The following is a 55201-nucleotide window of genomic DNA, read 5'->3' on the forward strand; positions in this document are numbered from 1 at the left end:
GCCCTTCTTCGGCCTGACCATGAAGCTCGGCCCGATCGCCGACTGGGGCCTGAACCTCCATGAGAACCTGATCCCGGTCGACACCGAGAAGTTCGAGACCAGCGTGCCCGGCATCTTCGCCGTCGGCGACATCAACACCTATCCGGGCAAGCTCAAGCTCATCCTCTCGGGCTTCCACGAAGCCGCGCTCTGCGCCCAGAAGGTCCACCGCTATGTCTATCCGGAGAAGCGGCTGACCTTCCAGTACACGACCTCCTCCAGCAGCCTGCAGAAGAAGCTCGGCGTCGCCTGAGCGGCGCTTTCCGGAGGCTGCGGATGATCTGCGGAGCCACGCCGTCATCCCCGGCGTGACCCGGGATCCCACCGAAAGGCGCGGCGCTCTCTGATGGCTCTCCGCTTCGCTTCGGCCGGGAACCCGCATTGCCGTGAAAGCACGGCTCGCTGGATAAATTGAATGCAAAAAGCCGCGGCCAGGGCCGCGGCTTTTTCAATGAGCGATCGTTTCGCGCTGAATCTGGGCAGCGGCTGTGCCGCTGCGCGCCGCGCTCTGCGCCGAGACGAGGCCGAGCGAACTACGCACGCTCTCGGAAGGCCCGGCCAGCACCGGCCCGTTGCCTTGCGGGGCGGCGACGATCTGCGGCGCGTCGCGCTCATCCATCGGCGGCAGCGGCAAATGATCCTCCGGCTCGTCCGGTCCGATCCGCGCCTTGAGCTCAGCGAGCGCGCCCCAGAGCGGCTGGAAGGTGAACCGGATCTTGTGCGTGCCGGCTGCCACCTGCACCGCGCGGAACAGCACATTGGCCTTCAGGATCTCAGTCTCGACCCCATCGACCTCCACCTTCCACCAGGGGTGCCAGATGTCGTTGAGCACGACGAATCCGGCCGCTGGCGTCGTCACCTCGATCTCGACGAGCACGTTGCGATATTGCGTGAGCTTGACATCGGCCTGCACCGCGACCGGCCCCTCCGGTGTCGCGACGGGCGGCTCGACATCGAGCAACACGGCCTGCTGCGGATCGGTATCCGGCCAGCGGCCCGAGAGCTTCATGCTCTCGAAATCGGCGAACTGCCAACCGCCTACGAACTGCACCCGCGGCAACGCGTGCGGGTTTTCGTAGACATAGCCCTCCTTGGTTCGCGCAACCAGATTGAGATCGCCGCTCCGCAGCGAATGGTCGACCTGATCGATCGGCACCGGCGAGGCGATGTAGCGCAGCCCGAGCAGGTTCGCGAGCCGACAGCGATAGGATGGGAAGAGCGGCGTGAACTTGCGGTCCGCCGGCTTCGCGATGCCGTCGCCCGTGCCCACGGCCTCGGAGAAATCCTCCAGCCGCAGAGGGTTGTAGCCGAGCGTGTGGTCGAAGCCGTGGACCATGCCGGCATTCGGCCACTCGAAGCCCATGCCGAGCAGCTCGACCCGGTCGCGACGCGGCGAGCCGGCCGGCTGGGACGTCAGATGCTTCAGCACTGCAATCGTCTCGTTCTTCGTGCCGGGCTCCAGCACGTCGTACATCTGCGGCGGCAGCGCCGTGGATTCGTTCGGGCCGTTGTTGAAGCCGAGATCCGCCGCGACCACGCCGGTGACCAGCACGGCGGCGGCAACCGGACCGAGCGCGCTGCGCCAGCGCTGCAGGATGAGGAAGGCGCCGCCCGCGACTACGAACCAGCCCAGCGCCAGCGCAACCGGCTTCCAGGCATCGGCGAGATGGCCCGCGCCGCGCGAGACGACGAGCGCAAGGACGACCGTGGCCAGAACCACCCCCGCCCCGATCAGGAGATCGCGGCGGAACGAGGTCCCCTCCTCCGCCGTCAGGATGCGATGCAGCACATAGCCGGAGAGCACCGCCGCCAGCCCGCCGATGAGGAAGGTCGCGTCCGCCGGCCGGCGGAACTGCTTCACGCCCGGCAGGTACTCGTAGGCGAAATGGAACAGCGGCGTGTAGCGCCCGAGCGCATAGAGCACCATGAACAGGAAGAGCAGCGTCAGCGGCCGCACCGCCTTGTCCCAGAGCCAGCCGCGCGTCAGCCCCGGCGCGAGCAGCAGCAGCATCGGCAGCGCGCCCATATAGACCTGCGCCATATTCTGCGACAGGTAGAGGACCTGCGGGTCGTTGTACGGCCCCCAGAACTCGACGTTCGGATCCTTGGCGCCGAACAGGTCTCCGATGAAAGCGGTGAGCAGCGACACAGGGTGCAGAGAGCCGCGCCCCKCCACGCCGAAGTCGATCTCGGGCCGAGTCGTCGCCTCGGCGAAGAGCCAGGTCCAGAGCAGCGGCATGATGATGACGGCGAGGCCGACGACGCTGGCGGCAGCGATGGGCAGCAGGCTGGTGCGGAAGGCGGGCCAGCCACCGGATATCCAATGCGCCACGACCATGCCGAACAGCACATAGCCGCCGAGCAACGCGACCTGATCCGGCTCCAGCACCATCAGCCCGGCGGCAAGGCCAGCGAAGACACCGGAGAGAATCGAGGAACGCTGCAGCATCCGCGCCGTCAGCCAGAAGGCAATGGCGAAGAAGGCGAGGCTCGCGATCTGGCCGACATGCTGCACCCTCCACGCGGCCGAGGCGCCGAAGGCGAAGACCAGCGCCGCCATCAACCCGCCGGCCGGGTGCCAGCCGCGGTCGCGGAAGAACATGATGAGCGCGAGGCCGCCGGCGAGCAGATGCGCCAGCACATAGGCGTCAACATCACGGAAGCTTGGTGTCGGCGTTAGCAGGGCGAGCAGGATCGCGGGCGAGAAGATCAGCGATTGAGGATCGGCGATCTGCGGCGAGCCGGCGAAAACGTTGTGGTTCCAGAAGGGCGACTGGCCGGAATGGAGCGCGTTCGCAAGGAACTGAACCTGCGCCTGGAAATGCGCCTTCGCGTCGAATGGAATCGTCACCGACCCCGAAAGCCAAGGCCAGCACAGGATGCCCCATGCCACGACGAAACCGATGGCCGCCAGCAGGTAGCCGGCGCCCCTTGCATCCACGCGTCTCAAATGGACCCCCACGGTCCTCGGCACGAACGGTCCCGTTCTGGGATCCTGTCTCCAGCCTGTCAGTGGGACGGACCTTGCTGTCGCGCACCTGAACCAAATCTGAACGCAATCCCGCATCCGTGAGCGGAGCTGAGGACAAGCTGAAGAAAGCGGAAATCCGGGTGACTATGTCGCCGTCACGGCTCTCCAAAGCGCAATCCCCGTCATGGTCGGGCTTGTCCCGACCATCCACGTCTTCGCCGGTCGAAGACCGTGTTCAAGACGTGGATGCTCGCCGCAAGGGCGAGCATGACGGCGGTGGCGGATCAGCGCGCGGCAGCAGCGAGCCAGCCGGCCAGCGCCTGACGCTCCGCCGGCGTCATGCCGGAAAGATTGTTCGGCGGCATCGCATGGGTCATCACCGCCTGCGTGCGGATGGCGCGGGCATGGATGGCGATCTGCTCGGGCTCGTGCAGCAGCACGCCCTTCGGCGCGATCTGGATGCCCGGCCAGGAAGGCTCCGGCGCATGGCACATCGCGCAGCGCCCCGTCACGATGTTGGAGACCTCGGCCGGCGGCAGCGTCATGCCAGCCATCAGGACGGGTTTCGGCACCTCCCGCGGCATCAGGCCGAGCTGCTCGCGCCCACCCGGCGAGGACGACATCGCCACCCAGAAGGCGAACCAGAGAGCCAGGATCGCCACCGCCCAGCACCACCAGGGCGATTTCGCATGGTCGCTATGCCGGACATTGAAGAAGTGCCGGATCAGCGCACCGGCCACGATCACCAGCGCCACCAGCAGCGGAATCGCGGCCGAATTGGCATAGGTTACCGGGTAGTGGTTCGACAGCATCAGGAACAGCACCGGCAGGGTGATGTAGTTGTTGTGCGTCGAGCGCTGCTTGGCCGCCTTGCCGTATTTCGGATCGGGCTTCTCGCCGGCGACCAGCGCCGCGATCACCTTCCGCTGCCCGGGCATGATATTGAAGAAGACATTGGCGGTCATGATGGTCGCCATCAGCGCGCCGGTATGGATCAGGGCGCCGCGCCCGGAGAAGACGTTGGCGAAGGCCCAGCTCGCCGCCACGACATAGCCGAAGCCGACCAGCCCGAGCAGCACGTCGTATTTGCCGAGCGGCGACCGGCACATCAGGTCGTAGACCAGCCAGCCGACGACAAGCGCCGCGATGCCGATCGCGCCCGCTGCAAAAGGCGAGAGCTGCATCACTGCCGGGTCGATCAGGTAGAGCTCCGACTGGGCGTAATAGACCCAGACCAGCAGGAAGAAACCTGAGATCCAGGTCCAGTAGCTCTGCCATTTGTGCCAGGTCAGTTCGGCCGGCATCACGGGGGGCGCGACCATGTATTTGCGCATCTCGTAGAAGCCGCCGCCATGAACCTGCCAGGCCCGGCCGCCCGTGCCGGGCGGGATGTCCTGCGCCGGCTTCAACGAGGCATCGAGATGGATGAAGAAGAAGGAGGCACCGATCCAGGCGATCGCCGTGATGACATGGAGCCAGCGCAGCATCATGCCGCCCCATTCCATCAGATAGGCTTCGAGCATGGCGCTGCGCTCCGCGAGGGCTGGTGGTGATCCCGAATCCGGAGGATGCCGCTCCGGCACCGCGAAGCTAACCTGCTTTCGCTCCGCCCGAAATCGCCCGGATGCCTCGGAGATTTGACATCCGGGAACATGATCTTATCGCAAAAGCCGATATCCATTGTCGCGGATGCCGCTTTACAGTCACGTAGAGCGAAGTGGCCCCGGAATCGGCGCTCGCCGTGCACGGGTGCTTTCAGGAGAACGGCAGGGAATGGGACGTCTCTCGACGCATGTGCTCGACACGGTCAACGGTCATCCCGCCGCCGGCGTCGCGATCACGCTGGAACGCCTGAACCCAGACGGCTCGCGCGAGCGGCTGGCACAGGCCGTCACCAATGCCGACGGCCGCACCGACGCCCCACTGCTCACCGGCACGCTCGTGCCCGGTACCTACGAGCTCAATTTCGCGATCGGCGCCTATTTCCGCAGTCTCGGCACCGCCCTGCCGAAACCCACCTTTCTCGATCTTGTCCCGATCCGCTTCGGCATCGCCGAGCCGGAGGGGCACTATCACGTCCCGCTCCTGGCCTCGCCCTGGAGCTACTCCACCTATCGCGGCAGCTAGACGACCATGACCCAGACGACCTACCCCCGCGACATGAAGGGCTATGGCCGCAACGCCCCTCACCCGCACTGGCCGGGCGAGGCCCGCATCGCCGTCCAGTTCGTGATCAACTACGAGGAAGGCGGCGAGAACTGCATTCTCCACGGTGACGCGGCCTCGGAAGCCTTCCTTTCCGAGATCGTCGGCGCCGCGCCCTGGCCGGGCCAGCGCCACATGAACATGGAGTCGATCTACGAATACGGCTCGCGCGCCGGTTATTGGCGGCTGTGGCGCATGTTCACCGAACGCAACCTGCCCGTCACGGTCTTCGCGGTGGCCAGCGCGCTGGCGCGCTACCCCGAGATCGTCGGCTCGATGCAGGAGGCCGGCTGGGAGATCGCGACGCACGGGCTGAAATGGATCGACTATCGCGACGCGCCGAAGGAGCGCGAGCGCGCCGACATCCTCGAAGCCATCCGGATCCAGACCGAGCTTACCGGTGAACGTCCGCTCGGTTGCTACCAAGGCCGCACCTCGGAAAACACGATCCCGCTGACGATGGAGGAAGGCGGCTTCCTCTACACCGCCGACGTCTATGCCGACGAATTGCCATACTGGCTTGCGGGCCCGAAGGGGCCGCAACTCGCCGTGCCCTATACGCTCGACGCCAACGACATGCGCTTCGCCACGCCGCAGGGCTTCAACAGCGGCGACCAGTTCTTCGCCTATCTGAAGGATTCGTTCGACACGCTCTATGCCGAGGGCGAGACCGCGCCGAAGATGATGTCGATCGGCCTGCATTGCCGCCTCGTCGGCAGGCCGGGCCGCGCCGCGGCGCTCGCCCGCTTCCTCGACTATGTAAAGAGCCACGACAGAGTCTGGGTCGCGACGCGGCTCGACATCGCCCGTCACTGGGTCAGGACGCATCCGCCTACCGACGGCTACGTGCCCTCGAAGCTACCGAAGGCGCTCTTCGTCGAGGTCTTCGGCCGCATCTGGGAGAACTCTCCGTGGGTGGCCGAAGCGACCTACGACGCTGGGATCGGTGCTGCGCTGAATACCGCCGAAGGCCTGCACGCGGCGATGGTCGCCGCGATGCGCAAGGCCTCGCGCGAGCAGCAGAAGATCCTGCTCAACGCCCATCCCGACCTCGCCGGCAAGCTCGCCGCCGCCGGTGAGATGACGCAGGAATCGACGCTGGAACAGTCCTTGGCCGGGCTGGACCGGCTGACCAGCGACGAACGCGTGCGGTTCACGGCGCTGAACGAGGCCTACAAGGCCCGCTTCGGCATCCCCTTCATCATGGCGGTGAAGGGCGCGACCAAGGCTCAGATTCTGGCGGCTTTCGAAGAGAGGCTGAAGAATACGCCCGAGCAGGAATTCGCGACGGCGTTGGCTCAGGTCGAGAAGATCACGCTGCTGCGGCTGAAGGAATTGCTGCCAGCGGGCTGAGCCCGGCCGACCGTAGCACCGTCATGCTCGGGCTCGACCCGAGCATGACGGAAACCAGCTCCCTCCGGCCTCGCGATGCTCGGGTCTGCGCTGCGCTTCGCCGGAGAATGACGCGTTCCCGGAACCTCCCCTCCTGCCGCCACGTTGATGAGCCGGGAAAGGAGGCGCGTCCGTGTTCCGCCTGTTGCTGATCATACTCGTGCTGGTCATCGGCTATGATGCCGTGGCACATCAGGGCGCCTATACGCGCGAAGCCTGGAACGCCGTGACTCGGCTGACCGGCTCGGCCATCGAAGGCGCCAAGGGGCTGGGCGAGCGCGCGCGGGACGACACCAACGCTCCCCGCAACTGAGCCGCTTCTTCAGGCCGCCGCCCGCCCCTCGACGATCCCCGCGATCGCCTCGAGCATGCGCGTGTCGTCGCCCGCCAGCCCTTCCATCGCCGCCATGCGCTGGATCACCGTGCCAGCGATCGCTTCCTCAACCGTATCCTCGGCATAGGTGTAGAAGATCGTCGCGTGCTGGCCGTCGCGATGGCAGCGACCTTCGATCTGCTGCAGCTGGATTGCGCTGTGGCGCATGTCGTGGACCACCAGCGACCGCTCCCGCTCGCCGCCCGGCATTTCGCCGCGATGCAGAGAGATCGACTCTGTGACGGTGAAGATCACGGCGTCGAGCGCGCCGGTCTGGAAGGCGATGCGCGTCTCCTCGTTCTGCGCGCCCGAGCGCTCACCGTTGATCTCGCCGACACGCCAGCCACGGCCTCTCAGTGTCTCGGCCAACATCGCGCTGGTTTCGAGAAAGGCGACGGAGATCGCCACCTGCTCGTCGTTCCCGAGCAGATCCTCGCAGAAATCCGCCGTGCCGGGGATGCGCAGCAAACTGGCCTTCTGGCGGAAGCGCAGATCGGCGGCCCAACCCTGCGGCTTGCGCGTCGAGCCGCCCGCCAGCCCGAGCTCCCGGCGGAACTCCCGCCAGGTTGCCTCGTAGAGCTTGCGCGCGGCGGCATCGAGCGCGACGGGCGCAAGCTCGCGCTGCACCTCCGGCCAGCCGGCAATTTCCTCCGGCCGGCGGCGCAGGCCGATGGCGTTCGCGCCGCGATAGAGCAGATCCGCCATGATCTTCCGGTCGGCCTCGTTCGGCTCCCAGCTCCAGTTCTTCCAGCGGCCCTTGGCTCTGCCGATCTTCAGCCGCTTCATCAGCGTGCGGAAGCCATCGAGATCGGCGGTAGGCATGCCCGCCGCCTTCGCCAGCAGCGGCGCGAGATAGGAGAGCTCGTGCGGCGACTGGCCGGCCGTCGCGCTCATATAGATGGTGAAATCGGCCGCTTCCGCGATCTGCCGGCAGACCAGCCCCTGCTGCGAGTTCGGATTGCGGATGCGGTGCGCTTCGTCGATCACCACGAGCGGCCAGGCGCGCTTCGGCCGGCCATGCTTGGCGAGTTCGTTGTTCTTCGCCCGCGTCGAGCGCTTCCGGCTGTCCGCGACTGGGGCCAGCAGCGATTTCGTCTTCTCGAAATTCATCAGCGTCACGGGCTTCGCCGGCAGGCCCGACAACGCCATCGTGCGCCGCCATTGCGGGATCGCCCCTTTCGGGCAGATCACCAGCACCTCCTCCTCCGGCATGGCCGAGAGCGCGAGCCAGGCCGAGAGCGTCTTGCCGAGCCCGGTGAGGTCGCCGAGCAGGAAGCCGGATGCCCCCTTCGCCCGCGCGGCCAGGATCGCATCGCGGGCAACGAGCTGGTGCGGATGCGGGGTGAACGTCATGCCGAAGGGAAGATCCTGATCGATGTCTGGCCGCCCGCCCTGCCCGGCGGGCATGGCGCGCCCGGCTCTCTTGGCACTGGCGCAACCGCGCGTCCACCGGCACTGTGCCGGCCGTAAATCCGGGAGACCTTACGACCATGACCCGCGCGCAGGCGATCGCGAAAGCTCAAGACTATTTCGATTCGGGCCGAATGAAGAGCGACCTCGGCCGCCTCGTCGCGATCCCCACCGAGAGCCAGAACCCGGATCGCGCCCCCGTCCTCGGCGAATATCTGGAGCAGGAGATGCAGCCCCTGCTCGAATCGCTCGGCTTCACCTGCCGCACGCTCACCCATCCGAAGGCGCGCGGCCCCTTCCTTTATGCCGAGCGCATCGAGGACGAAGGCCTTCCGACCATCCTCGGCTACGGCCATGGCGACGTGATCCGCGGCCTTGATGCGCAGTGGAGCGAGGGCCTCTCGCCCTGGAAGCTGATCGAGCGCGACGGTCGCTGGTATGGCCGCGGCGTTGTCGACAACAAGGGACAGCACCTGATCAATCTGAGCGCACTGCGCGCCGTGCTGGAGACCCGCGGCAAGCTCGGCTTCAACGCCAAGTACCTGATCGAGATGGGCGAGGAATCGGGTTCGCCGGGCCTGCGCGAGCTCTGCAGCGAGCAGAAGGAACTGTTCAAGGCCGACATCCTGATCGCCTCGGACGGGCCGCGCCTCAACGCCGAGCGCCCGACCGTGTTTCTCGGCGCGCGCGGCGGCGTCACCTTTGACCTCTCGATCAACGCCCGTGAGGGCGGCCATCACTCCGGCAACTGGGGCGGCATCCTCTCCGACCCGGCGATCCAGCTCGCCCATGCCATCGCCTCGATCACCTCGCCGACCGGCCAGATCCGCATCCATGAATGGGTGCCCAAGGAGCTTCCGCCGGCGGTGCGCAAGGCGCTGATCGGCTGCGAGATCGACGGTGGGCCGGACGGCCCGGCGATCGATCCGAACTGGGGCGAGCCTGCCCTGACGCCGGCCGAGCAGGTCTTCGGCTGGTGCTCCTTCGACGTGCTGGCGATGAAGTCGGGCGTGCCCGAGACGCCGGTCAACGCCGTGCCGCCCAGCGCTTGGGCGCGCTGCCAATTGCGCTTCGTCGTCGGCATCGACCAGAATGATGTCGTGCCGGCGCTGAAGCGGCATCTGCAGCGCCACAACTTCCCCATGGTCGAGGTTTCGCTCAGCCGCTCCGAGATCTTCGGCGCGACGCGCCTCGACCCGGAAGATCCCTGGGTCGACTTCGCCCTGGCCTCGATCGCCGAAAGCACCGGCAAGAAGCCGGCGCTTCTGCCCAATCTCGGCGGATCGCTGCCGAACGACATCTTCGCGGACATACTGGAGCTGCGCACGATCTGGGTGCCGCATTCCTATCCGGGCTGCTCGCAGCATGCGCCGGACGAGCACCTGCCAGTCAGCATCGCCCGCGAGGGCCTGACCGCCATGGCCGGTCTCTACTGGGACATCGGCTCGGGCGAGGCGCCGCCGGTCTGAAACAGCGGACCGAAAAGTGGGATCCACTTTTCGACAAAGTCCGACGCTCGAACAATGAGCCAGATCGCCACCTCGTCTCCGAGAGGACGCGCGGCGGTCTGGCGACCGCTTGAAGGCTATTCCTGCGGCTGACGCGGATCGCGCCCCGGCGGCAGGTCGATCGGCGTCGCCGGAGGCGCTTCCGGCGGAGCGTTGGGCGGCAGTTCCGGCGGAGGCTCGGTCGGGATGCCCTGCGGCTCCTCGTCCGGCGGCGACTCGACCGGAGGAGCCGGCGGAACATTGCCTGGGGTCAGCGGCGGGGCCTCGGGCGGCGGATCGGGAATAGCCGGTGTGTTGCCGGGCGCGGCCTCAAGGCCGTATTTGAGCTGCATCATGCGAAATCTGTCCTTTCGGACAGAAACGCCTCAACCGACGAAAGGCTCCAACCTGGCTGGCGCTGGTAAGAGGCAGCCGCATCTTCAGTCCGGCGAGGAACCTGCCTCATCGTCACGCGTGGGCAGCGGGAGGCGCTCCTGGAGCCGGCGTTCCAGCGAATGATCGAGGGCCAGCAGGGCGAGCGCCAGAGCGGTTGCCGTCAGCGTCACCAGCCACTTTCCCAGCCCCGCGGAACAGCCCAGCGCAGCCGTCACCCAGATCGCTGCCGCCGTGGTCAGCCCATGCGGCGCCATCTCGCGATCGCGATGGATGATCAGGCCCGCGCCGAGAAAGCCGATCCCGGTCAGCACGCCCTGCACCACGCGGCTCGCCGCATCAGGATGGAGCGTCTCGCTGAACAGGCCCGCAGCAGCCGCCGTGCCGATTCCCACCAGACCAAAGGTGCGCAGGCCCGCACTCTTGCGGTGGAGGGTTCTTTGCCAGCCGACCGCCACGCCTGCGACGAGGCCGGCCAGCAGCCGAAGCATCAATTCGAGTTCGTCCACGATGCCGTTCGCTCCGCCGTCGCCAGGAAGCGACGATTGCACGCCGCGAAGCCGCCGAAGCGACCGGCGCGGCCGCTCGATCAGCGAAGTGTTTATCCAGCGATGTTCAGGAAAACCGTGGTGGGTGATGTAGGGCTCGAACCTACGACCCGCTGATTAAGAGTCAGCTGCTCTACCAACTGAGCTAATCACCCATACGCCACGAAGCGTCGCCGGTCAGCGGCGTCAGCCGCGTCAGGCAGGGGGCGTGTAGCAAAGCCCCCGCCCCCTGTCCACCCATCCATGACAGATTTTTCAAACTCGGCGGGAAAGGCCCTGCCGAGCTGTGGATAGTCACGCCGCGCGGCGGTTCAGCAGATGATAGAGCACGATCGCGCCGAAGGTCGCAGTGCCGATTCCGCCGAGCTCGTAACCGAAGATCGGCAGCTTCAGATCGCCCGCTCCGAGAATCAGCGCCGTCGCGACGGTGATCAGATTCTTCGGCTCGGAGAAGTCGACCCTGTTCTCCACCCAGATCCGGCCAGCCGTGGCAGCGATAAGGCCGAAGACCACGACGGCGAGCCCGCCGAGCACCGCGACGGGGATCGTGCCGATCACCGCGCCGAACTTCGGCGAGAAGCCGAGCGCGAGCGCAATGATGCCGGCGGCGACGAAGACCAGTGTCGAATAGACCCGCGTCACCGCCATCACGCCCATGTTCTCGGCATAGGTGGTCACGCCGGTGCCGCCGCCAGAGCCGGCGATCATGGTGCCGAGACCGTCGGCGAGGAAGCCGCGGCCGATCAGGTGGTCGAAGTTGCGCCCGGTCATCACCGAGATGCCCTTGATGTGGCCGAGATTCTCCGCGACCAGGATGATCGCGACGGGCACGATCAGCGTGATCGCCTTCATGTCGAAGACCGGCGACACGAAATGCGGCAGGCCGAACCAGGAGGCTGCGCCGATCTTGCCGAAATCGATCGGCGGCGCGCCGAAGGTCGGGGCCGAGATCGCATAGAGGATGTAGGCCGCGAGCCCACCGATGAGGATGGGCAGGCGCTGCGGCAATCCCCGCCCGTAGACCGCGACCAGCGCCACCGCGACAACCGTGAACAGTGCGATCCACTTGGTGTAGGGGCTCGCCGAGATCATGCTGATCGCGACCGAGGTCAGGTTGAGGCCGATCGCCGCCACGACCGCGCCGGTGACCACCGGCGGCAGCAGCTTCTCGATCCAGGCCGTACCGACGCCCTGCACGATCAGGCCGATCAGCGCATAGACCGCGCCGCAGGCGATGATGCCGCCGAGCGCGACGCCGATGTTCGGATTGGGACCGGAGCCGGCATAGCCCGTCGCCGCGATGACCACGCCGATGAAGGCAAAGGAGGAGCCGAGATAGCTCGGCAGCTGCCCGCGCGTGATGACGAAGAACAGCAGCGTCGCGATGCCCGAGAAGAAGATCGCGACATTCGGGTCGAAGCCCATCAGCACCGGCGCCAGCACCGTCGAGCCGAACATGGCGACGACATGCTGCAAGCCGGCGATGATCGTCTGCCCCGTCGGCAGCCGCTCGTCCGGCATCACCGCGCCGGAGGTTTTCAGGGTCCAGTTCGGAAAATAGCCCATCGCGATCGCTCCCCAGGGTCGCCGGGGGGCGACCGCACCGGAAGAGCAGATGAAGGCAAGAGACAGGCCAGCGCCAGATCGCGCCGGCGTCATCCACCGGAATCACGGACCTGAACGCGTCATGCTCGGGCTTGGCCCGAGCATCTCGAGCGGAGCGAGGCTCCGGTATTCTTCGCGTCCGGAGATTCTCGGGTCGGCACTTCGTACCGCCCGAGAACGACGCTCTTGAACTTACTCCGCCGCTTGCGCGTGCAGGCGCCCGCCGCGAGCGATCAGCTTGTTGAGCGCCACCAGATAGGCCTTGGCCGAGGCGACCAGCGTGTCCGGATCGGCGCCGCGGCCGGTGACGGAGGAGCCGTCGCGCGAGAGACGCACCGTCACCTCCGCCTGGGCGTCCGTGCCCTCGGTCACGGCATGGACGTCATAGAGTTCCAGCGTCACCTCATGCGGCACGATCGTCTTGATCGCATTGAAGATGGCGTCGATCGGCCCGTTGCCCTCGACCTCCTCGGTGACGTGCCGGCCTTCGACATCGAGCTTCATGGTGGCGCGCTGCGGGCCGCGCGTGCCGGCGATCACCGTCAGCGATTCCAGCTTGATCCGATCATGAGCGGTGGCGATGTTCTCGTCGACCAGTGCCTCGATATCCTCGTCGTAGACGTGCTTCTTGCGGTCGGCCAGCGCCTTGAACCGGGTGAAGGCGTCCTCGAGCTGGTTGTCGCCCAGATCGTAGCCCATCTCCTTCAGCTTGGAGCGGAAGGCGGCGCGGCCGGAATGCTTGCCCATCACCAGCGAGGTCTTGGTCACGCCGACCGAGGCCGGAGTCATGATCTCGTAGGTGGTGTTGTTCTTCAGCATGCCGTCCTGGTGGATGCCGCTCTCATGGGCGAAGGCGTTCCGGCCGACGATCGCCTTGTTGTACTGCACCGGGAAGGAGCAGGCGCTCGAGACCGCCTTCGAAACGCGCATCAATTGTGTCGCGTCGATGCCGGTGTCGTAGGGCAGCACGTCCCCGCGCACGCGCAGCGCCATCACCACCTCTTCCAGCGCGGCATTGCCCGCGCGCTCGCCGATGCCGTTGAGGGTGCATTCGACCTGCCGCGCGCCACCTTCGATGCCGGCCAGCGAATTGGCGACGGCCAGGCCCAGGTCGTTGTGGCAATGCACCGAGAAGATCGCCTTGTCGGCATTCGGTACGCGCTCGCGCACCGCCTTGAACATGGCGCGATACTCGTCAGGCGTGGCGTAGCCGACGGTATCCGGCAGGTTGATCGTCGTGGCGCCGGCCCTGATAGCGGCCTCGACCGTGCGGCAGAGATAGTCGATCGGCGTGCGAGTGGCGTCCATCGCCGACCACTCGACATCCTCGACCAGGTTGCGCGCCTGCGTCACGGTCGCGGTGATGATCTCCAGCACCTGCTCCTGGCTCTTGCGCATCTGGTGCTCCAGATGGATCGGCGAGGTCGAGACGAAGGTGTGGATGCGCGGCTTTACCGCATGGCGCACCGCCTCGCCGGCACGGGCGATGTCGGCGCTGATGGCGCGGGCGAGGCCGGCAACCGTGGCGCGCTTCAGCCGACGCGCGATCTCCGAGACGGCCTCGAAATCGCCGTCGGAGGCGATCGGGAAGCCGGCCTCGATGATGTCGACGCCCATCACGTCGAGCGCCTCGGCGATTTCCAGCTTCTCCTCGAAGGTCATGGTGGCGCCGGGGCACTGCTCGCCGTCGCGCAAGGTGGTGTCGAAAATCAGCACGCGCTCTTTGGAGGAGCTGTTCTGGGTCGGATTGGTCATGGTCTGCTTCCGGTTTCGGTGCGCCGCGAGATCGGAAAAGGCGGGCGCTGGGTTTGCTGTCGGCGGTTCTCGTCACTCCCCTGAGCGCCCAGGCAGCATGCCCGGCCGGCCCTCAGGGGCAGCTAAGGAGAAGAAGGCCAAGAAGCGAGAACGAAGCGCGTGCGAGGGAAGCGCGAGCGCACATGCTGACGGCCTGCGCAGCGGCGCAGTCCTTCGTCAGGTCATGGCGGGCGGTCGAAACCACGGGCGTTCCTCAAATCGACGGGACAGGATGTAACCGAAAGCAGGTGCCGAGCGCAAGCATGTGTCTCATGCGCGCGCATCAAATGACAGAGACGATCTGTGGATTATGCTGGTGCGGTGCGATTCGGCCGGCGGTCGCGCCATGCTGGAAGCCGGCCGCGTGCTGCCGGAGACCCGCGCCGATGATGCGCTATGACCGCCCCGCCATTGGACTCGCCTTCTGCCTCACCGGCCTCGCCGGCTTCGTCGATGCGCTCGGCTTCATCAGCCTCAGCGGCTTCTTCGTCTCCTTCATGACCGGCAACACCACCCGCCTTGGCATCGAACTGGCCGGGCGCCATGCCGGCGGCATCGTTCTGGCCGCGACGATCCTCGGCCTTTTCGTCCTCGGCGTGGTCTGCGGGTCGCTCATCGGCCATTTCGGCAGGCAACAGCGGAAGGCGGCGGTACTTGCCTTCGTCACCGCGGTGCTGATCTTCGCAGCCGGCCTCGACACCATCGGGCTCAGCACGGCCGCGGCCGGCATGCTCGCCTTGGCGATGGGCGCGGAGAACTCGGTCTTCCAGCGCGACGGCGAGGTCACGATCGGCCTGACCTACATGACCGGCACGCTGGTGAAGATGGGGCAGCGCCTCGCCGGCGCCCTGCTCGGCGGGCCGAAGCTCGCTTTCCTGCGCCATCTCGTGCTGTGGCTCGGCCTGCTCAGCGGCGCCGTCGTTGGAGCCTTCTCGCACAGCCGTATCGGCCTCGACGCGATCTGGCTGGCCGCCGCTGCGGCTGCCGTGTTCACGGTGCTGGCGTTCTTCATGCCGGAGCGCGGATAGGCCCGACCTCGTCGGGTCTTTGGTTCTTTCCCCGACATGAGAGCAATGCTAGAACATTCCGTAACGTCATCCCATCAAACGATGTCCAACTGCTCGAACAGATCGGTGCAGCGGAAACGACTGCACGAGACGCCAGGGGGCAATCATGCAGCAGACGATCTTCGGCGCGCTCATCGTCATCGGCCTCTCGGTGCCCACGGCGCTCACGGCGCAAACGGCACCGTCGCAGGAGAAGCTGCGTCGCGGCGAGTACCTCGCGAGCATCATGGATTGCGCCGGCTGCCATACGCCGGGCATCTTTCTCGGGAAGCCCGATATGCAACGGCGGCTCGCGGGATCCGAGGTGGGCTTTCACATTCCGGGCCTCGGCACCTTCTTTCCGCCCAATCTCACGCCGGACAAGGAGACGGGGCTCGGCTCCTGGTCGGAGGCTGACATCGTCAAGGCAATCCGTCTGGGGACCCGGCCCGACGGCCGCGTCCTGGCACCTGCCATGCCCTACAATGGCTATGGCAAGCTGACCGATGCCGATGCTTTCGCGCTGGCCGCCTATCTCAAGAGTCTCAAGCCGGTCACGAACCGGGTCCCGGCGATCGTCGGCCCCAACGAAAAGGCGACCGCGCCATATCTCGCCGTCAACATGCCGCAATAGGCGGCCGGTCGGACAGCGCGATTTCACCGATCCCGAGAATCAGACATCGTCGGGCGGTCTTGTCTCCGCGGAGCTTTCCGATGCGCCATCTGCCCGTCCTTGCACTCTGCGCCGTCCTGCTATCGGCCTGCCAGACTTCGACCGTCAGCACGCCCCCTGCCCCGCCGCCGGAACAGGCTGCGCCGGGCGTGACGCCGAGCACCTTCCGCATGCCGACGGGCACGGGCTGCTCCGGCGAGGTCGAGCGCTTCCAGGCGGTGATCGACAACGATCTTGCCACCGGCCACACCACCCAGGGCGTGCATGACCGGGTCAGCGGCGAGATTTCGCGCGCCCGCTCGACCTGCGCCGCCGGCAACGACGCGGGCGCGATCAGCCAGCTCCACGCGACCAAGGCGAGGTTCGGTTATCCGGGCTGAGACAGCCGCTCGGGACCGGTTGAGGGAACACGCCGATGAAACGCCTGATAGCCACTGCCACCGTCGCAGCAGCCGTACTAGGGCTCGGCATCCCGGCATCCGCATTCGCCTTCTCCGCCTCATTTTCCTGGAAGGGAATAGGCGCTTGCGGCGGAATCTCGCCCGCCTTCGTGGTCCGAAACGCTCCGAAAGGCACGGAGAGACTGCGCTTTGCCATGCGCGACTACGACGCGCCCAATTTCCGGCATGGCGGCTCGACAGTCGCCTATGACGGCAAGGGGCGAGTGGCGCAGGGGGCAATCAGCTATGTCGGCCCCTGCCCTCCGACGGGGCAGAGACATCGCTATATCTGGACGATCGAGGCGCTCGACAAAAGCGGTGCCGTCCTTGTCCAGACCGAGGCTCAGGGCTCGTTTCCGCCCTGAGCGCGGCGGTTCGCCATGCTCCCGCTCAGGCGGCCAGCCCCCGCTTCTCGAGCAGCGCATCCGGGGTCGGCAACCGGCCGCGGAAGAGCGTATAGGCCTCGGCAGCGTCGCGCGTGTCGCCGGCCGAGTAGATGTAGCGCTTCAGCTTTTCGGCGAGCTGAGCTGAGAACACGTCGCCCGTCTCGATGAAGGCGTTGAAAGCGTCGGCGTCCATCACCTCCGACCAGAGATAGCTGTAGTAGCCGGCCGAATAGCCGTCGCCCGAGAAGACATGGGTGAAGTGCGGCGTGCGGTGGCGCATGATGATCTCACTGGGCATGCCGATGCGCGCGAGTTCCGCCGCCTCGAAGGCGAGCGGATCGACCTCCGCCGGCTCCTCCAGCGAATGGAAGGCGAGATCGACCAACGCCGAGGAGGTGTACTCCACGGTGGCGAAGCCCTGGTTGAAGGTCTGCGCCTTCTCGATCTTGTCGATCAGCGCCTCCGGGATCGGCTCGCCCGTCTCGGCATGCAGGCAATAGTCCCGCATCACCTCGCGCGTCAGGAACCAGTGCTCGTAAAGCTGCGAGGGCAGCTCCACGAAATCGCGCGCCACTGCCGTGCCGGCGAGCGAGCCATAGGTCACGTCCGAAAGCAGCCCATGCAGCGCATGGCCGAACTCGTGGAAGAGCGTGCGCGCATCGTCGAGCGAGAGCAGCGCGGGCTTGCCCTCCGCCGGCTTCGCGAAATTGCAGACATTGACGATGATCGGCCGGGTCTCGCCGTCGAGCTTGCGCTGGCCGCGGAAGGCACTCATCCAGGCGCCCGAGCGCTTCGAGGAGCGGGCGAAGTAGTCGCCGATGAACAGGCCGATATGGCGCCCGGAGCCGGTCTCCGTCACCTCGAAAATGCGGACATCCGGGTGATAGCCCGCGAGCTCCGGCCGCTCGGCGAAGGAAAGCCCAAAGAGCTTGCCGGCGACGTCGAAGGCGGCCTGCCTGACGCGGTCGAGCTGCAGATAGGGCTTCAGCACGGCTTCATCGAGCGCAAAGGTCTTCTGCCTGACCTTCTCGGCATAATGGCGCCAGTCCCAGGGGCGGATCGGCCCGTTCTCGCCCTCGTCCTGGGCGAGCGCCGCGAGATCGGCCGCCTCGCGCGCCGCCCGCGCCTTGGCCGGCTTCCAGACCAGCTCCAGCAGCCCGCGCACATGCTCCGGCGTCTTCGCCATGGCGTCGTCGAGCTTGAAATGCGCGAAGGTCGGATATCCCAGCAGCTTCGCCTTTTCGGCCCGCAGCTTCACCATCTCCGCGACGATCGCACGGTTGTCGCTCTCGCCGCCATTCTCGCCGCGCTTGCTCCAGGCGATGAAGGCTTCCTCGCGCAGATCGCGGCGGGTCGAGAAAGTCAGGAAAGGCTCGATGATCGAGCGCGACAGCGTCACCGCATGCTGGCCCGGCTTGCCGCGATCGGCCGCAGCGCGCGCCATCGCCGCCTTCAGGAACTCTGGAAGACCGGCGAGCCCGGCCTCGGCTTCGATGAACAGGGCATAGGAGGATTCATCCTTCAGCACGTTCTGGCTGAACTGGGTACCGAGCGCGGCCAGCCGCTCGTTGATCGCAGCAAGTCGCTTCTTGCCCTCGGGGTTCAGCTTCGCACCCGAGCGGATGAAGCCCTTATAGGTCCGCTCCAGCAGGCGCGCCTGCTCGGCATCGAGGCCGAGCATATCGCGCGCGGCATTGACCGCGTCGACGCGGGCGAAGAGCCCCTCATCCATCATGATCGCCGACCAGTGCCGCGAGGAGATCGGCGACATCTCGCGCTCGATCGCCTGCAGCGCCTCGTTCGTGTCGGCACCGGTCAGGTTGTAGAACACGCCGCCGACGCGGCTGAGCGCACGCCCTGCCCGTTCCAGCGCTTCGATCGTATTGGCGAAATCGGGCGCAGCCTTGTCGCCGACGATCGCGGCGATCTCGGCCCTGTGCTTGGCGAGCGCCGCGTCGAAGGCCGGTCGGATGTGCTCCGGCTTGATCGCAGCGAAGGGCGGCAGGCGGAACGGCGTTTCCCAGCGCGTGGCGAAGGGGTTCTCGGCCGGCAGCGTGAGAGCCTCGGGATAAGCGAATTCAGTAGAGGTCATCGGATCACTTTCGTGAGGCATGCGGACAAGGCAGCTCTGAACCGTTTGGATTGTCAGCCCTCATCCTGAGGAGCCGCGAAGCGGCGTCTCGAAGGATGCTCCAGATGATTCCGGAGCCTCCTGAAGCATCCTTCGAGACGGCCCTATGGGCCTCCTCAGGATGAGGGCTTTACGAATGACCGAACAAGTTCAGGCACCGCCGAACATATGTGCGAGATAGCGGCGCATGAAGGGCGGCATGTCATGCTTTTCCGTCTCGGCGAGGTCGCGCACGATCACGATGTCGGAGAGTTCCTCCTCTTCGAGATGCTTCATCCGCTCCAGCATCAGTACGCGCGCCGCCTCCGCCGGCAGGTCGATGTGGACCTCGCGCATGAAGGCGATGCGGCCCTGCTCGATCACCGCCGTCCAGCCCTCGCCCACATCGAGTTCCTCGACGCGCAGGCCCGTCTCCTCCGCGAGCTCGCGCGTGACGCTTCCGGCCAGGTCGAGCCTGCCGTCGGGGCGGGCATCCTCGCGGTCGGGCGTGCCGGCGGCGAAATAGACCTTGCCTGCATTGGCCGTGTGCTCACCCATCTTGCCGCAGAGGAAGGCGCCGTCCCTGGCCCGAAGCGCCGCCATGGCGAAACCGTTGCGGATCACCGGGCCGGGATGGCCGACGTCGCGCCAGGTCATGAAAGCGGCATAGTCGGTCTCGAAATAACCGGCCTCGAACACGCCGTCGCGGATCGCGGCGCGGTGCTGCAGCATGACGCGACCGTTGAACATGGCCGGCTTGCCAGCACTGATCCTGGCCCAATGCGCTTCGATGTCTGCGGCGCTCTCGCGCGCAAAACGCCAGTCATAGGACTCGATCTTGGCATCGACCTGCGACAGCCGGACGATCGTGCCGTTCTCGACGCCGTCGCTCACAGCAACACGCCCTCGCTGACCACGATGGCCGAACCGCCGATGCGCGCCGAGACGAGTGCGCCGTTCCGCACGCTCAGTTCCAGCGCGATCTGCGAAGGCCGGCCCATCTCGTAGCCTTGTTCGACGACGAAGCGATGGTCGCCGTCATCCGGCTTGTCATAGGCCATGACGGCACCAGCGAAGGCCGCGACCGCGCCGCCCGTCGCCGGATCCTCACCGATTCCGGTCCCAGGCCAGAACATTCGGGCATGAAAGGCGTTCCCGGCCTCTGCAGTCTCGGCGCTGTAGAGGAAGGCACCGCCCGCGCCGATCGCCGCTTGCCAATGCGCGGCCTCCGGCCTTGCGCGGCCCACGGCCTCCCGCGTCGCCACGGGCACGCAGAGGAACGGCACGCCGGCAGAAAAGACCGTCGGCCTGTGCGCTGCAAAGCCGAGATCGCTGGACTGAAGCCCGAGCGCTGCCGCGATCGCGCCGGCAGTCGCCGCCTCCCCCACCTGCTCCGGCAGACGCGGCAAGGTGAAGATCGCATGCCCGGCATGGCTGCCGGTGATCTCGACGGCGCAGGAAACCGGCCCGATCGTCTCCTCCAGCACCAGCATATCGGCGGGCGCGCCCGCGGCATGGTCGGTGAGCGCGAGCCAGACGGCGGTGCCAACAGTCGGATGGCCGGCGAAGGGGAGTTCGGCGCCCGGCGTGAAGATGCGGACAGAAGCGCGATGCCCCGGCTTCTCGGGCGGCGAGACGAAGACCGTCTCCGACAGATTGAACTCGCGCGCGATGGCCTGCATCGCCTCGGTATCGAGCCCTTCCGACTGGAGCACCACCGCCAGCGGATTGCCGGCATGGCGGCGCGTGGTGAAGACGTCGAGCGTGACGAAGCGGCGTTTCATCGGGGTCACCCTGCGGGAATTTCGAGGTCGATCGTGAGCGGACAGTGGTCGGAAGCCTTCGGACGGTCCCAGCCGACACGCGGGTAGCGGTCGGCGCAGGTGGCCAGCCGCGCCATCGAGCGGTCAGGCGCACGCGGATCGAGCGGCACGCGGTACGGCAGACCGCTCCGGATCATCTGCATGGCGGGCAGCGGATTGGCCACCGCCAGTGCCGGCGAAAGCAGGATGTGGTCGAGCGGCATATGGCTGTCGATCAGCTTCTCCTGGTCCTCAGACCAGTAGCGCCGGAAATGCGTCCAGCGTTCATGCGCCGGCAACGTCTCCATCGGATCGACGGCAAAATCGTCCAGCAAAGGTTCGATGCCGCTCGCGCCCTCGTCGGCCCGCTCGGCGCGCGGCCCAAGGCTGTAGCGATAGCCGTTGAGATCGCCCAGCACGATCCAGTTCGTCTCGCGCCAGCCGCCGCCGAAGCGTTGCTGGATCAGCCATTTCACCGCCCGCGCCTCGGCGCGGCGGACGGGCAGCGTCATTTCCCGGCCATCCTCGCGGCCGTTATTCATCGACTTGAAGTGGCAGCCGAACAGGCTGAGCCGCCTTCCGCCGAGGGTCAGCTCCACCTCCAGGCAGTCGCGCGCAAAGACCTTGCCATGCGGCCCGATGCCGAGCCTGGCGAGCTCACGGTCATGCACGCCGGCTTCTGCGAAGGTCAGGTCCTTGTGCGAGCGCACCTTGAGCTGCCCCGGACCGAACAGGTCGCGCCGCGCCGCGAAACTGATGTCGATGCTGCGGCGGTCATTGCCGTCGATCAGCGTGAAATGGCCGTAGCGGTGGTCGGCGATGCGATGGACGTAGTTGGCGAAGAAGGCCTGCAAACTCGCGAGCGAGTCGACCTCCTGCAGCATCCAGAGATCGGCCTGCGCCTCGGCGATGGCGAGCGCGGTCATCTGGCGCTTGTCGTCCTCCAGCGCCACGGCGAGAGAGCGCTCCACCGCGTCGCGCTCGTCGGAGCGGGGGAAATGGAACAGCGACATCGCTGCCGCCGTCTCCGTGCGCCCGCCCGGCTCGAAGCGATGGCGCGTCAGCAGGTTCTCGACGTTGAAGGTGCCGACACGCAGCCTCATCGAAGAACACTCTTCCAGCTCTCACCCTGAGGAGCCGCGAAGCGGCATCGAGCAGGATGGTCCAGATGGTTCCGGAGCCCCCTGGGACGTGCTTCGAGACGCGCCTTGCGGCGCTCCTCGGGATGAGGGCTGAGGGAAGTCCACCGCATCGACGTCAGATCGCCTGGGGCTCGAAGACCTGCGAGGGCGTGACGAACTCGTCCTGCGCCGCCACGGTCAGGATCTCGCGCGAGCCCGCCTCCTTTGTGCGCTTCAGCAGCCCGTAGATCGAGGACGACGCCTTTGACAGCGCGGCCGCGGCCGATTCCTCACGCAGGTAATGGGTGAAGAACAGCGCCGCGATCGCGTCGCCTGCGCCGTTGACGCTGACGTCGAGCTTCGGCGTGCGCACCCGCCAGGTCCCCTTGGCGTCCGCCGCCATGAGGTCGATCGAACCGGCCGGCGTTTCCTCGGTCACGAGCGAGGTCACCATCACCACCTTCGGCCCGGCGTCGCGCAGAGCCTCGACGGCGCGGTGCGCATCGGCGACGGTCTTCACCTCGATATCCGTCAGCAACTCCAGCTCGAACTGGTTGGGCGTCACGATATCCGCGGCAGGCACTGCCTGCTCGCGCATGAACTCCGGGATGCCGGGGCGCACGAAGATGCCGCGGCCGACATCGCCGATCACCGGGTCGCAGCAATAGAGCGCCTTCGGATTCGCTGCCCGCACCTTTTCGACTGCTGAGAGGATGGCGTGGCCGATATCGGCAGAGCCCATGTAACCGGAGATCACGCCGTCGCAGTTGGCGAGCACGCCGCGCTCGGCGATGCCCTCCATCACCTCATCGATCATGCCGCCATCGAAGACGCGGCCCTTCCAGTTGCCGTAGCCGGTATGATTCGAGAACTGCACCGTGTGGATCGGCCAGACTTCGACGCCGAGCCTCTGCATCGGGAAGGTCGCCGAGGCGTTGCCCACATGGCCATAGGCGACATGGGACTGGATCGAGAGAATATTCATGGTCCGAAGCGATACCCCGTTCACGATGAGCCCGCGAACCTAACGGCTCTCGCGCAAGGCGCAAATCGAAAGCGGTGATGTCCGCGATCAGCGCGAAGGCTGGGGCATCGACAGCCGGGCCACGCCGGCCGTGTCCGTGAACTGGGTGAGGCTCTTCACCTTGCCGTCGGCGATGGTGAAGATGTCCATGACCTCGAAGGAGCCGGTGCGGCCAGTCGGCTTGCACTCGACATCGGCGCGCCAATGCAGCGTCGCCCGATCCCCATCGACCGTCAGCGCCAGCTCTTCGATGTTACGGAACACATAGGTCGCGATCAGCCCGGCCATCTGCTCGCGCACGGCGGAATGCCCGTCCGGCTCGGCAAAGACCTCGGCCGCCTGCGGTCCGCCGGCGAGCCGGTAGCTGCAATCGGGATGGAGGTATTCCATCAGGGCATCGAGATCGCCCCGATGGCGGGCAGCGTAGGCATCGCGGATCAGGGCTTCGACGGCGGCGCGTTCTGTCATGTCGCCTCTCCTTACGTCAGCGCCGCACTGTCGCGCCCCCGCCCCGGCAAGTCCAGCGTGCAGTTGAAAGGCGTGCAAAAAGGAAAAGGACCCACCGCGACGAAGCGCAGGTCCCTTGTCATCGCTGGGACAGAAAGCAGCGCATGGCCTGCGGGACAGTCACTCGCGCGGCGCGACATTCACCATCGTGGTGGCCAGCAGATAACGCAGCCCTTCCGGCCGATAGTCCAGCTCAACCTCGCCATGGAACTTCTGCGACATGACGCGCTCCACCAGCCGCGAGCCAAAACCCTGGCGGCGCGGCTTCACGACGGGAGGGCCACCGCTTTCACGCCATTCGAAGCGGAAGGCGTCCTCGCTCTGCGGACGCCCGATCGACCAGCCGATTGAGACCTCTCCGGCCTCCACCGAGAGCGCACCGTACTTCACCGCATTTGTCGCGAGTTCGTTGACCGCGAGGGCCAGCGTCATCGCCTGATCGGCCGGCAATCGCAGCAGCGGCCCCTCGATGCGGATCGTGCCGAGGCCCGAGCGATGCGGCGCCAGCGCCCCTTCGACCACCGTGCGGATCGGCGCGCTGCTCCAGCTCGACTGCGTCAGGATCGAATGGGCCTCGCCGAGCGTGGCGATGCGCTCGCTCAGGACTGATTGCGCCTCTTCGAGCGTTTCCGCCGAGCGGAAGGTCTGGCTGGCGATCGCCGCGATCATCGCGAGCGTGTTCTTCATGCGGTGGGCAAGTTCGGCGTTGAGCAGGCGGCCGTTGCGCTCGGCGAGCATCTTGCCGGTCGTCTCCATCACCGTGTCGATCATGCCGAGAACCCGGCCGGCCTCGTCCCGGATCGGACTGTAGCAGAAGGTGAACCACACCTCTTCGGGATGGCCGTAGCGATTGATGGTGAGCGGGAAGTCTTCGATGAAGGTCGCCTCGCCGGCCAGCGCTTTGGCCGTCATCGGGCCGATCTCTTCCCAGACCTCGGACCAGACCTCATGAAAGGAGCGGCCGAGGGCGGGCGGCTTGTCGCCGAGGATAGACCGGAAGGCATCATTGTGGATGGTGATCAAATCCGCGCCCCAAGCGATGCATTTGGGGAAGTGCGAGTTGACCATCATGCCGACCGCCGTCTTCAGGGCCACCGGCCACTGGCCGATCGGCCCAAGCGGGGTCGTGCTCCAGTCATAGTCGCGGATGGCGGCGGCCATCTCGCCGCCGCCATCCAGAAATGCCGTATCGCTGCTCACCTGATCCCCCCAGCGCGAATCCGCCCAGCATGCACTGGATGCAGATTGCACGCGACATCAAATGACAGCTCTAAGCCAAATGCATGGCTCAGGAGCCGGAGGCTGCCTTCTTGGCGAAGCTGTCGATGAAGGTCTTCGACAGGTCGACATTGGAGTTGGTCAGCTCCGGGTCGAGGAGCTTCAGCGAGTCATACATGCTCTTCATGGCGTCGGGCGTGGAGATGCCAGTGCGCGAATAGCTCTCCTGCGAGTTCTTCACTGCGCGGATGTAGAGCGGCTTGTCGCCGAGCAGGAACTCTTCCGGCACGAGGTCGGCAACCTCTTCAGGCTTCGCGGTTTCCAGCCATTTCAGTGACTTCATGAAGGCGTTGACCAGCTTCTGCGTCGTGATCGGGTTCTTCTCGGCGAAGTCGTTCTTGAGATAGAGCACCGCCGCCGGGTTGGAGCCGCCGAACAGCGCCTTGGTGCCGGCCTCGGTGCGGGTGTCGATCAGAGAGACGATGTCGCCGTCGGCCTCGAGCTTCGAGGTCACCGGATCGAGATGCGAGATCACGTCGACCTGCTTCTGCTTGATCGCCGCGACCGCGCTCGCGCCGGCCCCGACACCAATGATCGGCGCGTCCGTCGCCTTCAGTCCGGCCTTGACCATGGCGTATTGCGCGGTTAGCGCCGTCGAGGAGCCCGGCGCCGTCACGCCGATCTTGAGCCCCTTGAAATCGGCAGCCGATTTGACCTTGTCGGCAAGGTCCTTGCGCACGGCGATGGTGATCGCCGGGAAGCGGCCGAGCTCGATCACCGCGCGGATGTCCTGCCCCTTCGCCTGCATGCGGATGGTGTGCTCATAGGCGCCGGTCACGACATCGACCGAGCCGCCGACGAGCGCCTGCAGCGACTTCGCGCCGCCACCGAAATCGTTGATCTCGACGTCGAGCCCCTGCTCCTTGAAGAAGCCCTTCTTCTCCGCGACGGTGAGCGGCAGGTAGTAGAGCAGCTGCTTGCCGCCGACGCCGAGTGTAAGCTTCGGCTTCTCCGCATTCTGGGCGAGCGCATGGGATGCCGCGCCGAGGGCGGTCGAAAGAGCAAGCGCAGCCAGCGCGCTGCGGCGGGACAAGAGCATAGGCGTTCCTCCGGTTTGGATCCTGCTGGCGCTTCTGACGGGCGCGCATTTGCGTCGAACATAGGCTAGATTGAACGGCGGGAGCAAGAATCCCGAGCCAGCCGGCAAAGCGCCGCCGCCTGGCATGTCCACGCATGTCTACCCGTTGCATCTGCAAGACGAGGGCCGACCGTGAACGAGATGCGCATCGCCATATTCGTGTTTGTCTGCCTGATGGCAGCCTCTCTGGGCGCACTGTTCTCCTACGAGCGGCTTCCGGAGCATCAACGGCTGGACGACACGCAGAAGGTCTTGCATCTCATCGCCAATATTTTCGTCGTGATGACGTCTCTGGTGCTMGGCCTGATGATCACCTCGGCGAAGAGCAGGTTCGACGGGGTCAACCGGGACGTTCACAGCTACGCCACCGAGCTGATCCTGCTCGATCGGATGTTGTTCCTCTATGGCCCGGAGGCCGGCGAAACCCGCCAGGGGCTTGTCGCCTATACCGAGCGCGCCGCGAACGGCCATTGGACTGCTGAAGGCGGGCTGTCGGACACGACATCCGAACGGTTGCTCGAGGATGTCGGAACCCGCCTGCGCGCCTTCGAACCGAACCGCGCCTCTCAGCTCTCGATCTGGAACGACATGCGCGAACAATATCGCAAGGTGCTGGAGCTGCGCTGGAGCCTTGTGGAACAGGCCGAGGGTTCGCTGCCGCGGCCGCTGATGCTGATGGTCGTCGCCTGGCTGGTCCTGATCTTCGCGACCTTCGGCTTCCGCGCCCCGCGGAACGCCGTGGTCGTGACCTGCTTCATCGCGGCTGCGGCTCTGATCGGCGGAGCGATCTACCTGATCGTGGACATGGATGCGCCCTTCGACGGGCCTATCCAGGTCTCGCCCGCTCCCTTGCAGAGGGCGCTGACGGAAATGCGCCGGTAGAACAGCCAAAAAAGTCCACCGGCCGGAGCGGCGGGGTGCCCGCCCCGCCGACCCGCATGGCCCTGGCCGTCCGTAGCTCAGCCCGCCGGCACTGCGGGAACGAGGCCGTGACGGACCATGACCTCCCTGACCGCGGCGGGATCGGGCGGCCCGCCACCGACCAGCAGGCCGGCGATCTCACGAAAATATCCCGGCCCCAGCACGCCGGGCGACAGGATGCAGAGGCAGGTCGCCGCCCGATCGCTGTCGTTCCGGAAGCCGTGGATGACGCCGCGCCGGATGAAGGCCGACTGACCGGGCCGCAAGGCGACGTCGCGGCCGTCGATCGTGAACGTCAAGGTTCCGTCGAGACCGTAGACCGTCTCGTCCCAGCTCTCGTGATGGTGAGGCACGGGAACCTTTCCCTTGGGAGCCACGGTCATCCGAAAGACGTCGACGCTGCCTTCGGTTTCGTCCTTGTCGTGCAGGAACTCCAGGAGCAGCCCACCGATGCTGATCGTTTCGGCCACCGGAACCTCCCACTCTTGCGCGCGATGCTCCGATCCTAGCGATATGACGTAGAGGAAGCCACGGTTTCCGCCCCGGGCTCGGCCGCCATCAGGCCACCGTCGTCGAGCTCTGCCCCGGCCGCCAGACCAGCAGCCGTTTCTCGACCAACGTCACCAGCGCGTCGATGGCGATGACGAAGATCGCCAGGATCAGCATGCCCGAGAACACGCCGGTGACGTCGAACACGCTCTCCGCCTCATGGATCTTGTAGCCGAGCCCCGCCGAGGAGCCGAGATATTCGCCGACCACCGCGCCGACCAGCGCGAAGCCGACCGAGGTGTGCAGCGAGGAGAACATCCAGGTCAGCGCCGAGGGCCAGTAGACATGCTTGAAGAGCTGGCGCTCGTTCATGCCGAGCATGCGCGCATTGGCCAGGATCGTCGGCGAGACCTCGCGCACGCCCTGGTAGACGTTGAAGAACACGATGAAGAAGACGAGCGTGAAGCCAAGCGCCACCTTCGACCAGATGCCCAGCCCGAACCAGAGCGCGAAGATCGGCGCCAGCACGACGCGCGGCAGCGCATTCGCCGCCTTGATATAGGGGTCGAACACCTGAGAAAGCAGCTCGCGCCGCGCGAAGGCGAAGCCGAACAGGATGCCCGCGAGCGAGCCGATGACGAAGGCGAGCACCGTCTCGGTCAGGGTGATGCCGAGATGCCAGTAGATGTCGGCGCTGGTGAGCTGCTTGAAAGTGCGCGTCAGCACCGCGACCGGCGTCGAGAAGAAGAACTGGATCGTCTTGACGTCGCCGAACAGGCTCGTGGTCGTCGCGACATGCCAGAACAGCAGGAATGCGATCATCACCAGGATCTGGAGCGAGATGAGCTTCATGCGCTTCATGATGCGTCTCCTCCGACCAGCTCACGTCCCTCGCCCATCGCATAGGCCTTCTGCACCTCGACGCGCAGCGAGGTCCAGATATCGCGATGGATCTCGTGGAAGGCCTTTTCCAGCCGGATGTCGGCGATGTCGCGCGGGCGCGGCAGGTCGACCTTGTAGTCGGCGACGATCCCCGCCGCCGGGCCGGCCGACATCACCACCACCCGGTCGGAGAGCGCGATCGCCTCTTCCAGGTCGTGGGTGACGAACATCAGCGCCTTGCGGTCGCGCGACCAGAGATCGAGCAGGAGGTTGCCCATGATCTGCCGGGTCTGCGCGTCGAGTGGCCCGAAGGGTTCGTCCATCAGCAGGATCTCGGGATTGCGGATCAGCATCTGCGCGAGGCTGACGCGCTTGCGCTGGCCGCCCGAGAGCATGTGCGGATAGCGGTCGACGAAGGTCCGCAGACCCACCCGCGCCAGCCATTCGCGGGCGCGCTGATCCGCCTCCCGCTCCGGCACGCCCATCGGCTCCAGCGCGACCTTGACGTTGTCCAGTGCCGTCTTCCACGGCATCAACGCGTCCTGCTGGAAGAGATAGCCGGCGCGGCGGTTGAGGCCCGCAAGCGGCTTGCCGAAGATGCCGACCGAGCCGGCCGACGGCGAAAGAAGCCCCGCCGCCGCGTTGAGCAGCGTGGACTTGCCGCAGCCTGTCGGCCCGACGATCGAGACGAACTCGCCGGGATGGACCTTGAGATCGATGCCCTTGACCGCCTGATAGCGGCCGCCATCGGCGAGATGGAAGGTGATGTCGACACCGCCCAGCGCAACCGCCGGATCCCCCGACGAAACCGGCGCTTTCCCCGCATGAGCATGCGGGCGATCCTGCAACTCCATGAAATCCGTTTCCTCGTCGGCAGCCTTGCGCCGTGCCGGCAGCTTTTCTGTATTGCCGAAATTAATAGGCGATCGTTCCGGGAAGGCAACGGCGCCACGCCCTGCGGCTGCCCGTCGCTTGCATCGTTCCGCCGACACAGCCATATGCCTGAGCCGACCCGACCCCGCAGGAGCCGAGCCGAACGCCATGGCCGACATCGAACAAGCCATGAAGGCGCTCGTCGAGTTCATGCAGGCCAATCAGCAATGGGCGATCCCGATCGTCTTCGCGGTCGCCTTCGCCGAATGCGTCGCGATTCTCTCCTGGCTCGTCCCGGCCACAGTATTCTTCACCACCTTCGGCGCCGTCGCAGGAGCTTCTGGCCTCAACCTCGTTCCGCTGGCGCTGGCGGCTTCGCTCGGCGCCGGTGCCGGCTTCTGGGTGTCCTACTGGGCCGGGCTCGTCCTCGGCCCGCGCGTCCACGACTACTGGCCCTTCACCAAGAACCCTGAACTCCTAGACCGCGGCCACGCCTTCTTCGAGAAGTGGGGCATCGCGAGCATTCTGATCGGCCACTTCTTCGGGCCGCTCAGGGCGGTGATCGCGATCGTGGCGGGCATCGTCGCCATGCCGTTCTGGGCGTTCCAGCTCGCGAACTGGGGTGCCTCCTTCGCCTGGGGCTTCGGGCTGCTCTACGGCGTCGGCCGCGTCAGCGAGTTTCTCGCCCGCTGAACGCGCCCCGAACCTGACTGCCCGGTGAACACAGCATTCGGTATCTGTTCAATTCGAAAGGCGTCTATTCGCATCGTCGCATCGCGGCGCGCCACCATCATCGGCGAGCCCGGCGCGGCGCGCTGAACGGCCCCGCGCCGCCAGCGTCGTCCGGCAGAGGGACCCGGCCCCTGTCGAACGCGATGATCCGGGCCGACCCAGTGAGGTCTTGCCATGACGATGTCCCGTTTCCTGCTCCCCCTCGTCGCGCTCGCCGCCATGGGCGGCCAGGCTTTCGCCCAGACCGCGACGCAGCCAGCTCCCGCCGCGAAGCCCGCCGCACCTGTCACGGCGCCCGCCGCCCCGGCAACGCAGGCAGCGCCCGCAACCAAGCCGGCGACACCCGCCGCCGCCCAGCCCGCGGCTGCCCAGGCCAAAAAGATCAATATCAACACGGCCACCGCCGCCGAGCTCGACACCCTCAAGGGCATTGGCGAGGTCCGCGCCAAGAAGATCATCGAGGAACGCGGCAAGGCGAAGTTCAAGGATTTCGCCGATCTGGTGAAACGCGGCACCCTGCCCTCGAACGTCGAGGCCGAGATCAAGGACAAGGTCACCTTCTGACCGACGAAAAGGCCTCCGGCGCCCTGCGCCGGAGGCCTTCGCCGATTTCGGCATCGATCGCGGGTCTGCCGGCGCTTACAGCAGGCCGAGAACGATCGCCAGCATCATCGCCAGAGACAGCGCCAGCACCGTCCGGATCACGGCCGGCGCTTCGAAGATCCGCAAAAGTTCCATCGCAGCCTCCCCAGGCAGCAGGCAAACACGATCCGTCTCCCGCAAGAAATTCAGTAGACGAGCAGATCGACCGCGATCCACGCGATCACGGCCAAGGCGAGCCCCGCGACCAGCACAGTCAGGACCGGCCGCCCCAGGAAACCCTGCCTCGCCTCCACGGGCGTCTCCACCGCCGGGTGGGCATCGCTGTGATCGGCCGCCCGCAGCGGCGGCAACGGGTCACCCCCGCGCAGCCTCTCCAAATCCTGTTCGGGCACTCTGGGTCGAACGTCGACCGTCATGACCGTCTCCCATGATGTTTCCCTGGCCTTTCGGCCCTGCACCGGAAGTGAAACTCCTGTCGGCCCGCGGTGTTCCTGCGTCCGCCTAAACGCAGCGGGCGGCAGCCTTCCGGCCGCCGCCCGCAAATATCCGAAGACGTTCGGTATCAAGCAGTTACGAGAACAAGCGGAATCAAACCCGCAACCACTTGAATCAAACTCTCAAGCCTGTGCCTCTCACGTCATTCTCGGGCGCCGCGGAGCGGCGACCCGAGCTTGACGGAGATCGAAAGGGCTCAGTTCTTCGACTTGTCGACCAGGGCCTTGGCCTTGATCCACGGCATCATGTCGCGGAGCTTGGCGCCGACTTCCTCGATCGGATGGGCAGCGTAGCGGGCGCGGGTCGCCTTGAACGAGGTCTGGTTGACCTTGTTCTCCAGCATCCAGTCGCGCGTGAACTTGCCCGACTGGATGTCGGTCAGCACGCGCTTCATCTCCGCCTTGGTCTCGGCCGTGATGATACGCGGGCCGGTGACGTACTCGCCGTACTCGGCGGTGTTCGAGATCGAGTAGTTCATGTTGGCGATGCCGCCTTCGTAGATCAGGTCCACGATCAGCTTCACCTCGTGGAGGCACTCGAAATAGGCCATCTCGGGGGCGTAGCCGGCCTCGGTCAGCGTCTCGTAGCCGGCCTTGATCAGCTCGACCAGGCCGCCGCAGAGCACGACCTGCTCGCCGAACAGATCGGTCTCGCACTCTTCCTTGAAGGTGGTCTCGATGATGCCGGCGCGGCCGCCGCCATTGGCCGAAGCGTAGGACAGGCCGAGGTCATGGGCGTTGCCGGTCGCGTCCTGGTGGATCGCGATCAGGGTCGGCACGCCGCCGCCACGCTGATACTCGGAGCGGACGGTGTGGCCGGGACCCTTCGGGGCGACCATCAGCACGTCGAGGTCCTTGCGCGGCTCGATCAGGTTGAAATGGACGTTGAGGCCGTGCGCGAACAGAAGGGCGGCGCCCTCCTTCATGTTGGCGTGCAGCTCGTCGCGATAGATGTCGCCCTGCAGCTCGTCGGGGGTCAGCATCATCATGATGTCCGACACCTTGGCCGCCTCGGACGGCGTCATCACCTTGAAGCCGGCATCCTCAGCCTTCTTGCGCGTGGCCGAACCGGCCTTCAGAGCGATGATGACGTCCTTGACGCCGGAATCGCGCAGGTTCAGCGCATGGGCATGGCCCTGCGAGCCGTAGCCGACGATGCAGACCTTCTTGCCCTTGATCAGGTTGATGTCGGCATCACGATCGTAATAGACGCGCATGGGTGTCTCCTTTGTCACGCGTTGTTCGTCTTCCGGCCCGGATCGTTCTGCGCCGTGCCGTAGAGGGTGAGAAACTGCTCGGTTGCGCGCTCCGCGTCGCGCGCGATTTCGGCCCTGCTCAAGGTCAGCGTATCGCCGAGCAACAGCCGGATCTGGACGTCGCGGCCCGCGAGACCGAAGAAGGTGCGGAAGGCCGTCTCTGTATCGTCGAAGGCGATGAGACCCGCTTCGCGGCCGGCATCGAGCACCGGCTTGAGGCGCTCGCCGATGGCGAAGCGGCCATTGGCCAGCACGATCGAGCCGAGATTCCCGTCGCGGGACGCCGCCTGGCTGACGGCGACGCGGTTGAGCGCGATCGAAGTCGGGCTTGAAATCACGTCCAGCCAGTTCGCAGCGAAGCCCTTCAGGCTCTCGCGCAGGGTGCCGGCGTCGAGATTCTGCCGGTCGTAATTGCCTGCCCTCACCTTTGAGGCTTGCCACTGCACCGTCGCCGTCAGCAAGCCCTCGCGGTCGCCGAACCACTTGTACAGCGTTTCCTTGGAGCAGCTGGCGCGCCGCGCCACGGCGGTCATGGTCAATCCGCTGCCCTTCTCCACCATCAGGCTGAGCACGGCATCAAGCACGGCCTGCTGGCGCACCGTCAGCGCCTCGCCTTGTGCCTCTGCCTGAGCCTGCGTCATGGGTTCGGAGAAATCCAGTACCGTACGTTACGGTTCAGTCGTCTAGCGCAGCCGCCGCATGCGGGCAAGCGTTTTTCGGGGCTGGCGGCAACCCGGAGAGGAATTATCTCTGAGGCCCTGTCGCCTGAAGAACGGAACCGCCCATGACCCTGCCGAGCGCCCCCGAGATTCTCGCCTTCTGGCGCGAGGCCGGCCCCGAGAAATGGTTTGCCAAGGACGAAGCCTTCGATGCGGAGATCACCCGGCGCTTCCTGCCCGTTCATGAGGCCGCGGCAGCCGGCAAGCTCCACGCCTGGGAAGAAACCCCGGAAGGCGTCTACGCGCTGCTGATCCTGCTCGATCAGTTCCCGCGCAACATGTTCCGCGGCAGCCCGCGCGCCTTCGCGACCGATGCGCAGGCCCTCGCCGTTGCGGAACGCGCGATCGTACGCGGCTTCGACGACGCCTACGAGGCGCCGGAGAGGCGCTTCTTCTACATGCCGTTCATGCATTCCGAAGAGCTGGCCGATCAGGAGCGCTGCATTGCGCTCTGCGCCGCGGCCGAGGACCCCGAAGGCGTGAAATACGCCGAGGTCCACCGCAACATCATCCGCGACTTCGGCCGCTTCCCGCATCGCAACGAGGTGCTGGAGCGCGACACGACGGCGGAGGAAAAGAGTTTCCTGATGGAAGGCGGCTTCGCCGGCTGAATAGCGCCTCGATCTGCAAACGAAGCACGGTCATCCCGGACGGCGCGAAGCGGCGATCCGGGATGACCTCGCGTTTCCGCGAAGAGTGAGGATATCAGCCTCAGCCGCCCTGCTGGCTCGCCATCCGCTGCAGGAAGATCGCGGCGATCGTCAGAATGAACCCCGCCCACCAGAGCGGGGAGCGCAAGCTCTTGCCGCTGCCCATCGGTTCGGCCGGCGCCCGACCGGACAGGCGCATCAGCACCGGCATGGCGAGGCAGGCAAAGCCGACGAGGCCGAGCCCGAGCGCGATCAGGCTGAGCACCTCTGGCGTCAGCGCCATGCTCACATCGCCTCGGGGCCGCGGCTCATCGCGGCGATGCCGGTGCGCGAGACCTCGGTGAGCCCCACCACGGTCATCAGCTTAATGAAGCGCTCGATCTCTTCGGTCGAGCCGGTGAGTTCGAAGACGAAGGAGGTGAGCGAAGCATCGAGCGTGCGTGCACCGAAGGCGGAGGCCAGCCGCATCGCCTCGACGCGGTGCTCGCCCTTGCCGACGACCTTGACCAGGGCGAGCTCGCGCTCCAGCGCCTCGCCCTGCTCGGTCAGGTCGACGACGCGGTGGACCGGGACGAGCCGGTCGAGATGCGCCTTGATCTGGTCGATGACGCTGGCGGTGCCGGAGGTCACGACCGTGATGCGCGAAAGGTGTTTCTCATGCTCGGTCTCGGAGACGGTGAGGCTCTCGATATTGTACCCGCGCCCCGAGAATAGCCCGGCGATGCGGGCAAGAACGCCCGGTTCGTTGTCGACGATCACCGCCAGGGTATGGCGCGCGCTCGGCTGGGCCTTCGGGGCATTCGGATAATGGGTAGCGGGCTTCGACATGACGGACCTGTAGGCGGGTTGGAGCAGACGATTGGCGAAAGGGAAAGCTCAGGAGTGACGGAGATCGACGAGGGCGGGCTCGTCCACCTCGTCCTGCGTTACGATCCATGGCTCGGCCAGCGCGGCAGCAAGCCACTCGCGATAGGCGGGAAGCGCGAGGATCGCCCGCATGTAATCCTGCGAAACGGGGTCGACGGCGATGCCATAGGTATCGAGGCGGGTGACGACCGGCGCGAACATCGCATCCGCCGCCGAGAAGGCGCCGTAGAGGAACGGCCCATCGCCAGCAGCACCGAAGCGCTCGCGCGCCTGCCGCCACAACCCGGTGACCCTCTCGACGTCGCGGGCGACGCCCGGACCGCGGTCGCGGCCGGCAAAGCGCTTGCCCAGATTCATCGGGCAGGTACTGCGTAGCGCCATGAAGCCCGCATGCATCTCACTGGAGACGGCACGCGCATGGGCGCGGGCCGCGACGTCGCGCGGCCAAATCCGGGCCTGCGGATGCGTGTCATGGAGATACTCGCAGATTGCCAGCGTCTCCCAGACGGCGATATCGCCATCGACCACCATCGGCAGGGTACCGCCGCTGCCGGGCGCCGCGGCGAAGACGGTCTCCTTGAAACCGGGCTCGTCGAGCGGCACGAGCTGCTCGGTGAAGGCGATCCCCTTGGCGCGTAGCAGCAGCCAGGCCCGCAGCGACCAGGACGAGTAGCACTTGTTGCCGATGAGCAGCTTCATGCGGCCACGCTCTCCACTTCGCCGGCGAAATCGAGCGCCGCCGCGACATGGAGCGCGGTGGTGTCGAAGACGGGAACCGTGAAATCCGCCTGAGAGACCAAAAGCGTGATCTCCGTGCAGCCGAGGATCACGCCATCGGCGCCCTCCTCCCGCACCGCGCGTTCGACGACAGCGCGATAGCACTCGCGCGACGCCGGCTCGACGCGGCCGCGGCACAATTCCTCGTAGATCACGCGGTGAATCGCGTCGCGCTCCTGCGGCTGCGGCACCAGCGCCTCGACGCCGAAGGCCTTCAGCCGGTCGCGGTAGAAGTTCTGTTCCATGGTGAAGCGCGTCGCCAGCAGCAGCGGTCGGCGCGACGGCGTGGCGCGGATCGCCCGCGCCGTCACATCGGCCAGATGCAGGAAGGGCAGCTTGGTCGCGCCCGTGATCCGGTCGGCCACCTTGTGCATGGTGTTGGTGCAGAGCACGAGGCAGGAAGCGCCGCCGCGCTCCAGCCGGCGTGCGCTCTCGGCCAGCGCCGCGCCTGCCGCCGCCCAGTCACCCTGTGCCTGCATCTCGGCGATACCAGCGAAGTCGACCGAATGCAGCAATACATCGGCCGAGTGCAGCCCGCCCGCACGCGCGCGCACGCCCTCGTTGAGCAGCCGGTAGTAGACCGCGGTCGACTCCCAGCTCATCCCGCCGATCAGACCGATCGTAGCCATGTCGTTTCCTTTGCCATGCCGCCAGCGTCATTCTCGGACGTAGCGAAGTTTCGACCCGAGAAACTCTTCGAGGGCGGAACGCCCCGTCGGCCTGAGATGCGCGGGTCAAGCCCGAGCATGACGATGCTTCGTCAAACGAGCTGCTTGCCCTTGGCGTCGATGATCTGGCCGGTATCGCCTTCGAAATCGGGCAGGATCATCTCGTTATGCGCCTTGCCCGACGGGATCATCGGGAAGCAGTTCTCTTCCTTGGCGACATGGCAGTCGAAGATCACCGGGCCGGGCGTCTCGATCATCTCCATGATCGCGGCGTCGAGCTTGGCCGGGTCGTCGCAGCGGATGCCGTGGCCGCCATAGGCCTCGGCGAGCTTCACGAAGTCCGGCAGCGACTGCGAATAGCTCTCCGAATAGCGCCCGCCATGCAGCAGTTCCTGCCACTGGCGCACCATGCCCATATACTCGTTGTTGAGGATGAAGACCTTGACCGGCAGCCGGTACTGCACCGCCGTCGACATCTCCTGCATGTTCATCAGGATCGAGGCCTCGCCGGCGACGTCGATGACCAGCGCCTTGGGATGCTTCATCTGCACGCCAATGGCCGCCGGCAGGCCGTAGCCCATCGTGCCAAGGCCGCCCGAGGTCATCCAGCGGTTCGGCTCCTGGAACTGCAGGTACTGCGCCGCCCACATCTGGTGCTGACCGACCTCGGTCGTGATGTAGGTGTCGCGATCCTTGGTCAGCGCATGGAGGCGCTCCAGCGCATATTGCGGCTTGATGATCGTATCGGATTGCTTGTAGGCGAGGCTCTTGCGACCGCGCCAGCCTTCGATCTGCGTCCACCAGGTGGCGAGCGCGGTCTTGTCGACCTGCGGGCTGCTCTCGCGCCAGATCCGCACCATATCCTCGAGCACATGGGCGCAATCGCCGACGATGCCGATATCGGCCTTGACCGTCTTGTTGATCGAGGACGGGTCGATGTCGATATGGATCTTCTTCGAGCGCGGCGAGAAGCCGTCGATCCGGCCGGTGATGCGGTCGTCGAAGCGCGCGCCGATATTGATCATGACGTCGCAGTCATGCATCGCCAGATTGGCCTCGTAAGTGCCGTGCATGCCGAGCATGCCGAGCCACTGCTTGTCTGCGGCCGGAAAGGCGCCGAGCCCCATCAGCGTCGAGGTGACCGGGAAGCCGGTCAGCCGCGCCAGTTCGCGCAGCAGCGCCGAGGCGTGCGGGCCGGAATTGATGACGCCGCCGCCGGTATAGAAGACCGGTTTCTTGGCGCCTGCCATCAACTCGACCGCCGCCTTGATCTTGGCGAGGTCGCCCTTGACCACCGGGCGGTAAGTCTTGTGCTGGTTGTCGCGCGGGCGGCTATAGGTGCCGGTCGCGAACTGGATGTCCTTCGGGATGTCGATGACGACCGGGCCCGGACGACCATTCGCCGCGACATAGAACGCCTCGTGCAGGACGCGCGGCAGATCGTGGATGCTCTTCACCAGATAATTGTGCTTGGTGCAGGAGCGGGTGATGCCGACCGTGTCGCATTCCTGGAAGGCGTCGGAGCCGATCAGATGCGTCGGAACCTGGCCGGTGATGACGACGAGCGGGATGGAGTCGAGCAGCGCGTCGGTCAGGCCGGTGACAGCGTTGGTCGCGCCGGGGCCGGAAGTGACGAGCACGCAGCCGACCTTACCGGCGCCGGAGCGCGCATAGCCCTCGGCGGCATGGACCGCGCCCTGCTCGTGGCGGACGAGCACGTGCTTGACCTTGTCCTGCTGGAAGATCGCATCGTAGATCGGGAGTACGGCGCCGCCCGGATAACCGAACAGGTGCTCGACACCCTGGTCCTGAAGCGCGCGGACGACCATCTCGGCGCCGGTCATCATCTCGCTCATTACGCTCTCCTGAGGCTGATCTTCTGGTCTGTCTGGGAATTTAGGCAATAAAAAAGGCCCTCGGAGGGGCCTGGGCGTGCGCTGGCGTCGGGGACGCCCGGTTGTGAAACCGGCCCCTACCAGCGCACCTCTACGATAATAAGCTTGCGCATCGCGCTCACGGTCCTTAGCGGAAGTTGCGGAAACGCTAGCGGAGAGCGTCGTGTCGGTCAAGCGCCAACAACATGGTTACCGGCCGATCTGCGGCACACGCAAAAATCAGGTGCCGTTACGGAACGATTTCTCAATGCGTCCTTCGTAGTATCCGCGCGCTCGAACCGGGACGGACATGTACTACGAAGTCCACAGCGAGAATATCGCAGCACGCAGCCATGCGGCGCAGATCGCAGAGATCCTGCAGCGGTTCGCATTGCACGGCCATGGCGATGGCCCGGTCGCCTATGAAGCGTTCTCCGAAGAGATCCTGCCCCTGTTCGGGAAGGATCTCATGATCTTGGAACCCACGGGCGACGGCGATTACCGGTGGCTGCATTTCGGGCGCGAGATCGTACGCTATTCCGGCGCCACGCGTCTGGGACAGCGCGTCTCCGGCATGCGCCCGCAGGTTGCCCGCTTCACCATCGACAGCCTTGACCAGGCTCTGGCCGAAAACCGGCCGCTCTACACCGTGCATCGCTCAAGCGGCACGGTGCGCGTCGCGCTCTGGGAACGGTTGCTCCTCCCGACGATCGCGCAGGATGGGCGCCGCTTCGTCATCGCCTTCAGCCGGCCGCTGCAGTTCCGCGAGGATCTGCTGAACGCCGTGCTGGAAACCTCGCCGAGCGGCATCGTGGCGCTGAGGGCCATCCGCGACAATATCGGTGGAATCGAACAGACCGTCATCGTCACCGCCAACCGGCGCGCAGCCGAACTCAGCGGGCGGCCGGACGTCGATCTCCTGGATACGGACGGCCGAGAGAGCCTGCCCTTCCTCTCCGACCCGTCGATCTGGCAGCGCTGCGTCTATGCGATGAACCTCCAGCGCGCCGACGTGCTGGAAACCTCCTTCACCCAGCAGGGCAAGACCCTCTGGCTGCGCATCGCCATCGCCCCGCTCGGGGACGGGCTGCTGCTGACCCTCACCGACATCACCGACCTCACCGTCGCCAACCAGACGCTGCAATTGCGGGCCGCCACGCTCGCGCTGGAGATCGGCCGCGAGCGGGCTACGCGGCGCGCGCTGTCCGAGGAGATCGGCCAGCGCGAGGAGCGCGAGCGCGAGCTCAGGCGCCTGGCCGAGACCGACCCGCTCACGGCGCTGCTCAACCGCCGCTCCTTCACCGAGAAGGCCAATGCCGCCATCGCGGCAAGCGAGGCAGACGGCTCCGCTGTCGCGCTCATCATCGTCGATCTCGATCATTTCAAGCAGGTCAACGACAGCTATGGTCATCCGGCCGGCGATGCCGTGATCCGCGCCTTCGCCGATCTTCTGCTCGGGCAGTTTCGCAACGAGCACAATCTCGTCGGACGCTTCGGCGGCGAAGAGTTCGCCATCCTGCTGCAGGACTGCGACCTGGCCTCCGCTGCTTCGAGCGCACGCCAGATCCAGGACACCCTGCTCACCCGCTCCATGCCCGTTTCGGAGACGCTGGCGCTCTGCGTCACTGCCAGCCTCGGCATCGCCGCGCGTCATCCCGGCGAAGCCCTAGCATCCCTGACGGCGCGGGCGGACCAGGCGCTCTACCGGGCCAAGAACGAAGGCCGCAACCGGTTGGGCCTGGCGGCTCCGCCGGAGACCATCGTGGCGGCCGCCTGATCAGATCGCCAGCTCCTCGCAAGCGATCTCCAGCGCCGCGGCCGGCGCGACCGCCCGCCAGCCCGTCATCTGGTGCCGGAACCAGGTCACCTGCCGCTTGGCATAGGCGCGCGTATCGGCCTGCCCGCGCCTGATCGCCTCCTCCAGCGTGATCTCGCCACCGAGATGGGCAATCAGCCCCGGCACGCCATGGGCGCGCATGATCGGGAGCAGCGGATCGAGCCCGCGCGCCTTCAGCCGCGCGACCTCGTCGAGCGCACCGGCCGCGATCATCGTCTCGAAGCGCCGGTCGATCTGCCGCCGCACCGTCTCCCGCTCCGGATGGATGAACAGCCGTAGCAGCCCCTCCTCGCCGAGCGGCCCCGGCTCGCGCTCGCCCTGAAAGCTTGCGAGCGAGCGCCCGGTCGCGCGGAAGATTTCGAGCGCCCGCATGATCCGCATCCGGTCAGTCGGCCTCAGCCGCTCCGCCATCAGCGGATCGCAGGCCGCAAGCTCGGCATGGAGCGCGGCCGTATCAAGCCCATCGGCGTGAGCGCGAAACGCGGCCCTTACGCCCTCGGGAACCGCCGGCATTGCCGAGAACCCCTCGGTCACGGCCTTGAAATAGAGCCCCGTACCGCCGACCAGGATCGGCAGCGAGCCCTGCGCCTGCAAATCCTCCAGCAGCTTCGCCAGATCCTCGGCATAGCGCATCGCCGAGTAGTTCACGGCGCCGTCGACATGGCCGTAGAGGCGGTGCGGCACCATCGCCTCCTCCGCCTCGCTCGGCCGTGCCGTCAGGATGCGCAGATCGGCATAGACCTGCATGGAATCCGCGTTGACGACGGTGCCGCCGGTGCGGCGCGCGATCTCGATCGCCAGCGCGGACTTGCCGCTGGCGGTCGGACCTGCGATGAGCACCGCCCTGACCTGTCCTTCCGCCTGTCCCACCGGTCCTCGCATGCTTGTCGCCACACTCGTATCCGCCCACGGCCAGGCGCTGGTCGACGAGGCCCTTCTCGCCCGCCTCACCCGCACCATTCCGGGAGCCGTCCGCACCGCCGCGCTCGACGGCACGATCGCCGCCGATCTCTTCGCGGAAGCCGCCGACGCGCGCAAGCTCGAAGCCGACATCCGGACCGCGTTGGAAGGCGCCGCGATCGACGTCATCGTCCAGCCGGCAGCGACACGCCGCAAGGCGCTGTTTCTCGCCGATATGGATTCGACCATGATCGGCCAGGAATGCATCGACGAGCTCGCCGCCGTCGTCGGGCTCAAGGAGCATGTCGCCGCGATCACCGAACGGGCGATGCGCGGCGAGATCGATTTCGAACCGGCACTGCGCGAGCGCGTTGCGCTGCTCAAGGGCGTGCCGCTCTCGGTCGTCGACGAGATCATCCGCGACCGCATCACCCTGACGCCCGGCGGGCGCGAGCTCGTCCGCACCATGCGCGCCAACGGCGCCTACGCCGCCCTCGTCTCGGGCGGCTTCACCGTGTTCACCGGCCCGATCAGCGCGACGATCGGCTTCGACGAGCATCGCTCCAATCTGCTGCTGGCCGATAGCGGCATCCTGCGCGGCGAGGTCGCCGATCCCATCCTCGGCAAGCAGGCCAAGCTCGACGCCCTCATCGAGTTGCGCGCGCGGTTCGGCTTGACGCCTGAAGCGACGCTGGCTGTCGGCGACGGCGCCAACGATCTTGCCATGCTCGGCGAAGCCGGGCTGGGTGCCGCCTTCCGCGCCAAGCCGGCGGTTGCCGCGGCGGCCGACGCCAGGCTCGACCATGCCGATCTCACCGCCCTGCTCTACACCCAGGGCTATACCGGCGGCGAGATCGTCCGGGCCTGATCCATATACGGAAAGCGCGTGTCACCCCGGCTCTCCCTCCGATCGCCCGGGATGATCTACCCGTCCGAAAACCCGCTCAGTCGACGATGAAGAGCTTCGCGCCGGTCTTGGTCGCCGAGCGATGGGCTTCGGCGCCGTCGGCGACCTGATAGCTCATGCCGGCTCTGAGGGGCATCACGCGCCCGTCCGCGAGCGTGGTCTCCATCTCGCCCTCCAGGCACAGGATGATGTGGCCCTTGGAGCACCAGTGGTCGGCGACATAGCCGGGTGAGTACTCGACCATGCGCACACGGATGCGGTTCTCCTCCGGTCCGAAATACTGGACGCGCCAGATCGCTTCCCCGCTGTCGCCTGCATGATGCTCGGGCGGGATCGTCGACCAGTCCGTGGTGACGAAGGGAATCTCGCTGATCTTCATCTGGCCTCTCCCGGCGCTTCCGGACTTCCGGAGCAGCGTCGCGAAGCTCTAGCCATGTTCCAGCGCCCTGCGCCAGCGCGCTCCCCTCGTCGCCGGTCTGCAATCACGACATGAGAAGCACGGCCGGGCTGCCCTCGCATCCAGGTCCGCCTCGCCCTCACGATTACGGAATGCCACCCTTCCCGAGCGACGGGACTCGGAATGTGCTCCGATCGAGAGGAGATATGCCTTGAACGACCAGCCCCTTGTCGGTTGCGATGCTCGGCTGTTGTTGCGTGCGGATACCGCTGTTCGGAGCAGCGGGGACAAGTCTGGACGATGACAGCACGCATTCCGGGTGCGGTTCGCAGGGCCGCGGAGCAGCGGGCTTGTCCTCCGCCATCGCCATCGGACCGGCAGAGATCGTCAACAACGCGATCGACAGAAAACGCATCATCATTTTCGTCCCTCTCCAGGTGTTGACGGTACGATCGACGTCGAGACGGCCCTGAAGCCGAACACCACCGGTCGCTCCAGAAGCTGTTTGAGGGCGAACTCGTTGCTGTCGGCCCGGCTGTAAGTTCCCCCTGGCCCGCCGCTCAGCAGCGCCGACACGCGATCCTCCAGGCTTTTGATGCGCGCCTCGCTCGAGGATGCAGCTCCGGCTCCGACAGGTTCGGCCTCAGCAGGCGGAGCTGCAGCGCGGGCGGATGCGCCGAGCGCGAAGTCACGGGTTTTGCGATGCTCGATCTCGCGGGTCATGAAGACGCGGTTGACCAGCCTGAGCTGAATCTTGGCCGTGTAAGCGCCATCCTTCGTCGCGAGAACACGTTCGTTGACAGCGAACGCCATGACGCGTCGAAGAAATTCATCGCGGCAATATAGCTGCGTCGGGGGGTCCTTACACCAGATATCAAGGCGGGCCGCTGCAATACCTGCGGAAACGCCATAGGTTTCCGATATCGGGATCTTGATTTCTTCGGTGTCGTTTCGGCCGCTGGAAAGGCCGAATGTCAGACCGACATTATCGATAAGGCTAGAAGCCTTGACGGATTTATTTATCGTAATGCCCGGAAACAATGCCAGAGACAGCTTGATTTTATCGCTGACATCGCCGGCATCGACCTCATAATTGCTTTGTTTCCTGATCTTTTTTCCGTTCTCAAGCTCGGCCGTTGTGCTGAATGTCGGCCGCTTGAGATTTGCCTCCCGCTTCAGGTCTTCGCGGAGGCTGATATGCGCGATTCTGACCGCCTTGCCTAAAATCGCTTGGCTTTCATCGGCATCTTCGATCACCGCCCAGACATCGCCGACATGGAGATCTTCCTCCGGCGGAAACACAGGGGTGATCCCCAGCTTGGCGATGCTGCTGTTCCACGACGCAGCAATCGACGCCGCCGTAACCGGCTCTTCCTCTCGAAACGTCAGGTACTGCCAGATTGCGATGCCTGCCGCAAAAAGGGCGACGCCCACGAGGCTCACCTGCGCCGAGGCAAGCGTCTTGATACGCTTCCAGATGGCGACTTCGCCTGGAACTGTTTGAGCTGCGCTCGTCCCCCTTCCGCCTGAGTGCGAAGACGATGGCTCCGACGGCGGCACAGGAGTTTCTGCTGGGGGCCGCTCATCGGGCATGCACCACATCCAGACAAGAAATGCAACCTATAGATGATTAATGCAACCCATCGATCTGTCAACCGCCCTTACGTCAACAAAAAAGGAGCCCTGTGAAGGGCTCCTTTCCAACCAGCAGATCGCCATGTCGGCAGAGACGACCGACGAGGTATCTCAGTTCATCGAGACGGCGACGAAGCGGACCTCGCCCTGGCCGTTGGAGACGAGCAGGAGGGCGGACTTTTTTCCCTCCTTCTTAAGGGTGTCGAGTCGCTTGGTCACGTCCTGCGGAGCGTTCACCGGCTCCTGGCCGACCTCGACGATCAGTTCGCCGACGAGGATGCGCTTGTCGGCGGCGTTCGAGTTGGCGTCGACCTTGGTGATGAGCACGCCCTTGAGGCCGTCCTTGATCGAGTAGCGCTTGCGCAGCTCATCGGTCTGCGCCGAGAGCTCGAGGCCGAGCGCGCTCGTCACTGCCGGCTTGGGCGCCTCGGCGGCCGGCTTGTTCGCCGACGCCGCCTGGACCTTCTCGCCATCCTCGAGGCGGCCCAGCTTGACCGTCTTGACCTCTTCCTTGCCCTTGCGGATCACTGCGATCGGCACATCCTTGCCCACCGGCGTCGCCGCGACGATGCGCGGCAGGTCGCGCGAATCCTTCACGTCCTTGCCGTCGAACTTGACGATGACGTCGCCGGTCTCGATCCCGGCGGGCTTGGCCGGGCCCTTGTCGTCGACGCCAGCGACGAGCGCGCCACGCGCCGTGCCCAGGCCGAGCGCTTCGGCGGTCGCGTCATCGACGGTCTGGATGCGCACGCCGAGCCAGCCGCGCCGCGTTTCACCGAACTCCTTGAGCTGGTCGACGACATTGGTCGCCAGCGTCGAGGGCACTGCGAAACCGATGCCGACCGAGCCACCGGTCGGCGACAGGATCGCCGTGTTGATGCCGATAACTTCGCCCGCCATGTTGAACAGCGGGCCGCCCGAATTGCCCTTGTTGATGGCCGCATCGGTCTGAATATAGGTGTCGTACGGGCCCTGGCTGATGTCGCGGTTGCGGGCGGAAACGATGCCCGAGGAAACCGAGCCGCCGAGGCCGAACGGGTTGCCGATCGCCATCACCGGGTCGCCGATCCGCATTTTGTCGGAATCGCCGAACTTGACGGCCGGCAGCGGCTTGTCGTGCTTCACGCGCAGCACGGCGAGGTCGACCTTGGTGTCCTTGCCGATGACCTCGGCCTTGAGCCTGAGCCCGTCGTTGAAGATCACCGTGATCTCGTTGGCATCACCGATGACGTGGTTGTTGGTGACGACGATGCCCGACGGATCGACCACGAAACCGGAACCGGCCGATTGCGAGCGGCGCTGCTGCGGCGCCTGGCGCTCGCCCTGCTGGTTGCGGCGGTTGAAGAACTCCTCGAACAGGTCGCCGAAGGGGGTGTCCGGGCCGAGCTGAGGCAGCTGCGGCAGGTTGCGGCCCTTCGTGTCGTTGGTCGTGACCGCGGAGATGTTGACCACCGCCGGCATGACCTTGTCGACGAGATCGGCAAGGGAAGATTGCCCTTGCAGCAACGGAGTGTTGGCCTGCGCGTGCCCCGGCGTCAGAACCGGCGACGCCAGCAACGCGAGGCCAGCGACGCCGGCAGCGAGAGCGATGCGGACGGACCGGACTGCGGGAACGGATTTCGATGCCATATGAATCCTCATGACGGAAAGATGCGGGCCGATCGATCCAGGCAGGCGCGCGCGTTGATTGAACTCCAAAATGCGGCGGAAGGGCGACACACGATCATGTCAGTGAACACGATCGCGTGCCCTATGCCGTCATTCTACCAGCTACCACGCGCGAACCATACCAGGAACACACCCAGCACCGCCGAGCCGAGGCCGATGAGCCGCATCCGATCCGGCGGGGTTTCCGCCGCGCTTCGCAGGGCATCCTTCGCCAGATGCGGGATCGCCGCGAAAAGGATGCCCTCGATAGCGAAGACCAGGCCGAGCGCCGCGACGAAATCAAGCATCCGCGTCGCTCGCCATGATCAGGGCCGGGCCGGTGCAGGCGTGGCAGGCGTCGCCGGAGCTCCCGCCTGACCATCCTGACGCTGCGCGTTCGGACCGTTGAAGTAACGGAAGAACGGTGAATCCGGCGTCAGCACCATCCGGGTGTCTCCTGGCTTGATGCTGGCCTCATAGGCCTGCATCGAGCGGTAGAAGGAGAAGAACTCCGGATCCTTGCCGAAGGCTTCGGCGAAGACCTTGTTGCGTTCGGCCTCGCCCTCGCCCCGGATCACATCCGAGCGCTGCTGCGCCTCGGCGACGATGACGGTGGCGTCCCTTTCGGCCCGCGCCTTGATCTCCTGCGATTGCTGGCCGCCGAGCGCGCGGGCTTCCGCGGCCTCGCGCTGACGTTCGGTCTGCATCCGCTGGAACACCGCCGCCGAGTTCGCCGCCGGCAGGTCGACGCGCCGGAGCCGAACATCGACCACCGTCATGCCGAAGCGCGCCGCCTCACGGTTCACGTCGTCGCGGATGCGGTTCATCAGCCGCGAGCGTTCGGTGCGCACCACCGAGGTGAAGGTCGCTTCCGCCAGCACCGAGCGGACATTGCCGTTCACGATCGAGGCGAGCTGCGAGTTCGCACGAGGGATGTTGTTGACCGCCTGGTAGAAGCGCAGCGGATCGGAGATGCGATAGCGCGAGAAAGCATCGACCACGAGACGCTTCTGGTCCGAGGCGATGATTTCCTGCGCCGGCAGGTCGAGATCGAGGATGCGGTTGTCGAGCAGCGTCACCGTCTCGATCGGCGCGAACCACTTGAAGTAGAGGCCGGGCGCAGTCTTGACGGCACGCACCGCGCCGAGCCGGAGCACGATCGCCGACTGCGTCTGCGAGACCACGAAGGTGCAGGCATAAAACACGACTGCGACGGCGGCGACGACGACCAGCAGCGCCGCGCGAAGGTAGGAACCGTTCATCGGTTGGCCCCTCCCTGCAGACGGGAGCCCTGGGCCTGTCGGCCCGCATTGAGCTGGTCGAGCGGCAGATAAGGCACCACGCCCTGCCCACCCGCGGGGTTGTCGAGGATGATCTTGTCAGTCCCGCCCATCACGCGTTCCATCGTCTCCAGGAAGAGACGCTCGCGCGTCACGCCCGGAGCATTCTTGTATTGCTCGTAAACCGCGTTGAAGCGGCTCGCCTGACCGCGCGCCTCGGCAACGGTCTGTTCCTTGAAGGCTTCCGCCGACTGGACGAGCTGGGCCGCCCGGCCACGCGACTCCGGCACGACGCGGTTGGCATAGGTCTGCGCCTCGTTGCGCAGGCGCTCCTGGTCGGCGCGCGCCGCCTGGACGTCGCGGAAGGCGTCGATGACCTGCTGCGGCGGATCGACCTTCTGGAGCTGGACGAGACGAATCTGCACGCCCGCATTGTAGCCGTTGAGCGTCTCCTGCATCAGCTGGCGCACCTCGGTCTCGATCGCGCCACGGTCAGTGGTCAGCACCGGCTGGATGTTGCGGCGGCCGATGATCTCGCGCATCGCGCTCTCAGCCACGGCCTTCACCGTACCCGGCGGATCCTGGATGTTGAAGACGTAGTTTTCGGGCGCGGCGGGATCGATCTGCCACTGCACGATGAAATCGATGTCGACGATGTTCTCGTCACCGGTGAGCATTAGGCTCTCTTCGATGACGTCGGTCTGGCGCGAGGTACGCACCGATTCGACCGTGCGGAAGCCAACCTCCGTGGTGATGACGTTCGTCACCTGCGGCTTGATCACGCTGCCGATCGGATAGGGCCAGTTCCAGTTGGCGCCCTCGCCCGTCTTGCCGGCGAAGCGCCCGAAGACGACGTTGAGGCCGACCTCGTTGGGCCGCACGAAATAGATGCCGGACCCGAGCCAGATCAGCACGAGCACCAGAAGGCCGAGCACAAGCCCGCGCCCGCCGATATTGCCGCCCGGTATCAGGTTCTTCAGCCGATCCTGGCTGCGCCGCAGGATTTCCTCGAGATCGGGCGGATTGCCGTTGCCTCCGCCTGAGCCGCCCCCCCATGGGCCGCCACCACCGCTACCCCCGCGCTGGCCCCAGGGTCCACCCCCGCCGCTGCCACCGCCGCTCTGATTGCTCCAAGGCATTCCCGAGCCGATCCCTTCCGTTCTGTCGAGGCCGAGCCATAGGCGAATAGCGGCCGCTTGTCAGCGCCTTCGGCTGAAGACGCTGGGCTGAGTTGGTCATGGGCCACGGATTCGTCAACCGCGCAAGCCATTCATCGTGAACGGAAAGCGGCGATCAGCCGCGCCTGCGGTAGGTGACGAAGGTATAAGGATACTCGTTGTCCGCATCGGCATGGTGATGCTCGTTTGCTCCGGCCTCGAAGGCGCCGCGCTCCCAATCGGGGAAAAGCGCGTCTCCGGCCGGCTCGGCATGGACCAGCGTCAACTCCAGCCGGTCGGCGAAGGGCAGCGCCTGCCGATAAACCTCAGCGCCGCCAGCGACCGTGACGGAATCCGCACCGCTCGCTGCTGCCACCTCCTGCCCCGTCGCCAGAGCCTCGTCGAGCGAATGCGCGACCCTGACGCCGTCCGGGGCGAAGCTCCGATCGCGGGTCAGCACGATGATCTCGCGCCCCGGCAGCGGTTTGCCGATGGAGAGGAAGGTCCTGCGCCCCATCAGCACCGGGCGGCCCATCGTCAGCCCGCGAAACCGCTGCAGATCCTTCTTGAGCCGCCAGATCAGGCGGTTGTCGTCGCCGATCACGCCATTGTCGGCAACGGCCGCGACCACCACGATCGGGCGCTTCTCCATGGCTTCAACCCTCCGCGCCCAATCGCCTGAGCGCCTCGCCCTCCAGCCGCTTCACGGTCCACTCGTCCTGCGCCTTGGCACCGATCGACCGGTAGAAAACGCGCGAAGGCTCGTTCCAGTTCAGCACCCACCAGGCGAGGCGCGGCAGATTTTCTGCGACGCAGCGACGCGCCAAGCCGGCGATCAGCCCCTTGCCGATGCCGCGCCCCCGCTGTCCCGGCCGGACGTAGAGGTCCTCAAGCCAGATGCCATGGCGGCCCGAGAAGGTCGAATAGGTGTAGAACCAGACTGCGAAGCCGACCGGTTCGCCATCCCATTCGGCAATGTCGCAGAAGACCTTCGGATTCGCGCCGGACAGCGCCTCGCCGATCTCCGCCTCGGTCGCGACGACCTCGTGCAGCAGTTTCTCGTATTCGGCCAGCTCCTTGATGAAGGCGAGCACGAGCCCGGCCTCGCCGGGGCGGGCGGAGCGGATGTTGAGGGTCATGCTGCGATCGGCGCCTTGATAGTGGGGTGGGAGTCGTAGTCCGGGATCGTCACGTCCCCGAACTGGAAATGTTCGAGCCGCGACACTGCCGGATTGAGCGAGGGCTTTGGGAGCGCCCGGGGCTCGCGCGAAAGTCGCAGCGGGGCCTGCTCGAGATGAGTATCACCGAAGGAATGGAGGAATTCGCCTGAGCCCAGCCCGGTCACCTGCATCACCATATGGGTCAGCAGCGCATAGCTCGCGACATCCAACGGTCTTCCGGTCACCGCTGTTTGGCCCAGAATCGGTATGATGGCGGTATCTCCACTGCAGGACTAAGCGAAAGAATCGGCTGCAACCAAGATTACGGTTACACCACAGCTAGGGCTTGTGCACATGGGTTGCCCCGCGCACCCAACCAAATACGGCGTGAGCGGCACGGTCGGGATTAGCTCTAATAGTCTCGCGAAGGCGTGCGAGCAGAATGGCAGAGCGATGCTCGATTCACGTAAATCGTCACACGCCTAAGCCCGCTCGGCTCGGTACATCAGCATTCAAGCCCCAGCACGAGGCCGGGGCTCAACAGTGCGTCGTTGAATTTCGATTGGAGGCGAGACGCGAACCGTGACCGCAGATCGCTTCACGCGATCTGCGGGAGGAGTTTGTCGACGGACGCCTTGGCGTCGCCGTAGAACATCCGCGTATTCTCCTTGTAGAAGAGCGGGTTCTCGATGCCGGAATAACCGGTGCCCTGGCCGCGCTTGGAGACGAAGACCTGCTTCGCCTTCCAGACCTCGAGCACCGGCATGCCGGCGATCGGCGAGTTGGGGTCTTCCTGCGCCGCCGGGTTGACGATGTCGTTGGAGCCGATGACGATCGCGACATCCGTTTCCGGGAAGTCCTCGTTGATCTCATCCATCTCCAGCACGATGTCGTAGGGCACCTTCGCCTCGGCGAGCAGCACGTTCATGTGGCCCGGCAGGCGTCCCGCGACCGGGTGGATGGCGAAGCGGACTTCCTTGCCGGCGGCGCGCAACTTGCGCGTCAGCTCCGAGACCGATTGCTGGGCCTGCGCCACCGCCATGCCGTAGCCGGGCACGATGATGACGCTGTCGGCCTCGTTCAACGCCGCCGCAACGCCGTCGACGTCGATGGCGATCTGCTCGCCCTCGATCGCCTGCGCCGGGCCGGTCGTATTGCCGAAGCCGCCGAGGATGACCGAGATGAAGCTCCGGTTCATCGCCTTGCACATGATGTAGCTGAGGATCGCACCGGACGAGCCGACCAGCGCGCCGACGACGATCAGCAGGTCGTTGCCGAGCGTGAAGCCGATGGCCGCAGCCGCCCAGCCCGAATAGCTGTTCAGCATGGAGACCACGACCGGCATGTCGGCACCGCCGATGCCCATGATCAGGTGGTAGCCGATGAAGAAGGCGAGCAGCGTCATCAGGATGAGCGCCCAGATGCCGGCGCCCTTCACATAGAGGATCAGCAGCAGCAGCGAGAGCGCCGCGGCACCGGCGTTCAGCACATGGCCGCCGGGCAGCTTCTTGGCCTTGCCGTCGACCTTGCCAGCGAGCTTGCCGAAGGCGACGATCGAGCCGGTGAAGGTCACCGCGCCGATGAAGACGCCGAGGAAGACCTCGACCTTCAGGATGCTGATCTCGACACCGGTCTTGTGCGCCAGCACAGCGGCAAAGCCGGTCAGCGCCTCACGCGCGGCCGGTTCGAGCGCCTGGACCGACCCCAGCTCGATATGCGCGTTGAAGCCGATCAACACGGCGGCAAGGCCGACGAAGGAGTGCAGCGCCGCGACCAGCTGCGGCATCTCGGTCATCTGCACCTTCATCGCCACCTGCCAGCCGATGGCGGCGGCGATGGCGAACATGACGATGACGAGCCAGAGCTTGCCGCTGCCCGGCCCGAAGACCGTCGCGACCATCGCAAGCGCCATGCCGACGATGCCGTACCAGACCGCACGCTTGGCGCTCTCCTGATTGGACAGGCCGCCGAGCGACAGGATGAAGAGGATGGCGGCGGAGATATAGGCCGCGGAAACGATACCGATGCTCACCTCAGAGCCCCCCTCAGGACTTCTGGAACATGGCGAGCATCCGGCGCGTGACCAGGAAGCCGCCTACGATATTGATGGATGCGATCAGTACCGAGACCATCGCCAGGATGGTGACGAGCCAGCCCGAGGAACCGATCTGCAAGAGCGCGCCGAGCACGATGATGCCGGAGATCGCGTTGGTGACCGCCATCAGCGGCGTATGCAGCGAATGCGACACGTTCCAGATCACCTGGAAGCCGACGAAGCAGGAGAGCGCGAACACGATGAAATGGCTCATGAAGCTCGCCGGCGCATAGGCGCCGACGATCAGCATCACGACCGTTCCGACGGTCAGCAGCGTCAATTGCGAGCGGGTCTGCGCCTTGAAGGCAGCCGCCTCCAGAGCGAGCTTCTCCTCGCGGGTCGGCTCCTTGGCCTTCTCCTTCGGCTTCTGCGCCGCGATCGCGGCGACCTTGGGCGGCGGCGGCGGGAAGGTGACGGCGCCCTGATAGGTCACCGTCGCGCCGCGGATGACGTCGTCCTCCATGTTGTGGACGAGCTTACCGTCCTTGCCGGGCGTCAGATCCGTCATCATGTGGCGGATATTCGTCGCGTAGAGCGTCGAGGACTGGGCTGCCATCCGGCTCGGGAAGTCGGTGTAGCCGATGATGACGACGCCGTTCGGGGTAACGGTGCGCTGGTCGGGCTTGGTCAGTTCGCAATTGCCGCCGCGCTCGGCGGCGAGATCGATGATGACGGAGCCGGGCTTCATCGCCTCGACCATGTCCTTGGTCCACAGCACCGGCGCATCGCGACCGGGGATCAGCGCTGTGGTGATGACGATGTCGATCTCGGGGGCGAGTTCGCGGAACTTCTTGAGCTGCGCCTCACGGAACTCGGGGCTCGACGGCGCGGCGTAGCCACCGGTCGTGGCGCCATCCTGCTGCTGGCCCTTGAAGTCGAGGAAGACGAACTGCGCGCCCATCGATTCGATCTGCTCGGAGACCTCCGGGCGCACGTCGAAGGCATAGGTCACGGCGCCCAGCGCGGTCGCCGTGCCGATCGCGGCGAGGCCCGCGACGCCCGCGCCCACCACCAGCACCTTGGCCGGCGGCACCTTGCCGGCGGCCGTGATCTGGCCGGTGAAGAAGCGGCCGAAATTGTTGCCGGCCTCGATCACGGCGCGATAGCCGGCAATGTTGGCCATCGAGGACAGGGCGTCCATCTTCTGGGCGCGCGAGATGCGCGGCACCATGTCCATGGCGATGACGTTGGCGCCCTTGTCCTTGCAGAGCTCCATCAGCTCCTTGTTCTGCGCCGGATAGAAGAACGATATCAGCGTCTTGCCGGCTTTCAGGCGCTCGGCTTCCGCCGGCTCGGGCGGCCGCACCTTGGCGACCACGTCCGCCTCGTCCCAGAGTGCGGAGGCTGTCTCGACCACCGTCACGCCAGCAGCGCGGTAGGCATCGTCGGTGAAGCCCGCAGCAACGCCCGCCCCGGTCTCGACCAAGCAATCATAGCCGAGCTTCTGGAGTTGCAGCGCGCTCTCGGGCGTCATTGCAACCCGCGCCTCGCCAGCCAGAACTTCCTTCGGTGATCCGATCCTCACGGTGCCCCCTCTGGTAAATTGGCGTTGTGACGGATGAAAGCCCCATCACAGCCAAACGATTTTTGGTCGCGTTCCACCTTCGGCAGATACAGGCGATGGACCGCGACGGGAACCGCTGCCTTTCACCTGCCAATTCGTCAAGTCGCTGAAGGGCTCGTAGCTGGCTGCAGATTCGCAAGCGTCCGCAAGACCCCGTCCAGCATCGTCCCGTCCTCGTCGGCGAGTGCCGCGCGAACCAAGCGGTTCATCCAGCCGGCCGCATCCGGCAGGCTGGACAGCATCGGCACGGCAGCGAGGACGCGATCGAACTTCGACAAGCCCCTTGTGTGAGTATCCGAATAGCCTTTCACTAGGCGCCTGCTTGCGAGCACTTCGACGGCGAGGTCGTAATCCTGGCTTATGAGTTTCTCGGCGCGCTCCAGCCACCCGTGGATGTGCTCCATTTCGCGCTGATGGCGCAGTAGGCTGCGGCGAACCGGACGCAAGGCCGATATCCCATAGAGTAGCAGGAACCAGGAGACCGTACCGGTGCGTACGCGCCGTCCACGATCGGTCAGGCGGCCCAGACGGCGTAGCAGGCCGGGTCGCTTTTCTAGGCTGCGGCCGACGGCAGCGGGCAAAGAGCCGACGATCTCCTCGATGCGCGGATGCATGAACTCGGTCATGTAGAGGATCTGGTCGGGCTTGCGCCCGGTCTCGCGGTCGATCCGGGCGAAGCGAGCGGGGCGGGTCTTCAGATCGGCAACCCGGATGACGTCGTCATAGCTCATCGCGGCGGCGAGATACTTGGCCGCAGCCGCCGCGAACGCATAGGCCTTTTCAGCGCCACCGGCCGCACGATCTCGTTCCAGCAATCGCGACAGTTCCGTCAGATATTCGGCTCCATAGGCCGTATCCTGGTAATCGACGCAGCGCCGCAAGCCGGCGAAGAGGATCGGGTGCAACTGCTCGGGAAACCCGTCATGGAGCCGGCCGAGCAGTGCATCAAGTTTCGGGGCTCCGACGCTGCGTGGAGGCGGCAGCAGAGTTTTTCCGACAGGCTGCGGCAATTCGATCGTTCGTCCTGCCGCCCGCTCCGCCGCCGCCGCGAAGGCGCGCAGGCTGGGCTCGACACCCTTCCCCCCGGCGCGTATCGCCTCCTCGAAGGCGCTGCGCGGAAAGGGTAGTGCAGCCGCGCCGGCCAGCGCGCCGAACAGAGCGGCCGAAATCACGCTGCCGTTGCGCTCCGCCAGGGCCTGCATGTCGAACAGAACGGAGCGCTGCGCCGCGATGGCGACGGCGGCCGTCACCGTACCGGGGTCGGCGATCCCGCCGCCCGGCTTCTCCTTTTCCGCCACGGCGAAGGAGCGATGGGTCGAGGCGATCAAGGTGGTCCGCTCCGGCGTGACGAAGCCACGCAGAAGCGAGCGGCCCGCTTCCATGAACTCGGCCGCCATCACCACATCGACGTCGCCCGGCGTCGGCGTCAGCGACAGCACCGGCAGGCGCCCCGCGCGCGCCGGGAGCATTTCTATGTAATAGATCGTCGCACCGGTCCGCTGGGCGACGCCGGGAACCGAGGTGGATTGCGCGATCCAGCCTTGCCGCTCGGCCAGGTCGACGATCCAGTCGCAGAGCACGCCGCCGCCCTGGCCGCCCATGGCGAGGATCGCGATCGAAATCGGCCGTTCATGCCGTTCGCCGGCTGCGGCGGGGGGAGCGATGTCGGTCATGGCGGTTCAACCGAAAACGATGCGGCGGCGATCGCGCCGGCGCTGCAGGAAGCCGATCACAGCGCTCCGAACCCGGGAGAGCAGCCGGTCGCGCAAGGACGGATTGTGGATGATCTCGGCGCGGTAAAAGGAGGGGCAAAGCACCGCCGCCTCAGCTACCTCGCCGCAATTGCCGCAGCCGACGCAGCTATTGTCGATCGACGCCACGGGATCGTCCCTCAGCGGATCGTCGGTTTCCTTGACCGAGAGCGAAGGGCAGCCGGACAGGCGGATGCAGGCGTGATCGCCGGTGCAGACGTCCTCATCGACCCCGAAGCGCTCCTTGACCATGCGCCGGCCGTCCTTCACCGCGCGATTGAACAGCGGCTTTTCGCGGCGCTGGCGGTTCAGCATGCATTCCGAGGAGGCGACGATGACCTTCGGCCCCGGTTCGGTCGAGGTGAGCGCCTCCTTCAAGGTATCTCGCATCCGGCCGACATCGTAGGTGCGCTCGATCTGGCGCACCCAGCCCGCGCCGATCCCCTTCACCGCCTGGACGATCGAATGCTTGGTCGAGCGCGTGTCGCTCGTTGCGCGCGACGACAGGATGTCCTGCCCGCCGGTCGCCGCAGAATAGAAGTTGTCAACGATCAGGATGACCTGATCCTGCTTGTTGAACACCGCATTGCCGACGCTCGATGTCAGGCCGTTATGCCAGAAGCCGCCATCGCCGAGCACCGAGATCGGCTTCTTGCCGGCCGGCACGTTGAAGGCGGAGGCAGAAGCGCCCGCGAGCCCGTAGCCCATGGTCGTCCCGCCGAGATTGAACGGCGGCAGGATCGAGAAGAGATGGCAACCGATATCGGACGAGATATGGTGCGGACCGAGCTCCTTCTCGACGAGCTTCATCGCCGCGAAGATCGGCCGCTCGGGGCAGCCGATGCAGAAGCCGGCGGGGCGCGGCGGCACGACCGTTGCCAGTTCCTTGACCTCGGGGGTCATGAGGACCGCATCGGCATTGGGCGGTGGCGCCCGGTTGCCCAAAAGCGGACGGGCATGGGCGGCCAGAAAGGTATCGATCCCCTTGGTCAGCACGGCCGCCGTATAGTCGCCGCCGAGCGGCAGCACGTCCTTGCCGGCAAGCGTCGCGGATAGCCCGTGCTGGCGCAACACCATGCCGACGGCCTGTTCCAGATAGGCGGGATGGCCTTCTTCGACCATGAGCACGGCGCGCTTGCCGGCGCAGAACGCCGCGACTTCCCCGTCGACCAGCGGATAGGTCACGTTCAGCACGTAGAGCGGCACGGCGGTTTCGCCATAGGCGTCGGCCAGGCCAAGATATTGCAGGGCGCGGATCACGGAATTGTACATGCCGCCCTGCAGGATGATGCCGACATCCCCTGCGGCCGGCCCGAAGAACTCGTTCAGCCGATGCGTGCGGATGTACTCGACGGCAGCGGGCCAGCGCTCCTGCAGCTTCTGC

55 protein-coding genes and 1 tRNA gene (2 of these 56 only partly in view) are annotated in these 55201 nt (G+C 66.0%); 15 read left to right on the forward strand and 41 right to left on the reverse strand.

The genetic code is table 11. The features are described from left to right. Window positions 1-292 carry the 3' end of an NAD(P)/FAD-dependent oxidoreductase gene (locus AC1DIN_RS01400; protein ID WP_476808408.1) on the forward strand. It extends 770 nt beyond the left edge of the window, so 292 of the gene's 1062 nt are visible here — the last part of the coding sequence; the start codon falls outside the window, past its left edge; it ends in the stop codon at window positions 290-292. 195 nt (window positions 293-487) lie between these two features. Here AC1DIN_RS01400 and AC1DIN_RS01405 read toward each other — a convergent pair whose 3' ends face one another. After that, window positions 488-2980: a hypothetical protein gene (locus AC1DIN_RS01405; RefSeq protein WP_476808409.1), complete on the reverse strand. Its 2493-nt coding sequence runs from the start codon at window positions 2978-2980 to the stop codon at window positions 488-490. Window positions 2981-3294: 314 nt separating this feature from the next. After that, window positions 3295-4533: a urate hydroxylase PuuD gene (locus AC1DIN_RS01410; RefSeq protein ID WP_476808410.1), complete on the reverse strand. Its 1239-nt coding sequence runs from the start codon at window positions 4531-4533 to the stop codon at window positions 3295-3297. Between the two features lie 250 nt (window positions 4534-4783). Between AC1DIN_RS01410 and uraH the strand changes: the two genes are divergently transcribed. The 3 genes from uraH to AC1DIN_RS01425 all read left to right on the forward strand — a co-directional run bounded on the left by uraH (window position 4784) and on the right by AC1DIN_RS01425 (window position 6920). Further along, window positions 4784-5137: a hydroxyisourate hydrolase gene (uraH, locus tag AC1DIN_RS01415; protein WP_476808411.1), complete on the forward strand. Its 354-nt coding sequence runs from the start codon at window positions 4784-4786 to the stop codon at window positions 5135-5137. 6 nt (window positions 5138-5143) lie between these two features. Beyond that, the gene (gene puuE / locus AC1DIN_RS01420) at window positions 5144-6568 is read left to right on the forward strand and encodes an allantoinase PuuE (protein ID WP_476808412.1); all 1425 of its coding nucleotides are present in this window, start codon (window positions 5144-5146) and stop codon (window positions 6566-6568) included. Window positions 6569-6740: 172 nt separating this feature from the next. Beyond that, on the forward strand, window positions 6741-6920 hold the full coding sequence (locus tag AC1DIN_RS01425; RefSeq protein WP_441469585.1) for a hypothetical protein: 180 nt from the start codon (window positions 6741-6743) through the stop codon (window positions 6918-6920). A gap of 9 nt (window positions 6921-6929) precedes the next feature. Here AC1DIN_RS01425 and AC1DIN_RS01430 read toward each other — a convergent pair whose 3' ends face one another. After that, on the reverse strand, window positions 6930-8333 hold the full coding sequence (locus tag AC1DIN_RS01430) for an SNF2-related protein (RefSeq protein ID WP_476808413.1): 1404 nt from the start codon (window positions 8331-8333) through the stop codon (window positions 6930-6932). A 137-nt stretch (window positions 8334-8470) separates the two neighbouring features. Here AC1DIN_RS01430 and AC1DIN_RS01435 point away from each other — a divergent pair, with 137 nt between their 5' ends. Beyond that, window positions 8471-9859 (forward strand): M20 family metallopeptidase, encoded by a 1389-nt coding sequence (locus AC1DIN_RS01435; RefSeq protein WP_476808414.1) that lies wholly within the window; start codon window positions 8471-8473, stop codon window positions 9857-9859. 116 nt (window positions 9860-9975) lie between these two features. Here the strand turns inward: AC1DIN_RS01435 and AC1DIN_RS01440 are convergent, their stop codons facing one another. The 5 genes from AC1DIN_RS01440 to AC1DIN_RS01460 all read right to left on the reverse strand — a co-directional run bounded on the left by AC1DIN_RS01440 (window position 9976) and on the right by AC1DIN_RS01460 (window position 14178). Continuing rightward, window positions 9976-10233, reverse strand: coding sequence for a hypothetical protein (locus AC1DIN_RS01440; protein ID WP_441469588.1), 258 nt, complete (start codon window positions 10231-10233; stop codon window positions 9976-9978). 84 nt (window positions 10234-10317) lie between these two features. Next, a complete protein-coding gene (locus tag AC1DIN_RS01445; protein WP_476808415.1) occupies window positions 10318-10779 on the reverse strand; it encodes an MgtC/SapB family protein in 462 nt (153 codons plus the stop codon). A 118-nt stretch (window positions 10780-10897) separates the two neighbouring features. Beyond that, window positions 10898-10973: transfer RNA gene (locus AC1DIN_RS01450), tRNA-Lys, on the reverse strand. 139 nt (window positions 10974-11112) lie between these two features. Next, window positions 11113-12384: a solute carrier family 23 protein gene (locus AC1DIN_RS01455; RefSeq protein WP_441469590.1), complete on the reverse strand. Its 1272-nt coding sequence runs from the start codon at window positions 12382-12384 to the stop codon at window positions 11113-11115. Between the two features lie 231 nt (window positions 12385-12615). Continuing rightward, on the reverse strand, window positions 12616-14178 hold the full coding sequence (locus AC1DIN_RS01460; protein ID WP_476808416.1) for a 2-isopropylmalate synthase: 1563 nt from the start codon (window positions 14176-14178) through the stop codon (window positions 12616-12618). Between the two features lie 425 nt (window positions 14179-14603). On the opposite strand from AC1DIN_RS01460, the gene AC1DIN_RS01465 reads away from it, so the two are divergent. The 4 genes from AC1DIN_RS01465 to AC1DIN_RS01480 all read left to right on the forward strand — a co-directional run bounded on the left by AC1DIN_RS01465 (window position 14604) and on the right by AC1DIN_RS01480 (window position 16741). Further along, window positions 14604-15245: a YoaK family protein gene (locus AC1DIN_RS01465; protein WP_476808417.1), complete on the forward strand. Its 642-nt coding sequence runs from the start codon at window positions 14604-14606 to the stop codon at window positions 15243-15245. A gap of 145 nt (window positions 15246-15390) precedes the next feature. Then, window positions 15391-15897: a c-type cytochrome gene (locus AC1DIN_RS01470; protein WP_441469593.1), complete on the forward strand. Its 507-nt coding sequence runs from the start codon at window positions 15391-15393 to the stop codon at window positions 15895-15897. Window positions 15898-15977: 80 nt separating this feature from the next. Further along, window positions 15978-16316, forward strand: a complete 339-nt coding sequence (locus AC1DIN_RS01475) for a hypothetical protein (protein WP_476808418.1) — start codon at window positions 15978-15980, stop codon at window positions 16314-16316. 35 nt (window positions 16317-16351) lie between these two features. Beyond that, window positions 16352-16741, forward strand: coding sequence for a YbhB/YbcL family Raf kinase inhibitor-like protein (locus tag AC1DIN_RS01480; RefSeq protein ID WP_476765518.1), 390 nt, complete (start codon window positions 16352-16354; stop codon window positions 16739-16741). Window positions 16742-16766: 25 nt separating this feature from the next. On the opposite strand, the gene AC1DIN_RS01485 is transcribed toward AC1DIN_RS01480, so the two are convergent. The 8 genes from AC1DIN_RS01485 to AC1DIN_RS01520 all read right to left on the reverse strand — a co-directional run bounded on the left by AC1DIN_RS01485 (window position 16767) and on the right by AC1DIN_RS01520 (window position 25637). Beyond that, window positions 16767-18854 carry a M3 family metallopeptidase gene (locus AC1DIN_RS01485; RefSeq protein WP_476808419.1) on the reverse strand — a complete coding sequence of 696 codons (2088 nt, stop codon included), beginning with the start codon at window positions 18852-18854 and terminating at the stop codon, window positions 16767-16769. A 189-nt stretch (window positions 18855-19043) separates the two neighbouring features. Continuing rightward, entirely contained in the window at window positions 19044-19766 is a 723-nt protein-coding gene (locus tag AC1DIN_RS01490) for an NUDIX hydrolase (protein ID WP_476808420.1), read from the reverse strand. After that, a complete protein-coding gene (locus AC1DIN_RS01495) occupies window positions 19763-20656 on the reverse strand; it encodes a PhzF family phenazine biosynthesis protein (RefSeq protein WP_476808421.1) in 894 nt (297 codons plus the stop codon). The genes AC1DIN_RS01490 and AC1DIN_RS01495 overlap by 4 nt, the downstream gene beginning before the upstream one ends. A gap of 5 nt (window positions 20657-20661) precedes the next feature. Further along, entirely contained in the window at window positions 20662-21777 is a 1116-nt protein-coding gene (locus AC1DIN_RS01500; protein WP_476808422.1) for an endonuclease/exonuclease/phosphatase family protein, read from the reverse strand. A 154-nt stretch (window positions 21778-21931) separates the two neighbouring features. Continuing rightward, window positions 21932-22780, reverse strand: a complete 849-nt coding sequence (pdxY, locus tag AC1DIN_RS01505; protein ID WP_476808423.1) for a pyridoxal kinase PdxY — start codon at window positions 22778-22780, stop codon at window positions 21932-21934. A gap of 87 nt (window positions 22781-22867) precedes the next feature. Beyond that, window positions 22868-23287 carry a nuclear transport factor 2 family protein gene (locus AC1DIN_RS01510; RefSeq protein ID WP_476808424.1) on the reverse strand — a complete coding sequence of 140 codons (420 nt, stop codon included), beginning with the start codon at window positions 23285-23287 and terminating at the stop codon, window positions 22868-22870. Between the two features lie 159 nt (window positions 23288-23446). Beyond that, a complete protein-coding gene (locus AC1DIN_RS01515) occupies window positions 23447-24526 on the reverse strand; it encodes a sensor histidine kinase (protein WP_441469602.1) in 1080 nt (359 codons plus the stop codon). 88 nt (window positions 24527-24614) lie between these two features. Beyond that, window positions 24615-25637, reverse strand: coding sequence for an ABC transporter substrate-binding protein (locus tag AC1DIN_RS01520; RefSeq protein ID WP_441470026.1), 1023 nt, complete (start codon window positions 25635-25637; stop codon window positions 24615-24617). A gap of 186 nt (window positions 25638-25823) precedes the next feature. Here AC1DIN_RS01520 and AC1DIN_RS01525 point away from each other — a divergent pair, with 186 nt between their 5' ends. Continuing rightward, window positions 25824-26564 (forward strand): bestrophin-like domain, encoded by a 741-nt coding sequence (locus AC1DIN_RS01525; RefSeq protein ID WP_476808714.1) that lies wholly within the window; start codon window positions 25824-25826, stop codon window positions 26562-26564. A 77-nt stretch (window positions 26565-26641) separates the two neighbouring features. Here AC1DIN_RS01525 and AC1DIN_RS01530 read toward each other — a convergent pair whose 3' ends face one another. The 3 genes from AC1DIN_RS01530 to AC1DIN_RS01540 form a co-directional block, all read right to left on the reverse strand. Next, on the reverse strand, window positions 26642-27073 hold the full coding sequence (locus AC1DIN_RS01530) for a cupin domain-containing protein (RefSeq protein WP_476808425.1): 432 nt from the start codon (window positions 27071-27073) through the stop codon (window positions 26642-26644). Between the two features lie 88 nt (window positions 27074-27161). After that, a complete protein-coding gene (locus AC1DIN_RS01535; RefSeq protein ID WP_441469604.1) occupies window positions 27162-27953 on the reverse strand; it encodes an ABC transporter permease in 792 nt (263 codons plus the stop codon). Continuing rightward, window positions 27950-28828: an ABC transporter ATP-binding protein gene (locus tag AC1DIN_RS01540; RefSeq protein WP_476808426.1), complete on the reverse strand. Its 879-nt coding sequence runs from the start codon at window positions 28826-28828 to the stop codon at window positions 27950-27952. The genes AC1DIN_RS01535 and AC1DIN_RS01540 overlap by 4 nt, the downstream gene beginning before the upstream one ends. A 187-nt stretch (window positions 28829-29015) precedes the next feature. On the opposite strand from AC1DIN_RS01540, the gene AC1DIN_RS01545 reads away from it, so the two are divergent. Together AC1DIN_RS01545 and AC1DIN_RS01550 are read left to right on the forward strand one after the other, a co-directional pair. Continuing rightward, window positions 29016-29540 carry a DedA family protein gene (locus AC1DIN_RS01545; RefSeq protein ID WP_441469606.1) on the forward strand — a complete coding sequence of 175 codons (525 nt, stop codon included), beginning with the start codon at window positions 29016-29018 and terminating at the stop codon, window positions 29538-29540. A 213-nt stretch (window positions 29541-29753) separates the two neighbouring features. Next, complete coding sequence (locus tag AC1DIN_RS01550; RefSeq protein WP_476808427.1) at window positions 29754-30143, forward strand: ComEA family DNA-binding protein; 390 nt, start codon at window positions 29754-29756, stop codon at window positions 30141-30143. Window positions 30144-30367: 224 nt separating this feature from the next. Here the strand turns inward: AC1DIN_RS01550 and AC1DIN_RS01555 are convergent, their stop codons facing one another. The 3 genes from AC1DIN_RS01555 to AC1DIN_RS01565 all read right to left on the reverse strand — a co-directional run bounded on the left by AC1DIN_RS01555 (window position 30368) and on the right by AC1DIN_RS01565 (window position 32573). Next, window positions 30368-30598, reverse strand: coding sequence for a hypothetical protein (locus AC1DIN_RS01555; protein WP_476808428.1), 231 nt, complete (start codon window positions 30596-30598; stop codon window positions 30368-30370). 275 nt (window positions 30599-30873) lie between these two features. After that, window positions 30874-31893: a ketol-acid reductoisomerase gene (ilvC, locus tag AC1DIN_RS01560; protein WP_441469609.1), complete on the reverse strand. Its 1020-nt coding sequence runs from the start codon at window positions 31891-31893 to the stop codon at window positions 30874-30876. 14 nt (window positions 31894-31907) lie between these two features. Beyond that, window positions 31908-32573, reverse strand: a complete 666-nt coding sequence (locus AC1DIN_RS01565; RefSeq protein WP_441469610.1) for a TetR/AcrR family transcriptional regulator C-terminal domain-containing protein — start codon at window positions 32571-32573, stop codon at window positions 31908-31910. A 143-nt stretch (window positions 32574-32716) separates the two neighbouring features. Here AC1DIN_RS01565 and AC1DIN_RS01570 point away from each other — a divergent pair, with 143 nt between their 5' ends. Continuing rightward, window positions 32717-33262 carry a DUF924 family protein gene (locus AC1DIN_RS01570; protein WP_476808429.1) on the forward strand — a complete coding sequence of 182 codons (546 nt, stop codon included), beginning with the start codon at window positions 32717-32719 and terminating at the stop codon, window positions 33260-33262. A gap of 100 nt (window positions 33263-33362) precedes the next feature. Here the strand turns inward: AC1DIN_RS01570 and AC1DIN_RS01575 are convergent, their stop codons facing one another. From AC1DIN_RS01575 to AC1DIN_RS01595, 5 genes are all read right to left on the reverse strand, one after another. After that, window positions 33363-33584: a hypothetical protein gene (locus tag AC1DIN_RS01575; protein ID WP_476808430.1), complete on the reverse strand. Its 222-nt coding sequence runs from the start codon at window positions 33582-33584 to the stop codon at window positions 33363-33365. Window positions 33585-33586: 2 nt separating this feature from the next. Beyond that, window positions 33587-34129 (reverse strand): acetolactate synthase small subunit, encoded by a 543-nt coding sequence (ilvN, locus tag AC1DIN_RS01580; RefSeq protein WP_441469613.1) that lies wholly within the window; start codon window positions 34127-34129, stop codon window positions 33587-33589. A gap of 48 nt (window positions 34130-34177) precedes the next feature. Next, a complete protein-coding gene (locus AC1DIN_RS01585; RefSeq protein WP_476808431.1) occupies window positions 34178-34867 on the reverse strand; it encodes a glutathione S-transferase family protein in 690 nt (229 codons plus the stop codon). Continuing rightward, window positions 34864-35574, reverse strand: coding sequence for an aspartate/glutamate racemase family protein (locus AC1DIN_RS01590; protein WP_476808432.1), 711 nt, complete (start codon window positions 35572-35574; stop codon window positions 34864-34866). Before AC1DIN_RS01590 ends, AC1DIN_RS01585 begins: the two co-directional genes overlap by 4 nt. Window positions 35575-35705: 131 nt before the next feature. Continuing rightward, window positions 35706-37469, reverse strand: coding sequence for an acetolactate synthase 3 large subunit (locus AC1DIN_RS01595; RefSeq protein WP_441469616.1), 1764 nt, complete (start codon window positions 37467-37469; stop codon window positions 35706-35708). A 328-nt stretch (window positions 37470-37797) separates the two neighbouring features. Between AC1DIN_RS01595 and AC1DIN_RS01600 the strand changes: the two genes are divergently transcribed. Continuing rightward, entirely contained in the window at window positions 37798-39264 is a 1467-nt protein-coding gene (locus tag AC1DIN_RS01600; RefSeq protein WP_441469617.1) for a GGDEF domain-containing protein, read from the forward strand. On the opposite strand, the gene miaA is transcribed toward AC1DIN_RS01600, so the two are convergent. After that, the gene (gene miaA, locus AC1DIN_RS01605; protein WP_476808433.1) at window positions 39265-40206 is read right to left on the reverse strand and encodes a tRNA (adenosine(37)-N6)-dimethylallyltransferase MiaA; all 942 of its coding nucleotides are present in this window, start codon (window positions 40204-40206) and stop codon (window positions 39265-39267) included. On the opposite strand from miaA, the gene serB reads away from it, so the two are divergent. After that, window positions 40205-41092 (forward strand): phosphoserine phosphatase SerB, encoded by an 888-nt coding sequence (serB, locus tag AC1DIN_RS01610; protein ID WP_476808434.1) that lies wholly within the window; start codon window positions 40205-40207, stop codon window positions 41090-41092. The two genes, miaA and serB, sit on opposite strands and share 2 nt — an antisense overlap. Window positions 41093-41168: 76 nt before the next feature. Here the strand turns inward: serB and AC1DIN_RS01615 are convergent, their stop codons facing one another. The 13 genes from AC1DIN_RS01615 to AC1DIN_RS01675 form a co-directional block, all read right to left on the reverse strand. Next, window positions 41169-41510 (reverse strand): DHCW motif cupin fold protein, encoded by a 342-nt coding sequence (locus tag AC1DIN_RS01615; protein ID WP_476808435.1) that lies wholly within the window; start codon window positions 41508-41510, stop codon window positions 41169-41171. A 435-nt stretch (window positions 41511-41945) separates the two neighbouring features. After that, window positions 41946-43121: a hypothetical protein gene (locus AC1DIN_RS01620; RefSeq protein WP_476808436.1), complete on the reverse strand. Its 1176-nt coding sequence runs from the start codon at window positions 43119-43121 to the stop codon at window positions 41946-41948. 153 nt (window positions 43122-43274) lie between these two features. Further along, window positions 43275-44792, reverse strand: a complete 1518-nt coding sequence (locus AC1DIN_RS01625; RefSeq protein WP_476808437.1) for a DegQ family serine endoprotease — start codon at window positions 44790-44792, stop codon at window positions 43275-43277. Window positions 44793-44926: 134 nt separating this feature from the next. Then, window positions 44927-45118 carry a DUF2065 domain-containing protein gene (locus AC1DIN_RS01630; protein WP_400506061.1) on the reverse strand — a complete coding sequence of 64 codons (192 nt, stop codon included), beginning with the start codon at window positions 45116-45118 and terminating at the stop codon, window positions 44927-44929. Window positions 45119-45136: 18 nt separating this feature from the next. Next, the gene (gene hflC, locus AC1DIN_RS01635) at window positions 45137-46072 is read right to left on the reverse strand and encodes a protease modulator HflC (protein ID WP_441469623.1); all 936 of its coding nucleotides are present in this window, start codon (window positions 46070-46072) and stop codon (window positions 45137-45139) included. After that, complete coding sequence (gene hflK, locus AC1DIN_RS01640) at window positions 46069-47229, reverse strand: FtsH protease activity modulator HflK (RefSeq protein WP_441469624.1); 1161 nt, start codon at window positions 47227-47229, stop codon at window positions 46069-46071. The genes hflC and hflK overlap by 4 nt, the downstream gene beginning before the upstream one ends. A 154-nt stretch (window positions 47230-47383) precedes the next feature. Continuing rightward, a complete protein-coding gene (locus AC1DIN_RS01645; protein WP_441469625.1) occupies window positions 47384-47899 on the reverse strand; it encodes a dihydrofolate reductase in 516 nt (171 codons plus the stop codon). 4 nt (window positions 47900-47903) lie between these two features. Beyond that, window positions 47904-48386 (reverse strand): N-acetyltransferase family protein, encoded by a 483-nt coding sequence (locus tag AC1DIN_RS01650; protein WP_476808438.1) that lies wholly within the window; start codon window positions 48384-48386, stop codon window positions 47904-47906. Next, a complete protein-coding gene (locus AC1DIN_RS01655) occupies window positions 48383-48637 on the reverse strand; it encodes a thymidylate synthase (RefSeq protein WP_476808439.1) in 255 nt (84 codons plus the stop codon). Before AC1DIN_RS01655 ends, AC1DIN_RS01650 begins: the two co-directional genes overlap by 4 nt. 368 nt (window positions 48638-49005) lie before the next feature. Beyond that, window positions 49006-50439, reverse strand: coding sequence for a Re/Si-specific NAD(P)(+) transhydrogenase subunit beta (gene pntB / locus AC1DIN_RS01660; RefSeq protein WP_476808440.1), 1434 nt, complete (start codon window positions 50437-50439; stop codon window positions 49006-49008). A 13-nt stretch (window positions 50440-50452) separates the two neighbouring features. Continuing rightward, on the reverse strand, window positions 50453-52027 hold the full coding sequence (locus AC1DIN_RS01665) for a Re/Si-specific NAD(P)(+) transhydrogenase subunit alpha (RefSeq protein ID WP_476765525.1): 1575 nt from the start codon (window positions 52025-52027) through the stop codon (window positions 50453-50455). Between the two features lie 137 nt (window positions 52028-52164). Further along, window positions 52165-53739 carry an indolepyruvate oxidoreductase subunit beta family protein gene (locus tag AC1DIN_RS01670; protein ID WP_476808441.1) on the reverse strand — a complete coding sequence of 525 codons (1575 nt, stop codon included), beginning with the start codon at window positions 53737-53739 and terminating at the stop codon, window positions 52165-52167. 6 nt (window positions 53740-53745) lie between these two features. Then, on the reverse strand, window positions 53746-55201 hold the 3' portion of the coding sequence (locus AC1DIN_RS01675; RefSeq protein WP_476808442.1) for a thiamine pyrophosphate-dependent enzyme. The gene runs 695 nt beyond the window's last position; 1456 of the gene's 2151 nt are visible here — the last part of the coding sequence; the start codon falls outside the window, past its right edge — the gene reads right to left on this strand; its stop codon occupies window positions 53746-53748.

It is taken from the genome of Allobosea sp. 05T438 (genome assembly GCF_056396025.1).

Excerpts from the sequence above, each read along its gene's own strand:
- AC1DIN_RS01410 (WP_476808410.1), bottom strand. The coding sequence starts at position 4,533 with ATGCTCGAAGCCTATCTGATGGAATGGGGCGGCATGATGCTGCGCTGG.
- uraH (WP_476808411.1), top strand. The coding sequence starts at position 4,784 with ATGGGACGTCTCTCGACGCATGTGCTCGACACGGTCAACGGTCATCCC.
- puuE (WP_476808412.1), top strand. The coding sequence starts at position 5,144 with ATGACCCAGACGACCTACCCCCGCGACATGAAGGGCTATGGCCGCAAC.
- AC1DIN_RS01430 (WP_476808413.1), bottom strand. The coding sequence starts at position 8,333 with ATGACGTTCACCCCGCATCCGCACCAGCTCGTTGCCCGCGATGCGATC.
- AC1DIN_RS01435 (WP_476808414.1), top strand. The coding sequence starts at position 8,471 with ATGACCCGCGCGCAGGCGATCGCGAAAGCTCAAGACTATTTCGATTCG.
- AC1DIN_RS01440 (WP_441469588.1), bottom strand. The coding sequence starts at position 10,233 with ATGATGCAGCTCAAATACGGCCTTGAGGCCGCGCCCGGCAACACACCG.
- AC1DIN_RS01455 (WP_441469590.1), bottom strand. The coding sequence starts at position 12,384 with ATGGGCTATTTTCCGAACTGGACCCTGAAAACCTCCGGCGCGGTGATG.
- AC1DIN_RS01460 (WP_476808416.1), bottom strand. The coding sequence starts at position 14,178 with ATGACCAATCCGACCCAGAACAGCTCCTCCAAAGAGCGCGTGCTGATT.
- AC1DIN_RS01465 (WP_476808417.1), top strand. The coding sequence starts at position 14,604 with ATGATGCGCTATGACCGCCCCGCCATTGGACTCGCCTTCTGCCTCACC.
- AC1DIN_RS01470 (WP_441469593.1), top strand. The coding sequence starts at position 15,391 with ATGCAGCAGACGATCTTCGGCGCGCTCATCGTCATCGGCCTCTCGGTG.
- AC1DIN_RS01475 (WP_476808418.1), top strand. The coding sequence starts at position 15,978 with ATGCGCCATCTGCCCGTCCTTGCACTCTGCGCCGTCCTGCTATCGGCC.
- AC1DIN_RS01480 (WP_476765518.1), top strand. The coding sequence starts at position 16,352 with ATGAAACGCCTGATAGCCACTGCCACCGTCGCAGCAGCCGTACTAGGG.
- AC1DIN_RS01485 (WP_476808419.1), bottom strand. The coding sequence starts at position 18,854 with ATGACCTCTACTGAATTCGCTTATCCCGAGGCTCTCACGCTGCCGGCC.
- AC1DIN_RS01495 (WP_476808421.1), bottom strand. The coding sequence starts at position 20,656 with ATGAAACGCCGCTTCGTCACGCTCGACGTCTTCACCACGCGCCGCCAT.
- AC1DIN_RS01500 (WP_476808422.1), bottom strand. The coding sequence starts at position 21,777 with ATGAGGCTGCGTGTCGGCACCTTCAACGTCGAGAACCTGCTGACGCGC.
- pdxY (WP_476808423.1), bottom strand. The coding sequence starts at position 22,780 with ATGAATATTCTCTCGATCCAGTCCCATGTCGCCTATGGCCATGTGGGC.
- AC1DIN_RS01510 (WP_476808424.1), bottom strand. The coding sequence starts at position 23,287 with ATGACAGAACGCGCCGCCGTCGAAGCCCTGATCCGCGATGCCTACGCT.
- AC1DIN_RS01535 (WP_441469604.1), bottom strand. The coding sequence starts at position 27,953 with ATGAAGCGCATGAAGCTCATCTCGCTCCAGATCCTGGTGATGATCGCA.
- AC1DIN_RS01540 (WP_476808426.1), bottom strand. The coding sequence starts at position 28,828 with ATGGAGTTGCAGGATCGCCCGCATGCTCATGCGGGGAAAGCGCCGGTT.
- AC1DIN_RS01545 (WP_441469606.1), top strand. The coding sequence starts at position 29,016 with ATGGCCGACATCGAACAAGCCATGAAGGCGCTCGTCGAGTTCATGCAG.
- AC1DIN_RS01550 (WP_476808427.1), top strand. The coding sequence starts at position 29,754 with ATGACGATGTCCCGTTTCCTGCTCCCCCTCGTCGCGCTCGCCGCCATG.
- AC1DIN_RS01555 (WP_476808428.1), bottom strand. The coding sequence starts at position 30,598 with ATGACGGTCGACGTTCGACCCAGAGTGCCCGAACAGGATTTGGAGAGG.
- ilvC (WP_441469609.1), bottom strand. The coding sequence starts at position 31,893 with ATGCGCGTCTATTACGATCGTGATGCCGACATCAACCTGATCAAGGGC.
- AC1DIN_RS01565 (WP_441469610.1), bottom strand. The coding sequence starts at position 32,573 with ATGACGCAGGCTCAGGCAGAGGCACAAGGCGAGGCGCTGACGGTGCGC.
- AC1DIN_RS01570 (WP_476808429.1), top strand. The coding sequence starts at position 32,717 with ATGACCCTGCCGAGCGCCCCCGAGATTCTCGCCTTCTGGCGCGAGGCC.
- AC1DIN_RS01575 (WP_476808430.1), bottom strand. The coding sequence starts at position 33,584 with ATGGCGCTGACGCCAGAGGTGCTCAGCCTGATCGCGCTCGGGCTCGGC.
- ilvN (WP_441469613.1), bottom strand. The coding sequence starts at position 34,129 with ATGTCGAAGCCCGCTACCCATTATCCGAATGCCCCGAAGGCCCAGCCG.
- AC1DIN_RS01585 (WP_476808431.1), bottom strand. The coding sequence starts at position 34,867 with ATGAAGCTGCTCATCGGCAACAAGTGCTACTCGTCCTGGTCGCTGCGG.
- AC1DIN_RS01590 (WP_476808432.1), bottom strand. The coding sequence starts at position 35,574 with ATGGCTACGATCGGTCTGATCGGCGGGATGAGCTGGGAGTCGACCGCG.
- AC1DIN_RS01595 (WP_441469616.1), bottom strand. The coding sequence starts at position 37,469 with ATGAGCGAGATGATGACCGGCGCCGAGATGGTCGTCCGCGCGCTTCAG.
- AC1DIN_RS01600 (WP_441469617.1), top strand. The coding sequence starts at position 37,798 with ATGTACTACGAAGTCCACAGCGAGAATATCGCAGCACGCAGCCATGCG.
- serB (WP_476808434.1), top strand. The coding sequence starts at position 40,205 with ATGCTTGTCGCCACACTCGTATCCGCCCACGGCCAGGCGCTGGTCGAC.
- miaA (WP_476808433.1), bottom strand. The coding sequence starts at position 40,206 with ATGCGAGGACCGGTGGGACAGGCGGAAGGACAGGTCAGGGCGGTGCTC.
- AC1DIN_RS01615 (WP_476808435.1), bottom strand. The coding sequence starts at position 41,510 with ATGAAGATCAGCGAGATTCCCTTCGTCACCACGGACTGGTCGACGATC.
- AC1DIN_RS01620 (WP_476808436.1), bottom strand. The coding sequence starts at position 43,121 with ATGCCCGATGAGCGGCCCCCAGCAGAAACTCCTGTGCCGCCGTCGGAG.
- AC1DIN_RS01625 (WP_476808437.1), bottom strand. The coding sequence starts at position 44,792 with ATGGCATCGAAATCCGTTCCCGCAGTCCGGTCCGTCCGCATCGCTCTC.
- AC1DIN_RS01630 (WP_400506061.1), bottom strand. The coding sequence starts at position 45,118 with ATGCTTGATTTCGTCGCGGCGCTCGGCCTGGTCTTCGCTATCGAGGGC.
- hflC (WP_441469623.1), bottom strand. The coding sequence starts at position 46,072 with ATGAACGGTTCCTACCTTCGCGCGGCGCTGCTGGTCGTCGTCGCCGCC.
- hflK (WP_441469624.1), bottom strand. The coding sequence starts at position 47,229 with ATGCCTTGGAGCAATCAGAGCGGCGGTGGCAGCGGCGGGGGTGGACCC.
- AC1DIN_RS01645 (WP_441469625.1), bottom strand. The coding sequence starts at position 47,899 with ATGGAGAAGCGCCCGATCGTGGTGGTCGCGGCCGTTGCCGACAATGGC.
- AC1DIN_RS01650 (WP_476808438.1), bottom strand. The coding sequence starts at position 48,386 with ATGACCCTCAACATCCGCTCCGCCCGCCCCGGCGAGGCCGGGCTCGTG.
- AC1DIN_RS01670 (WP_476808441.1), bottom strand. The coding sequence starts at position 53,739 with ATGACCGACATCGCTCCCCCCGCCGCAGCCGGCGAACGGCATGAACGG.